The sequence below is a fragment of the Bradyrhizobium sp. ORS 375 genome (genome assembly GCF_000239775.1).
Taxonomy (GTDB): domain Bacteria; phylum Pseudomonadota; class Alphaproteobacteria; order Rhizobiales; family Xanthobacteraceae; genus Bradyrhizobium.
In genome coordinates this window covers 1-50,280 of record NZ_CAFI01000114.1, presented here as the reverse complement: position 1 = coordinate 50,280, position 50,280 = coordinate 1, and the positions used below count along the sequence as shown (strand labels likewise).

The 50,280-nt window shown below is 65.2% G+C and carries 51 protein-coding genes; 26 read left to right on the top strand and 25 right to left on the bottom strand.

Annotated elements, in window-relative coordinates; genetic code table 11:
- Both BRAO375_RS10190 and BRAO375_RS10185 read right to left on the bottom strand, forming a co-directional pair.
- The coding region (locus BRAO375_RS10190) for a DUF5666 domain-containing protein (protein ID WP_035639851.1) at window positions 1-1,026 on the bottom strand (1,026 nt) is incomplete at its 3' end.
- Entirely contained in the window at window positions 1,023-1,871 is an 849-nt protein-coding gene (locus BRAO375_RS10185) for a DUF6502 family protein (protein ID WP_009027382.1), read from the bottom strand. The genes BRAO375_RS10185 and BRAO375_RS10190, both read right to left, overlap by 4 nt.
- Window positions 1,872-2,013: 142 nt before the next feature.
- Here BRAO375_RS10185 and BRAO375_RS10180 point away from each other — a divergent pair, with 142 nt between their 5' ends.
- Entirely contained in the window at window positions 2,014-3,393 is a 1,380-nt protein-coding gene (locus BRAO375_RS10180; protein WP_244423156.1) for an O-antigen ligase family protein, read from the top strand.
- A 780-nt stretch (window positions 3,394-4,173) separates the two neighbouring features.
- Here BRAO375_RS10180 and BRAO375_RS10175 read toward each other — a convergent pair.
- Complete coding sequence (locus BRAO375_RS10175) at window positions 4,174-5,049, bottom strand: C40 family peptidase (RefSeq protein WP_009027380.1); 876 nt, start codon at window positions 5,047-5,049, stop codon at window positions 4,174-4,176.
- The gene (locus tag BRAO375_RS10170; RefSeq protein ID WP_009027379.1) at window positions 5,042-6,424 is read right to left on the bottom strand and encodes a leucyl aminopeptidase family protein; all 1,383 of its coding nucleotides are present in this window, start codon (window positions 6,422-6,424) and stop codon (window positions 5,042-5,044) included. Before BRAO375_RS10170 ends, BRAO375_RS10175 begins: the two co-directional genes overlap by 8 nt.
- Window positions 6,425-6,624: 200 nt before the next feature.
- On the opposite strand from BRAO375_RS10170, the gene BRAO375_RS10165 reads away from it, so the two are divergent.
- On the top strand, window positions 6,625-7,443 hold the full coding sequence (locus BRAO375_RS10165; protein ID WP_009027378.1) for a tetratricopeptide repeat protein: 819 nt from the start codon (window positions 6,625-6,627) through the stop codon (window positions 7,441-7,443).
- Between the two features lie 6 nt (window positions 7,444-7,449).
- Here BRAO375_RS10165 and BRAO375_RS10160 read toward each other — a convergent pair whose 3' ends face one another.
- The 10 genes from BRAO375_RS10160 to BRAO375_RS10115 all read right to left on the bottom strand — a co-directional run bounded on the left by BRAO375_RS10160 (window position 7,450) and on the right by BRAO375_RS10115 (window position 17,727).
- A complete protein-coding gene (locus tag BRAO375_RS10160) occupies window positions 7,450-8,688 on the bottom strand; it encodes a Zn-dependent hydrolase (RefSeq protein ID WP_009027377.1) in 1,239 nt (412 codons plus the stop codon).
- Between the two features lie 85 nt (window positions 8,689-8,773).
- On the bottom strand, window positions 8,774-9,748 hold the full coding sequence (locus BRAO375_RS10155) for a type II secretion system F family protein (protein WP_009027376.1): 975 nt from the start codon (window positions 9,746-9,748) through the stop codon (window positions 8,774-8,776).
- 9 nt (window positions 9,749-9,757) lie between these two features.
- The gene (locus tag BRAO375_RS10150; RefSeq protein WP_009027375.1) at window positions 9,758-10,732 is read right to left on the bottom strand and encodes a type II secretion system F family protein; all 975 of its coding nucleotides are present in this window, start codon (window positions 10,730-10,732) and stop codon (window positions 9,758-9,760) included.
- A gap of 11 nt (window positions 10,733-10,743) precedes the next feature.
- Window positions 10,744-12,207 (bottom strand): TadA family conjugal transfer-associated ATPase, encoded by a 1,464-nt coding sequence (locus tag BRAO375_RS10145; RefSeq protein ID WP_083842457.1) that lies wholly within the window; start codon window positions 12,205-12,207, stop codon window positions 10,744-10,746.
- Window positions 12,208-12,228: 21 nt separating this feature from the next.
- Complete coding sequence (locus BRAO375_RS10140) at window positions 12,229-13,497, bottom strand: CpaE/TadZ family protein (protein ID WP_009027373.1); 1,269 nt, start codon at window positions 13,495-13,497, stop codon at window positions 12,229-12,231.
- Entirely contained in the window at window positions 13,494-14,234 is a 741-nt protein-coding gene (locus BRAO375_RS10135; RefSeq protein ID WP_009027372.1) for a CpaD family pilus assembly protein, read from the bottom strand. Before BRAO375_RS10135 ends, BRAO375_RS10140 begins: the two co-directional genes overlap by 4 nt.
- 22 nt (window positions 14,235-14,256) lie before the next feature.
- Complete coding sequence (locus BRAO375_RS10130; RefSeq protein WP_085964485.1) at window positions 14,257-15,735, bottom strand: type II and III secretion system protein family protein; 1,479 nt, start codon at window positions 15,733-15,735, stop codon at window positions 14,257-14,259.
- A 17-nt stretch (window positions 15,736-15,752) separates the two neighbouring features.
- Window positions 15,753-16,550 (bottom strand): Flp pilus assembly protein CpaB, encoded by a 798-nt coding sequence (gene cpaB, locus BRAO375_RS10125; protein ID WP_035639848.1) that lies wholly within the window; start codon window positions 16,548-16,550, stop codon window positions 15,753-15,755.
- A gap of 158 nt (window positions 16,551-16,708) precedes the next feature.
- Window positions 16,709-17,233 carry an A24 family peptidase gene (locus BRAO375_RS10120; protein WP_009027369.1) on the bottom strand — a complete coding sequence of 175 codons (525 nt, stop codon included), beginning with the start codon at window positions 17,231-17,233 and terminating at the stop codon, window positions 16,709-16,711.
- A gap of 329 nt (window positions 17,234-17,562) precedes the next feature.
- On the bottom strand, window positions 17,563-17,727 hold the full coding sequence (locus BRAO375_RS10115) for a Flp family type IVb pilin (protein WP_008964729.1): 165 nt from the start codon (window positions 17,725-17,727) through the stop codon (window positions 17,563-17,565).
- A 457-nt stretch (window positions 17,728-18,184) separates the two neighbouring features.
- On the opposite strand from BRAO375_RS10115, the gene BRAO375_RS10110 reads away from it, so the two are divergent.
- The 4 genes from BRAO375_RS10110 (at window position 18,185) to BRAO375_RS10095 (ending at window position 21,071) form a co-directional block, all read left to right on the top strand.
- The gene (locus BRAO375_RS10110; protein WP_009027368.1) at window positions 18,185-19,012 is read left to right on the top strand and encodes a sterol desaturase family protein; all 828 of its coding nucleotides are present in this window, start codon (window positions 18,185-18,187) and stop codon (window positions 19,010-19,012) included.
- A gap of 127 nt (window positions 19,013-19,139) precedes the next feature.
- A complete protein-coding gene (locus BRAO375_RS10105; protein WP_035639845.1) occupies window positions 19,140-19,640 on the top strand; it encodes a pilus assembly protein N-terminal domain-containing protein in 501 nt (166 codons plus the stop codon).
- Window positions 19,641-19,924: 284 nt separating this feature from the next.
- Window positions 19,925-20,473 (top strand): TadE/TadG family type IV pilus assembly protein, encoded by a 549-nt coding sequence (locus BRAO375_RS10100; protein ID WP_009027366.1) that lies wholly within the window; start codon window positions 19,925-19,927, stop codon window positions 20,471-20,473.
- A 49-nt stretch (window positions 20,474-20,522) separates the two neighbouring features.
- Window positions 20,523-21,071: a TadE/TadG family type IV pilus assembly protein gene (locus tag BRAO375_RS10095; RefSeq protein ID WP_009027365.1), complete on the top strand. Its 549-nt coding sequence runs from the start codon at window positions 20,523-20,525 to the stop codon at window positions 21,069-21,071.
- A gap of 215 nt (window positions 21,072-21,286) precedes the next feature.
- Here BRAO375_RS10095 and BRAO375_RS10090 read toward each other — a convergent pair whose 3' ends face one another.
- The 3 genes from BRAO375_RS10090 to BRAO375_RS10080 all read right to left on the bottom strand — a co-directional run bounded on the left by BRAO375_RS10090 (window position 21,287) and on the right by BRAO375_RS10080 (window position 23,556).
- Window positions 21,287-21,499 (bottom strand): cold-shock protein, encoded by a 213-nt coding sequence (locus BRAO375_RS10090; protein WP_006612155.1) that lies wholly within the window; start codon window positions 21,497-21,499, stop codon window positions 21,287-21,289.
- A gap of 296 nt (window positions 21,500-21,795) precedes the next feature.
- Window positions 21,796-22,086 carry a translation initiation factor IF-1 gene (infA, locus tag BRAO375_RS10085; RefSeq protein ID WP_009027364.1) on the bottom strand — a complete coding sequence of 97 codons (291 nt, stop codon included), beginning with the start codon at window positions 22,084-22,086 and terminating at the stop codon, window positions 21,796-21,798.
- Between the two features lie 24 nt (window positions 22,087-22,110).
- Window positions 22,111-23,556 carry a DEAD/DEAH box helicase gene (locus BRAO375_RS10080; protein ID WP_009027363.1) on the bottom strand — a complete coding sequence of 482 codons (1,446 nt, stop codon included), beginning with the start codon at window positions 23,554-23,556 and terminating at the stop codon, window positions 22,111-22,113.
- Window positions 23,557-24,065: 509 nt separating this feature from the next.
- Between BRAO375_RS10080 and urtA the strand changes: the two genes are divergently transcribed.
- The 15 genes from urtA to BRAO375_RS10005 all read left to right on the top strand — a co-directional run bounded on the left by urtA (window position 24,066) and on the right by BRAO375_RS10005 (window position 38,163).
- On the top strand, window positions 24,066-25,388 hold the full coding sequence (gene urtA / locus BRAO375_RS10075; protein ID WP_009027361.1) for an urea ABC transporter substrate-binding protein: 1,323 nt from the start codon (window positions 24,066-24,068) through the stop codon (window positions 25,386-25,388).
- 138 nt (window positions 25,389-25,526) lie between these two features.
- On the top strand, window positions 25,527-27,089 hold the full coding sequence (gene urtB, locus BRAO375_RS10070) for an urea ABC transporter permease subunit UrtB (protein WP_009027360.1): 1,563 nt from the start codon (window positions 25,527-25,529) through the stop codon (window positions 27,087-27,089).
- On the top strand, window positions 27,086-28,249 hold the full coding sequence (gene urtC, locus BRAO375_RS10065) for an urea ABC transporter permease subunit UrtC (protein ID WP_009027359.1): 1,164 nt from the start codon (window positions 27,086-27,088) through the stop codon (window positions 28,247-28,249). The genes urtB and urtC overlap by 4 nt, the downstream gene beginning before the upstream one ends.
- A gap of 4 nt (window positions 28,250-28,253) precedes the next feature.
- The gene (gene urtD, locus BRAO375_RS10060) at window positions 28,254-29,015 is read left to right on the top strand and encodes an urea ABC transporter ATP-binding protein UrtD (protein ID WP_009027358.1); all 762 of its coding nucleotides are present in this window, start codon (window positions 28,254-28,256) and stop codon (window positions 29,013-29,015) included.
- Between the two features lie 3 nt (window positions 29,016-29,018).
- The gene (gene urtE / locus BRAO375_RS10055) at window positions 29,019-29,714 is read left to right on the top strand and encodes an urea ABC transporter ATP-binding subunit UrtE (RefSeq protein WP_009027357.1); all 696 of its coding nucleotides are present in this window, start codon (window positions 29,019-29,021) and stop codon (window positions 29,712-29,714) included.
- Between the two features lie 59 nt (window positions 29,715-29,773).
- Complete coding sequence (locus BRAO375_RS10050) at window positions 29,774-30,610, top strand: urease accessory protein UreD (RefSeq protein ID WP_009027356.1); 837 nt, start codon at window positions 29,774-29,776, stop codon at window positions 30,608-30,610.
- 61 nt (window positions 30,611-30,671) lie between these two features.
- A complete protein-coding gene (locus BRAO375_RS10045) occupies window positions 30,672-30,974 on the top strand; it encodes an urease subunit gamma (RefSeq protein WP_015669637.1) in 303 nt (100 codons plus the stop codon).
- A gap of 131 nt (window positions 30,975-31,105) precedes the next feature.
- A complete protein-coding gene (locus BRAO375_RS10040; RefSeq protein WP_006612145.1) occupies window positions 31,106-31,411 on the top strand; it encodes an urease subunit beta in 306 nt (101 codons plus the stop codon).
- Window positions 31,412-31,415: 4 nt separating this feature from the next.
- Window positions 31,416-31,955: an HD domain-containing protein gene (locus tag BRAO375_RS10035; RefSeq protein ID WP_009027355.1), complete on the top strand. Its 540-nt coding sequence runs from the start codon at window positions 31,416-31,418 to the stop codon at window positions 31,953-31,955.
- 54 nt (window positions 31,956-32,009) lie between these two features.
- Window positions 32,010-33,725, top strand: coding sequence for an urease subunit alpha (gene ureC, locus BRAO375_RS10030; RefSeq protein WP_009027354.1), 1,716 nt, complete (start codon window positions 32,010-32,012; stop codon window positions 33,723-33,725).
- 48 nt (window positions 33,726-33,773) lie between these two features.
- On the top strand, window positions 33,774-34,073 hold the full coding sequence (locus tag BRAO375_RS10025; protein ID WP_008964711.1) for a putative quinol monooxygenase: 300 nt from the start codon (window positions 33,774-33,776) through the stop codon (window positions 34,071-34,073).
- A 27-nt stretch (window positions 34,074-34,100) separates the two neighbouring features.
- Window positions 34,101-34,742, top strand: coding sequence for an urease accessory protein UreE (locus tag BRAO375_RS36190; protein ID WP_009027353.1), 642 nt, complete (start codon window positions 34,101-34,103; stop codon window positions 34,740-34,742).
- The gene (locus BRAO375_RS10015) at window positions 34,729-35,451 is read left to right on the top strand and encodes an urease accessory protein UreF (RefSeq protein ID WP_009027352.1); all 723 of its coding nucleotides are present in this window, start codon (window positions 34,729-34,731) and stop codon (window positions 35,449-35,451) included. Before BRAO375_RS36190 ends, BRAO375_RS10015 begins: the two co-directional genes overlap by 14 nt.
- A 141-nt stretch (window positions 35,452-35,592) precedes the next feature.
- The gene (ureG, locus tag BRAO375_RS10010) at window positions 35,593-36,216 is read left to right on the top strand and encodes an urease accessory protein UreG (protein ID WP_009027351.1); all 624 of its coding nucleotides are present in this window, start codon (window positions 35,593-35,595) and stop codon (window positions 36,214-36,216) included.
- 291 nt (window positions 36,217-36,507) lie between these two features.
- Window positions 36,508-38,163, top strand: coding sequence for a CHASE domain-containing protein (locus BRAO375_RS10005; RefSeq protein ID WP_009027350.1), 1,656 nt, complete (start codon window positions 36,508-36,510; stop codon window positions 38,161-38,163).
- A gap of 100 nt (window positions 38,164-38,263) precedes the next feature.
- On the opposite strand, the gene BRAO375_RS10000 is transcribed toward BRAO375_RS10005, so the two are convergent.
- Window positions 38,264-38,812 carry a sigma-70 family RNA polymerase sigma factor gene (locus tag BRAO375_RS10000; protein WP_006612137.1) on the bottom strand — a complete coding sequence of 183 codons (549 nt, stop codon included), beginning with the start codon at window positions 38,810-38,812 and terminating at the stop codon, window positions 38,264-38,266.
- Window positions 38,813-39,049 (bottom strand): NepR family anti-sigma factor, encoded by a 237-nt coding sequence (locus tag BRAO375_RS09995; RefSeq protein WP_008960445.1) that lies wholly within the window; start codon window positions 39,047-39,049, stop codon window positions 38,813-38,815.
- Window positions 39,050-39,244: 195 nt separating this feature from the next.
- Here BRAO375_RS09995 and BRAO375_RS09990 point away from each other — a divergent pair, with 195 nt between their 5' ends.
- The gene (locus BRAO375_RS09990) at window positions 39,245-40,048 is read left to right on the top strand and encodes a response regulator (protein WP_009027349.1); all 804 of its coding nucleotides are present in this window, start codon (window positions 39,245-39,247) and stop codon (window positions 40,046-40,048) included.
- A 121-nt stretch (window positions 40,049-40,169) separates the two neighbouring features.
- On the opposite strand, the gene BRAO375_RS09985 is transcribed toward BRAO375_RS09990, so the two are convergent.
- Window positions 40,170-40,508, bottom strand: a complete 339-nt coding sequence (locus tag BRAO375_RS09985) for a TonB family protein (RefSeq protein WP_244423155.1) — start codon at window positions 40,506-40,508, stop codon at window positions 40,170-40,172.
- Window positions 40,509-40,910: 402 nt separating this feature from the next.
- Here BRAO375_RS09985 and BRAO375_RS09980 point away from each other — a divergent pair, with 402 nt between their 5' ends.
- Window positions 40,911-41,378, top strand: a complete 468-nt coding sequence (locus BRAO375_RS09980) for a hypothetical protein (RefSeq protein WP_009027347.1) — start codon at window positions 40,911-40,913, stop codon at window positions 41,376-41,378.
- 34 nt (window positions 41,379-41,412) lie between these two features.
- Here BRAO375_RS09980 and BRAO375_RS09975 read toward each other — a convergent pair whose 3' ends face one another.
- From BRAO375_RS09975 to BRAO375_RS09965, 3 genes are all read right to left on the bottom strand, one after another.
- The gene (locus BRAO375_RS09975; protein ID WP_009027346.1) at window positions 41,413-41,856 is read right to left on the bottom strand and encodes a hypothetical protein; all 444 of its coding nucleotides are present in this window, start codon (window positions 41,854-41,856) and stop codon (window positions 41,413-41,415) included.
- Between the two features lie 99 nt (window positions 41,857-41,955).
- The gene (locus BRAO375_RS09970) at window positions 41,956-42,327 is read right to left on the bottom strand and encodes an ElaB/YgaM/YqjD family protein (protein ID WP_009027345.1); all 372 of its coding nucleotides are present in this window, start codon (window positions 42,325-42,327) and stop codon (window positions 41,956-41,958) included.
- An 81-nt stretch (window positions 42,328-42,408) separates the two neighbouring features.
- Window positions 42,409-43,527 carry an AI-2E family transporter gene (locus BRAO375_RS09965; RefSeq protein ID WP_035639854.1) on the bottom strand — a complete coding sequence of 373 codons (1,119 nt, stop codon included), beginning with the start codon at window positions 43,525-43,527 and terminating at the stop codon, window positions 42,409-42,411.
- A 203-nt stretch (window positions 43,528-43,730) separates the two neighbouring features.
- Here BRAO375_RS09965 and BRAO375_RS09960 point away from each other — a divergent pair, with 203 nt between their 5' ends.
- Together BRAO375_RS09960 and BRAO375_RS09955 are read left to right on the top strand one after the other, a co-directional pair.
- Window positions 43,731-44,465: a L,D-transpeptidase gene (locus BRAO375_RS09960; RefSeq protein WP_009027343.1), complete on the top strand. Its 735-nt coding sequence runs from the start codon at window positions 43,731-43,733 to the stop codon at window positions 44,463-44,465.
- A gap of 15 nt (window positions 44,466-44,480) precedes the next feature.
- Complete coding sequence (locus tag BRAO375_RS09955; RefSeq protein WP_009027342.1) at window positions 44,481-45,149, top strand: DUF2865 domain-containing protein; 669 nt, start codon at window positions 44,481-44,483, stop codon at window positions 45,147-45,149.
- A 13-nt stretch (window positions 45,150-45,162) separates the two neighbouring features.
- Here the strand turns inward: BRAO375_RS09955 and BRAO375_RS09950 are convergent, their stop codons facing one another.
- Window positions 45,163-47,256 carry a methyl-accepting chemotaxis protein gene (locus BRAO375_RS09950; protein WP_009027341.1) on the bottom strand — a complete coding sequence of 698 codons (2,094 nt, stop codon included), beginning with the start codon at window positions 47,254-47,256 and terminating at the stop codon, window positions 45,163-45,165.
- 186 nt (window positions 47,257-47,442) lie between these two features.
- On the opposite strand from BRAO375_RS09950, the gene BRAO375_RS36940 reads away from it, so the two are divergent.
- Window positions 47,443-47,598: a Thivi_2564 family membrane protein gene (locus BRAO375_RS36940; RefSeq protein WP_009027340.1), complete on the top strand. Its 156-nt coding sequence runs from the start codon at window positions 47,443-47,445 to the stop codon at window positions 47,596-47,598.
- A 63-nt stretch (window positions 47,599-47,661) separates the two neighbouring features.
- On the opposite strand, the gene BRAO375_RS09945 is transcribed toward BRAO375_RS36940, so the two are convergent.
- Complete coding sequence (locus tag BRAO375_RS09945) at window positions 47,662-49,836, bottom strand: malate synthase G (protein ID WP_009027339.1); 2,175 nt, start codon at window positions 49,834-49,836, stop codon at window positions 47,662-47,664.
- Window positions 49,837-50,280 lie beyond the last annotated feature (444 nt).

Below are 50,280 nucleotides of genomic sequence, written 5' to 3'. Positions count from 1 at the left end.
TGGGCTCGGATTGTGCGGCGCGCCCGGGCCGCTCGGAGCGTTGCGGCCACCCGGGCCACCTGGACCACCCGGTCCCTGCACCGGACCCTGGCCGCGCGGCATCTGCGGGCCTTGCACGGATTCCCCGGGAAAGCGGGTCACCGCCTGCACGGATTCGGCGCGCAGCCCACCGGCGCCGTCCGGCACGGCGTTGAGCACGACTCGCGTTTCGCCCGCCGGCTGGAAGCGCGAGTTGTCGCGCGCGACATAGCCGGAGCCGAAGCGCAGCTCGTTGCCGACGCGCTGGACATAGCCTTCGACCAGGAGCCGGCTGGCGCGGGCGAACTCCTTCAGATCATCCGGTCTGATCCGCGCAACCTGCATTACGCCCTGCGCCACGCGGCCTTCGGCCTGCACGCGCCGGCCGACCAGCGCCTGGTCGACGCCGGTGAGCCGCAGCCCGCCGATCGACACGCCGTTGCGGTCACGGACCACGACGCCGGTGACCCGGCTCGTGGCCGTCGTGCGCGGGTCCACCAGGCTCGCGACGATCACGCCATCACTGCGCCTTAGCCCGAACACCGCGACCTCCGCGCCGACCTTGCGCCAGCTTTCCTGGCCCGGCGAGATCACGGTCTGGCCGAGCACGGTGAGCTCGCCCGGCCTGACCGCCTCGATCGGCCCGGTGACCTCGCTGACGATTTCGATGCGGCCCGTGCTGAGCGCGCCCCGGGCGTCGCGCTGCGCCAGCACGCGGGCGAGCTGGCCAATCTTCAGCGCCTTCACGGATGAGGCCTCGCCATCGATCGTGACCGGCACGTTGGGCGCGTAGCTGACGCGCTCGCCATTGACGAAGATGCTGCCGAAGCGCTGGATCACGCCGACGATGCCGGTGCCGCCCATGCCCTGATCCTGGCCGCCGCGGATGCCGGTGCCGCCGATACCCTGGTCGTCGCCTTTGCGGGTCTGCCCCCAGGCCAGCGCCGACGTGCCGGCGAGCCACAGGCCGGCGAGCAGCGCCCTGCGCGAGACGTGCCGCCTGCTCATGATGGGCCGCCTTCCTCAGGCGTATCCTTCGGCTCTTCCAAATAGATGTAGACGCCGAAATTCCAGCGGGCATCGCCGCCCTTGTCCTTGGCGAGCGCGCGGTTGGCTTCGCGATTGGCGGTCTTCAGCGCCTCCATCGCGAGCTCGCGCGAGCGCGCCTCGAGCCGTCTGGCGAGCTTCGGCGACAGCCCGTCATAATGCACCGCGCGCTCCATGAAGCGCGGCGCGGGCTCGGACACGTTGGCGGCGGCGGCGGCGATATGATCATGCAGATTGCGGCCGAGATAGTACCATTTGCGGTCGTCGTCGCCGCGGGGCACGAAGCCGGTGTCCGTCAGCACGATGTTGTCATCGGCATCGATGCTGACGAGATTGCGGTCCAGCCATTCGTCGAGCACCGCGCGCGGACGGACGTCCTTGGTGATGGTGCTGACCAGAGCCTCGAATGACGGCGCATCGCCTTCGGCCGTTCGCGGCAGCGGCAGCGGGTCGCCTCTGGGGTCGGTGAACTCGGGGGCGGCGAGCCAGTGCGCGATGATGGCGCTGGTCCGTGACAACGTCGTGGGCACCACGTTGACCGGCGCGCCGGCCCCGCGCAGCCGCGCCACCTCCTTGCGATGGATCCCGGTGAGCAGGCTGACGCGGCTGTCGGTCTGCGGCTTGCCGTCGAGCGCGAAATCGTGCTCGGCGACGTTGACGAACAGCTCGCGCAGCAGCTGCGCCAACGCAGGAAACGTCATCCCGCTGCGAATGCATAGCCGCACCAGCGGGCGCAGCAGCCGCGCCAGCGGGGCATGCAGCTGCGCTGCGGTGAGCGGCGCGGGCAACCTGGATTTCGGATTCATGACCAAATTTTAGCCGGCCGAACTGTGGGACACAATCCCACACATTCGTTGACGTGTGAAAAATTCCCACGTATTGAAGGCGACGTTCAACCCACGGTCTCGTGCCGCGGCGGCAGTGCCAGGGCGACTTGCAGCGGTCACGTTGCAGCCGGCGCGTTGCAGCCGCACGCGTCGGGTCCGTCTGATCGGGGAGTTCGATATGCTCCAGGAGGCGTATCTCATGAACGTCGAGGGCCGTGCTCCGGACACGCGGAATCCCGCAATGGCGGGCGGAGCCGTGCAGCCCTGGGCGGACGCCCCGGCCTATGTCCTGATCGTCGATCTGCTCGCAATGTTCGCCGCTGTCGCGCTGCCATGGTCGGCGACGGTGACGACGGTGCTGATGGTCGGCTGGTCGATCGCGGTGATTCCAACCATCGATTGGGACGAGCTCATCAGAAGCCTGGCGCTTCCGGCCTGCGCGCTGCCGCTTGCGCTGTTCGTCTTGGCCGATATCGGCGTGTTGTGGTCTGATGGGCCGTGGGAGTTTGGACTGCAGGCGGTCAATCCGGTGTCGAAGCTGCTGCTGCTTCCCCTGCTGCTCCAACACTTCAGGCGTTCGGATCGCGTCCTCTGGGTGCTGATCGGCTTTGTGCTGTCATCGGCCATCATGATGATGCTGTCATGGGTCGCACTGGCAGATCCGTCGACGCTGACGGCAGCGCTGCCGGTCGAGCAGGCGCTCGGCCGGCATCAGCCATTCACGTTATGTGCGCTCGCGTTGGTGGGCCCGGCTCTCGTCGGCTATTTGCGGGGGCAAACCGGAGCAGCCTTTGCTCTCGCCGGCCTGGGCGCGCTGTTCTTCAGCCATGAGTTGCTGGTCACGCCTGCGCAGACGATCTGCATCGCCATCACGACCCTCATGCTCGTGCTGGCCATACGTCATCTCAGCAGGCGCTTGGCCATGCTGCTGCTGGGGGCTGCGGCGGTGACCGGCAGCGTCGCCTGGGCGGCGTCACCGCTGTTGAGCCGGCCGATCGTGCAGAACGTGGTGCAACACCACCTGACGCTCAGCGGTGGCGGCGCGATGGAAGGTCGGCCCGATTGGCGGCGCACGATGGCGTCGCTCGCCGAAGCGCCGTTGTTGGGCCACGGCACCGGCGCGATGCGTCCGCCGTTCGCCGCCGATGCCCGGCCGCCGCAGCAGATGCGCGGCACAGGCCACGACGTGCAGACCCAAAGCCTGTACGTCGCCTGGCAATGGGGACTGGTCGGTCTCGTCCTGCTCGGTGCCATGTGGATCGGTCACATCCGTCTGGTCCGCGGCCGCGACGGAATCGCGTGGGTCGGATTGACGATCGTCGTGCAGACATGCGTCGGCTCGCTGGTCAGCGGCAATGTCTTCGGCGTCAACGAAGGCTGGGTCTATGTGATCGGCCTCGGCGCGGCCGGCGGCGTCGCGCTCCGTCGTCGAGTTGGAGATCCCGACAAGGCATCAGCCATTGTCGCGGATGCTGATTTGCCCGTCGGGTCAGTGTTCTGAAAATCGGTCAATAGTTTCTGATCAAAATAAATTGCTTGCGCCCCGGGGCAATCAGCGCCATTCATGGCACGTCCTGTCCCACGAGAGGGGCGAACGCGTCGTCACGGGCGTCGGGTGCGGGATGCGGTGGCCGCGATGATGCTGCGTGCGCCTGTGCGCACGGACGAACGGCATCATGCGGACGGTGAAATCGTGTGGTCCTGGCGCCCCGATGCTGGCGTCAAGGTCGCGAGCGCTGATGACGCCCGTGACTGACAGGGGCAAGACAGCCGGTCCCTGGGGAGAGCACGTATAAGCCGTCAACCCATCGCGCAGGGAAGGCCGGATGTTCGGCCCGTACCTGTGGCGACTACGCGTGCTTTCCTGCACGCAACCACGGGTGCGCTCGGCACCCGGCCTTCCCTGCGCCCTCTCACATGTCGAGGGTGGATGCTTCCGCAAAGCTCGGGCAATAGATGCCGCGAGAATACGGACGCTCGCCCTCATGCTGTTTGACAGGTGCATCTGACCTTGCACTGCTCTCTCCGCGTCATTGCGAGCGCAGCGAAGCAATCCAGAGTCCTTGCTCGGCACTGGATTGCTTCGCTACGCTCGCAATGACGGAGGAGGACGGTAAGGTGGGCAAAGGCGCTTGCTCGGCCAGCTGCTCCGACCGCGCCTGTCGTACGCCGTGCCCACCGCTCCAACAACGGTGGGCACGATCATCACGCTGCCAATGGTTATGCCCTCTCCCCCTTGCGGGAGAGGGCGCAGTCACGAGCACCGCGACTCGTGGCATGGTCAGGACATGCCGGCGTGATGAGGTGTTGTTGCGGTCATCCGCTTGATCGCCAGCACCTCGCTGCCCCCAGCCTTGATGCGCGCGATCGCCTCACGGACCGGCTCGATCTGCGTGGCCATGTGAAACGCGTTGGCGTGCACGATCGTCTCGGCATCGCGCACGATGGCGACGTGTCCCTTCCAGAACATCAGGTCGCCGCGACGGAGCTGCGCAGGCTCATGATCAGTCAGCGCGTGTCCCAGGGCCGCGAGCTGCATGTCGCTGTCGCGCGGGCAAGCGGTGCCTGCGGCCTGCAGCGACACCTGCACCAGGCCCGAGCAGTCGATGCCGAGGCTGCTCTTGCCGCCCCACAGATATGGCGTGCCGACGAAGCGCTCGGCCACGGCAACGAAGTCGGGCACGACGGCATCAAGCGGCGCGACGTGCGGCTTCGGCACGAACTGCCCGTCCGCCGTCACGACGAAGCTCGCGTCCTCGCGCGTGACCGCGATCGTCGAGCCCATCACCAGCGTCTCCACCGGCGGCAGCTTGATCGACGGCCCGGGAAACGCGAAGCTGCGCAGCGCGCTGATCCGGTGTGTGGGAGCCGCGGCGGGGGATGCGAGAGCGGCGTCCGGCAGCCAGCCGACATAGCCGTCGGTCGCGAGCTGGCCCCAGGCCCAGCCCTCGCCATTGCGGTCGTAGATCGTGACGCGTTCGCCCTTCAAGGCCTGAGTCGCCAGCTCGGCGCCGGCGTGCGGCTGCTGGCGCAGCGGCGCGATCGGATCGATGACGACGAGCGGCTCGCCGTCGACGAAGCGATCGGCGATGACCTGACCTTCGAGATGCCTGGCCGCGATGTCGCCGCGCGCCGGTGTCAGCCGCAGATCAGCCATAGCGCTCGCTCAAGAGCTTGTAGAGCGCACGCGCGGCCTGGCACTCGCCGCCCTCGGGACGGCCCGGCTTTGCCGACGGCGTCCAGGCGAAGATGTCGAGATGCAGCCAGCTCCTGGCATGCTCGACGAAGCGCTGCAGGAACAGCGCGCAGGTGATCGAGCCGGCGAAGCCGCCGGACGGCGCGTTGTTGATGGTCGCGACCTTGGAGTCGAGCCAGGAATCGTAGGGTGCCCAGAGCGGCATGCGCCACAGCGGATCGTTCTCGGATGCCGCACAGCGCGCGACGTCGGCGGCGAGCGCGTCGTCGTTGGTGTAGAACGGCGGCAGCTCGGGACCGAGCGCGACGCGCGCCGCTCCGGTGAGCGTGCCCATGTCGATCAAGAGATCCGGCTTGTCCTCGTCGGCGAGCGCCAGCGCGTCGGCGAGGATCAGCCGGCCCTCGGCATCGGTGTTGCCGATCTCGACGGTGGGACCCTTGCGCGACGGAAACACGTCCATCGGCCGGAAGGCGTTGCCGGCGACGGCGTTCTCGACCGCCGGAATCAGCACGCGCAGCTGCAGCTTGAGCTTGGCGTCCATCACCATCTGCGCCAGCGCCAGCACGTTGGCGGCGCCGCCCATGTCCTTCTTCATCAGCAGCATGCTGCTCGACGGCTTCAGGTCGAGCCCGCCGGTGTCGAAGCAGACGCCCTTGCCGACCAGCGTCACCTTGGGATGCGATTCATCGCCCCAGTTGAGCTCGATCAGCCGCGGCGCGCGCGTCGAGGCGCGGCCGACGACATGGATGAGTGGGTAGTTCTGCGCCAGCAGATCGTCGCCGACGATGCTGCTGAAACGCGCACCGAAGCGGTCGGCGACCTGCTTCGCGGCGGCCTCGAGCTCCTCCGGCCCCATGTCGTTGGACGGCGTGTTGACGAGATCGCGCGCCAGCGTCGCGGCCTCGGCGAGACGATCGAGCTCCGCAGCGTCGACACCGGCGGGCGGCACGAGGCGAACCTCCGGCGTCTCGATCTTGCGATAGCGGCCGAAGCGGTAGCTGCCAAGCGCGAAGGCGAGCGCGGCGAGCCTGCTATCATGCGGCGCGTTGGCGAAGCGGTAGGTGCCGGCGGGCAGCAGGCCGGGCAGGGTGCCGGGCCGGAACAGGTCGCGGTGCCTGGCGTCGTCGGCCTCGATGCCGAACAGCACCTGCGCGATGCGGCCGTCGGCGCCGGGCAGGATCAGGCAGCTGCCGGGCTTGGCGGTGTAGACATTAGCCTCGGCGAAGTTGCGCGCCTCCGTCGACAAGCCCGCCTTGATCTCCGGCCAGCTCGTCTTCGATACGAAGGTGATCGGGATCGCTGACGCTGCGGAGGAGGTCTCGAAGATCGACGGCATGCCTAATGGTTCCCTAAAGTCGCGCCCGAGGGCCAGACTTCGCAGAGTTTGCCGGCCGCTGCAATCATGCGGGGCGCATGGCCCTTCGGCCGACGCAGATGTGACCGACGCGCCCGCATGGCGCCATTAACCGGCTGTTAGCGTTAACAGTTTATTGCTGGCGCGTTCAATTCGCTCGTCTCTCCCTGAGTCCAGTGACCATGCGTCAGCAGCCTTCCATCGCCCGGCTCGCAGCCTCCGTGGCGTTCGCCGCTCTCATCGCCGCCGGCCTCGGCGGCTGCCAGACCGTCTCCGACGTCACGGGCTCGCTGGGCAGCCGCGCCGAGCCGCCGCCGCCGGCCACGCCGCAGCGTGCGGCCGAGGTCTATGGCGAGCGCTACCGGGCCAATCCGAAGGATGCGGCGATCGCCGTTGCCTATGGCCAGGCGCTGCGCAACAACGGCCAGCGCGAGCAGGCGGTCGCCGTGCTGGAGCAGGCGACGCTCGCCAATCCCGGCAACAAGACCGTGCTCGCGGCTTACGGCCGCGCACTCGCCGACAACGGCAATTTCAAGCTGGCGTTCGACGTGCTGTCGCGCGCGCACTCGCCGGACAATCCCGACTGGAAGCTGCTCTCGGTGCAGGGCACCGTGCTGGACCAGATGGCGCGGCACGACGAGGCGCGGCGTTACTATGAGAGCGCGCTCAAGATCGTGCCGGGCGAGCCGTCGGTGCTGTCCAATCTCGGCCTGTCCTACATGCTGACGCGGGAGCTGCCGAAGGCGGAAGAGGCGCTGCGCCAGGCCTATGGCTCGCAGCGGGCGGACGCGCGCGTGCGCCAGAACCTCGCGCTCGTGATCGGCCTGCAAGGCCGCTTCGCCGAGGCCGAGCAGATCGCACGCGCCGACCTGCCGCCGGACGAAGCCGCGGCCAACGTCGCCTATCTGAAGCAGATGATTCAGGGGCAGCGCGAAGGCCAGGGCAAGGGCAAGGCGCGCAATGCGGTCCCGATGGCTGCGCTGAGCCAGCCGGACCAGTGAGCGCGTCTACGACGCGCCCGCGAGCAGCCGACGACAGGTTTCGACGAACACGTCGGCGCCGGTGACGATGTCGGTATCGGACGTGTTTTCGGTCCAATGATGGCTGATGCCGCCGATCGACGGCACGAACAGCATGCCGGCCGGCATGATCGTCGCCAGCACCTGCGCGTCGTGCCCGGCGCCGCTCGGAATCCGCAGCGACTTGCCATCCGCTAGATCGCGGCTCGCGGCCTCGATCGCATCCTGGAAGCGGCCGTCCATCATCGCCGGCGCGCCGGTGCGGATGCGCTCGACTGCGACCTGGCACGGGCCGGCCGCGGAGACCTGCTCGGCCATCTCGCGCAGCAGCGCTTCGAGCCGGTCGATCACGGCGGCATTGTCGTCGCGAATCTGGAACAGCATCTCGGCCTGGCCGGGGATGATGCTCGGCGCGCCCGGGTCGAGCGTGATGCGCCCCGTGGTCCACACCGTGCGCGGGCCGCAGGCGGAGGGAAAGCGCGCATCGATGTCGACGCAGAATTTGGCGAGCGCCAGGCCAGCGTCCTTGCGCACCGCCATCCGCGTCGTCCCGGCGTGGTTCTGCTCGCCGGTGAAGGTGATACGGTATTGCCAGATGCCGACGATCGAGGTGACGACGCCGACCTTGAGCTCGCCTTTTTCCAGCGTATCGCCCTGCTCGATATGAGCTTCGAGATAGCCGATGTGGCGGCCGCGCTCGGCCTGCAGGCGAGGACGCCCCGCGAGGCCCATTTCGGCGAGCGCATCGCGCATCGTGCGCGGGCTGCTGCGGTCGCGCGCGGCGTCGATATCTGCCTCGCTCACGTCGCCGACATAGGAGCGACTGCCGAGGAAGCTGCCGAAATGGCCCTCCTCGTCGCACCAGGAGGCAACTTCGACGGCACCTGCGATCGAGGGATCGGGATTGAGCACGCGGGCGGCTTCGAGCGCGTAGATGACGCCGAGCGGGCCGTCGAGCCAGCCGGCATGGTTCTGGCTCTCCAGATGCGAGCCGGCCAGCAGCTTGGGGCCAGGCTTGCTGCTGGTGCCCAGCACATTGCCGATGCCGTCGATCTCAGGCGTGAGCTGCGCATCGGGCAGGCGTGCGGCGAGCCAGTCCAGCGATTGACGGTGCGCTTCGGAGAAAGTCGGGCGGTGGACACCGGTCTTGTAGGTGCCGAACGCGCGCAGCGCGTTCAGATCAGCGAGGACGCGGGCGCCGTCGGCGCGGCGGAGAGTGTCGGACATCAGGCGGAGACCTCGATCATGCTCCGCCTAGAGTCCAGCGTGGGGCCGTAACCGCAAGCGAAAATTTCGCTGGCGCGGCCGGCTGCTATTGCATGGCGGCGACCTTGATGCCGGTCGGTCCAAGAATGACGACGAACAGCACCGGCAGGAAGAACAGGATCATCGGCACCGTGAGCTTCGGCGGCAGCGCCGCGGCCTTTTTCTCCGCCTCGTTCATGCGCATGTCGCGATTTTCCTGCGCCATCACGCGCAGCGACTGGCCGAGCGGCGTGCCGTAGCGCTCGGATTGCTGGAGTGCGAGACAGACCGACTTGACGCCTTCGAGGCCGGTGCGGCGGGCGAGGTTCTCATAGGCGACCTTGCGGTCCTGCAAATAGGACAGCTCGGCCGTGGTCAGTGTGAACTCCTCCGACAGCGCGATCGACTGGCTGGAGATCTCGATCGCCACCCGGCGGAAGGCGGCCTCGATCGACATGCCCGACTCGATGCAGATCAGCAGCAGGTCGAGCGCATCGGGGAAGGCGCGCTTGATCGACAGCTGGCGCTTGGAGATCGCGTTGCTGAGGAACAGCATCGGCGCCTGCAGGCCGAGATAGGCCATGCCGACGCAGATGCCGATCTTGATCGGCATCGACTTCTCCAGATGCGCGATCACGAAGACATAGAGCACGGAGCCGACGAACAGCACCACCGGCGTCACCAGGCGGGCGAACAGGAAGGTGATGTAGGGGGCATGGCCGCGATAGCCGGCCATGATCAGCTTGTCGCGCGCGGCCTCCTGCGCCAGCCATTTGGTGAGGTTGAAATCGTCCACCACCTTGGCGACCAGCTGCTTCGGCGTCTGCCGCAGCGAGACCTTCTCGCCGGCATTCAGCCGCTCGCGCTCGCGCTGCTTGATCCGCTCGCGCTCGCTGGCGACCGCCTTCATGCGCTTGTTCAGGTTCTCGCCCGCGAACAGCGGCATGATCAGCGTATAGACGGTAGCGCTCGCCGCGATTGCGGCGAAGAACATCGTCATGAAGTGCGGGTCGTGCAGCTTGGCGACCAGAAAGTCGACCATGGTTCACCCCTAGAAATCGAAGTTGATCATCTTCTTCATGACCATGATGCCCATCGACATCCAGACCACGCAGCCGACCAGCATCAGCTGGCCCGTGGGATGGGTCCAGAGCAGCGAGATGTAGTCGGGCGTGCTGAGATAGACCAGCAGCATCACGATCGGCGGCAGCGATCCGATGATGCCTGCGGAGGCCTTGGCCTCCATCGACATCGCCTGGATCTTCTCGGCCATCTTCTTGCGGTCGCGCAGCACCTTGGAAAGGTTGCCCAGCGCCTCGGAGAGGTTGCCGCCGGACTTCTGCTGGATCGCGATGACGATGCCGAAGAAGTTGGCCTCCGGCAGCGGCATCCGCTCATAAAGTCTGGCACAGGCCTCGCCGAGCGGCATGCCGATCGCCTGCGTCTCGATGATCGCGAGGAACTCGCTGCGGAGCGGCTCGGGCGCATCGGCGGCGACCACCTTGATCGATTCGAACAGCGGCAAGCCGGCCTTGATGCCGCGTACGATGACGTCGACCGCGTCCGGCAGCGCGGCGAGGAATTTCTTCTCGCGCCGTTTCTTGAGGTAGCCCAGAATCCAGCGCGGCAGGCCGAAGCCCGCGGCGAAGCCGAGGCCCAGGGCGCCGAGCGGACCGCCGCCCGAGAAGAAGGCGATCGCGCAGATGACGAAGCCGAGGACGCCCGAGATGATCCAGAATTTCTGCACCGTCCAGTCGAGGCCAGCCTGCGAGATCCGGATGTTCAGCGGGACCTTGCTCTGCTTTTGCGCCTTGGCTTCGAGATCCTTCAGCGACGATTCAACCTGCTCGCGGCGCGAGCGCTGATTGCGCTCCGCCTGGCGGACCACCGGCTCGGCCTTGGCGACGGAGCTGCGCCGCTGCTCGGCCTTCCGCTCGCCCGACAGCATCGGATAGATGAAGACCCATGCGATGCCGCCGATGGCGGTCGCGGCGAGGAAGGCGAGGGCGAGAGCCTGAAACTTCATGGAGCTCTCCGTTATTCCTTGGCCGCAGCTTCGGCGGCATCGAGCGCCGCCGCCAGCCGCTTCTCTTCGCCGTAGTAGCGTGCGCGCTCCCAGAATCGGGGGCGGCCGATGCCGGTCGAGCGGTGGCGGCCGATGATCTTGCCGTTCGCATCCTCGCCGATCATGTCATAGAGGAAGATGTCCTGGGTGATGATGGTGTCGCCTTCCATGCCCATCACCTCGGTGATGTGCGTGATGCGGCGGGAGCCGTCGCGCAGACGGGCCGCCTGCACGATGACGTCGATCGAGGCGCAGATCATCTCGCGGATGGTGCGCGACGGCAGCGAGAAGCCGCCCATCGTGATCATGGATTCGCAGCGCGACAGCGCCTCGCGCGGGTTGTTGGCGTGCAAGGTGCCCATTGAGCCGTCGTGACCGGTGTTCATGGCCTGGAGGAGGTCGAAAGCCTCCGGGCCGCGGACCTCGCCGACGATGATGCGTTCGGGACGCATACGCAGACAGTTCCTGACCAGCTCGCGCATGGTGACCTGGCCCTCGCCTTCGATGTTGGGCGGTCGGGTTTCCAGGCGCACCACATGCGGCTGCTGCAGCTGGAGCTCGGCCGCGTCCTCGCAGGTGATGACGCGCTCGTCGTGGTCGATGTAGTTGGTCAGGCAGTTCAACAGCGTGGTCTTGCCCGAGCCGGTACCGCCGGATATCAGCACGTTGCAGCGGACGCGCCCAATGATCTGCAGGATCTCCGCGCCTTCCGGCGAGATCGCGCCGAACTTGACCAGCTGATCGAGCGTCAGCTTGTCCTTCTTGAACTTACGAATGGTGAGCGCGGGACCATCAATCGCCAGCGGCGGCACGATCGCGTTGACGCGGGAGCCGTCGGCGAGACGGGCGTCGCAGATCGGCGAGGATTCGTCGACACGGCGGCCCACTTGGCTGACGATGCGCTGGCAGATGTTGAGCAGCTGCTGGTTGTCGCGGAAGCGGATGCCGGTGCGCTGGATCTTGCCGTTGACTTCGATGAAGACCGTGCCCGCGCCGTTGACCATGATGTCGGCGATGTCGTCGCGCGACAGCAGCGGCTCGAGCGGACCATAGCCGAGCACGTCGTTGCAGATGTCGTCGAGCAGCTCCTCCTGCTCGGCGATCGACATCACGATGTTCTTGATCGCGATGATCTCATTGACGATGTCGCGGATTTCCTCGCGCGCCGACTCGCCGTCGAGCTTGGCGAGCTGAGCGAGGTCGATCGCCTCGATCAGGGCGCCGAAGATCGTCGCCTTCACCTGGTAATAGTTGTCCGAGCGCCGGGCTTCCACCACTGGGGGCGGCGGCGGCGGAGGCGCCTGCCGGGTCGGAGCCAGAGGAGGCGACGACACGGCCGGAGACGCCGCGCGCGGCGCCGGCGCCAGCTCGGGCGCCGGGGCGGCCGGCCTGAGGGCCCTTGTATCGTTGTCCGTTCCGCTACGCTTACCAAACACGACTTAGAACTCCACGCGGGCTTACTTCGCCTTCAGCTTGTCCAGCAGAGGCGACAGGAAGGAGCCTTTCGGCTTCTTGGTCTCGCTGCGGCCGGTAAGCCGCTGCGCGATCTGGAGGAACATCTCGGTCGTCCGATGATTGGGCGACATCTCCGCAATCATCTGCCCATTGTTCGCCGCCGCGCCAAAAATCTGCGGCTCGAACGGGATGGTCACGATCGGTGGACTTTCGATCGCCTTGGCGAATTCGCTGGCGTTGATCTCCGGCCGCTTGGGAACGCCGACCTGGTTCAGGCAGTACAGCGGCATGCGGTCGTTCGGGCGCGCCGCCTTGAGGAGATCGAACATGTTCTTGGTGTTGCGCAGCGAGGCGAGATCGGGCGCGGCTACGATCAGGATGTCGTCGGCGCTGATCAGCGCGCGCTTGGTCCAGCCGGACCATTGGTGCGGAACGTCGAGCACGATGCAGGGCATCGACGCCCGCAGCGTGTCGAAGACCGCATCGAACGCCTCGGCACCGAAATCGTAGACGCGATCGAGTGTCGCGGGTGCGGCGAGCAGGCTCAGATGATCGGTGCACTTCGACAGCAACCGGTCCATGAAGGCGATGTCGATGCGATCGGGCGAGAACACCGCGTCGGCGATGCCCTGGGCGGGATCCTGGTTATAGTCGAGACCGGCCGTGCCGAAGGCGAGGTCGAGATCGGCGACGACCGAGTCCATCGCGAGATCGCGGGCGATCGCCCAGGCGATGTTATGCGCGATGGTCGACGCGCCGACGCCGCCCTTGGCGCCGACGACGGCGATGATGCGCCCGACGGCCTTGGCCTCGGGGGCCGAAAACAGGTTGCAGATCGACCGGACGACATCGATCGGCGTGACCGGCGACAGCACATAGTCGCTGACGCCGCGCCGCACGAGCTCGCGATACAGCGTGACGTCGTTGACGCGGCCGATCACGACCACCCGCGTGCCCGGATCGCACACCGTGGCAAGCTGGTCGAGGCCGGCCAGAATATCCGAGCGCGCGTCGGTCTCCAGGATGATGACGTTCGGCGTCGGCGCCGAGCGATAGGCCTCGATCGCGGCCGCCATGCCGCCCATCTGAACCTTCAGATGCGCCTTGCCGAGCCGCCGGTCCTCACCGGCAGCCTGGACCGTGGCGGCGGTTTCCACCGTCTCGCAGAACGCCTGCACCGAGACACGCGGCGCCGGCGCGATATGATCGTCGGCCGGCGGCGGCACGACGTCAGGCTGCTCCTCTGGGGTCTGTCGGGCGTAGCTGATCATTTGCCTGTGTCGCTGAGTTTGGCCTTGTCGGCCTCTGGATACGTGATCGCGGTTGACGCTCCCTTGCGGTACTTCTCGAACAATGCGGTGCGCCGGGTGGTGTAGGACGGAGTTTCGGATCGCGGCTGCACGAGATCGGCCGGATTGTCGACCATCGCTGCCATGTTGCGCTGGTAGGCGCAGCCGAAGTTCCAGTCAGGCTTGTTGTCGAACCAGTTCTTGTTCTTGACCGACGGCCCGAGATCATCCGGCCATAAGCCGCACGGACCTGCGGTAGCCGACAGCTTCGGATAGCTCAGCCGGATCGCGGCCATCTGGCGTGGATCCTTCGGCTGGTAGTTGCGAACCGTCATCCCGTGCGGCGGAACGCCCGCGGCGGCGAACAGGGATTGGATCTCCCGCATCGAATCGGCGGCGGCACGGGCGTTCGGCGTGCCACTCGGCACGTCGGCGACGATCGCGCCGGTGCCCTGGCGCATCCAGCTTTGTGCCAGCCCCATGACCTCGGCACGCTGCTCCGCTGTCAGGCCGCCGCGGCCCTGGCCGACAAAGACGACGAGGGAGTCCGGAGCTTCCTGGACCGCGATCGGATGGCGCAGCCGGTAGTCGTCGGGAATGCTGGCCGTGACGGCCGGATCGCCGCGGAAATTGCAGGCGCCGAGCAGGACTGCGGTCCCGGCAAGAGCGGCTGCAAGCTGCAGTCGGCGGCGTCGAGCGGGGCTGGGTGTCGTGGTCATCTGTGCAGGTCCTTGTCCCGGCTCAGTCCGTGATGAAGCCATAGGTGCCGCGATAATTGCGACCCGGCTCGGTGCGGCCCGGCACGCCGTAGATGCGGTTGATGCTGCCCAGGAGGTCGGCCTGCGGATCGGAGGCCGCGGCAAAGCCGTCGTCGGGGCGGGAGAGATCCTTCTGCGACACGGCCCGGACGACGAACGGCGTCACCAGCACCATCAGCTCGGTCTGGTTGTTCACGTAGTCGCGACTGCGGAACAGGGCTCCCAGAACCGGAAGCTGCATCAGGCCCGGCATGCCGCTGATCGCCATCTTGGTCTGCTGCTGAATCAGACCGGCCATGGCCATCGCGCCGCCGGAGGGAATCTCGAGCGTCGTCTCGGCCCGGCGAGTCTTGATCGACGGTACCGTCAGCGAGTTGACCGTGGACGAGGTCACCGCCTGCGACAGCGTGATCGCATTCTCGTTGGAGAGCTCCGAGACCTCGGTCATCACCCGCATCGAGATGCGGCCTTCGCTGAGCACGACCGGCGTGAAGTTGAGCGAGATGCCGAACTTCTTGAAGCTGATCTGCGTGGTACAGACATGGGTTGTAGGATCGCAGGAGTAGCCGGCCGGGACCGGAAACTCGCCGCCGGCGATGAAGGTCGCGGACTCGCCGGAGATCGCGGTCAGGTTGGGCTCGGCCAAGGTGCGGATCACGCCCGCGTTCTCCATCGCCCGCAGCGTGGCCTGCACCGACGGGGTCGATCCGAACGCTGCGCTGATGGCGTTGTTCGAGACGAGGTTGCTGCCGTAGGCCGTGAACGGATTGGAATTGTTGAAGTTGACGACGGCCGTTCCGTAGTTCAGCTGGCCGGAGAGATCGATGCCGAGCTGCTTGACGACCGAGCGCTGAACCTCGGCGACCGTCACCTTCAGCATCACCTGGTCGCGGCCGCGCACCGTGATCGAGTTGACCACCTTCTCGGCGCCGCCGGCGAGACGCGCCGCCAGCTCGCCGGCCTGCTGGGCCTCGATCTGGCTGGAGGCCGAGCCGGTCAGAACGATGCCGTCGCCGAGCCCCTCGATCTGGATGTCGGCGTTCGGCAGCAGCTGCTTCAGCGCGGCGCGCGCGCCGTTGAGGTCGCGCTTGACGGCGATGTCATAGGCGGCGATCTGCTGGCCCTGGGCGTCGAAGAAGACGATGTTGGTCTGGCCGACCGCGGCGCCGATGATGTAGGCGCGCTGCGACGAGCGGACCACCGCGTTCGCGATCTTGGGATCGGCGACGAGAACGTCCTTGATGTCGCGCGGCAGGTCGATCACGACGGACTTGCCGATGCCGAGGGCGAGGAAGCGCGCGTTGATCTGGCCGTCCGCGGCGGCGGTCGCGGCTGCAGGACGATAGTCCGCCGCGATCACCGGCGCGAGCGCCGGATTGAAGGTCAGCGCAGCGGCGGCCGAGAACGACAGCGCGCGGACCATCAGGGTCCGCAGTTTCCGCTGAGTTTCGCTGCAAGTCATCTTGGTCGTCCTCTCGATCACTTCTGCGTCGTCATCGTGCTGGGAATGCCGAAGCGAACGACGGCAACGCTGTCTCCGCGCCTGCGGTTGTCGTCCTGGCGCTTCTCGACCATGTTGACGTCGGCGATGCTGCGCAGCGCCAGCGACAACGTTCCGGTCTGACGCGCGCGGGCCAAGGTCTCGGCCTGCTCCGGTTTCAGCTCCAGCGTCACGGTCTTGCCGACTACCGTGGTCTGGCCGTCCTTTTCCTTCGGCGCCTGGTCAATCGCGAGTACGCGAATGTTGGGCAGAATGATTTCGGAGCTGACGACGTCCCCAGCGTTGGGCTGGTCCGGACTGCGCTCACGCTTCGACAGGATCACGTCGACGCGGTCATTGGGCAGGATGAAGCCGCCGGCGCCGGTCTCCGGCGAGATTTCGGTGGAGACGGCGCGCATGCCGGCCGGCAGAATCGCCGCCATGAAGCCCGAACCGTCGGATTTGACCAGCTTCTGCTCGCGGATCGGCTCGCCGGCAATGAACGGCGCCCGCGCGATCGTGCCCGTCACTTCGTTCGGTCCTTCCGGCCGTTCATTGCGGCGGATGAAGCTGGAGCTCGCGGTCGAAGCCGGCCAGCTCTGCCATTGCAGATGCTCCGGCTTGATCGACTGGCCGAGGCCGATGTCGGATTTGGCGACGAGGACGTCGACGGTCGGCACCTGCGGCGCGGGTGCGGCGACTTGCGCCGGCCGGTCGTCGGACCCGCTCGCCAGATATGCGGCCACGCCGCCAGCGCCCACAGCGATGGTCAGAACCACAATGCGTGCGGTATTCATACGCTTCACTTTCCACATTACGCCGCGACGCTTCCGCCGCCGTGATGGGAGTTGAGCAGTTATTCGTCAAAGCATGGTTAATGAGGCGTATCTAAATCACCCTAACACCGCGTTGACACGGTGTTGTCAGGGGAGGGTGTTGTCAGAGGAGGGTGTTGTCAGAGCAGCGCGAGGCGCGCTGCGTCGACCGCCTTCACCCATTCGGTTTCCGGATAGACCATCAACGCGCCGAGCGCGAGCGCGATACCATAAGGGATACCGCTGTCCTTGGCATGAAGGCGTGCAAGCCAGGGTTGCCCCGCCAGCGCATAGGGCAGAGGCCATTGCCGGAACTGCATCAGAGCGAGCGTGAGCACGCCGCCGAAGATCGAGGCGTAGAGCAGGTAGTTCATCAGGTGGGCGAAGCCGAACCACAAGGCGGCAGCGGAGGCGACCTTGGCGTCGCCGCCGCCGATCCAGCCGAATGCGAAACACGCGAAGGCGATCACGAGCAGGGTCGCACCCGCTCCGAGATGCGTCAGCATGTCGGCCATGCTCATTCCGCTCAGCGGCGCCAGCACGAGGAACCCGGCAACGAGCGCCAGCGAGATGCGGTTCGAAATGGTCATCGTGAGCAGGTCGCTCGCCGCGGCGAAGGCCATCAGGGCCGGAAAGATCAGCAGGCGGGCGAGATCGAGGGTCATGGGCTCTCAACGATATCGAGACGGCGCTGCATGCACCGGCGCTCGGACTCTAGCGGCAAGAGTTAAAGGATCGGGAAACGGCCCATAGGTTCCGCCGATCGCCCTGGTCTTCACCAGACGCTGGCGATCCGAGCCGCGAGAACGACGATGGACAAAGCAAGTGCGCCGCAGACCAGGCGCAAGGCTGCATCGACCTGCCGCGGCGGACGCCGCGCTGCGACTGCGGAGACAACGTGGTTACGCATCACTGAACGCCGCTGAGCTGAAGGTCGAAATGATAAAGGCCCCGGGAATTCCGGGGCCTTCTTTTGCTCGGTCGTGACGACCGCTTACTTCAGCGACGAGTTGATCGAGCCGAACTTGGAGCTCAGGCTGGAGCCGAGACCGTTCACGGCGGCGATGATCGCGAGCGAGATGCCGGCGGCGATCAGGCCGTACTCGATGGCGGTCGCGCCGGATTCATCCTTCACGAAACGAGCAAGAAGATTCTTCATAGGGTAACTCCATGTACACGTGGCTGGTCGAACAAGTTCTGGTCGTTTCGGCGTTCTCAGCACCGTGACCATGTGGGCACCCTAGGGGGCAGGAATTTCGGCGTAGTTAATTCAACCGATGAAACCTCGCTTCCCGCGGCCGTTCGTGCGCAGAGTAAATTTGGCATGAACCGAGCCGCAAAAAATGGAAACAAAATCCGTGGTGGTCAGCATTGCGTCTTGAGATCCGTCACCTGCGCACCAGGCCGCCCCGTATATACACTTGATATATGCACGCGATCCGGCGCGGCCCTCCGCGCTTCGACCGGAGCGTCGAGACCACGAGATCCTCTGTTTCTGACGCGGTCGGTGACGACGATGCGTGAGGGAAGGGCGCCCGTGCCCGAGGCGCGTGGGTTCACGGCTCCTTAAGCGCCAGGGAGTACCCCTCGGAGACGTTCAGGAAATGAGGCACGTTATGTCCGGTCTGCCATGGGAAGTCGCGCTGATGCTCGGCCAGACCATCGAGAAGATTTTGCCGATCACGTTGATGCTGGCGGTCGTGTTCTCGGTGCTCAGCCATTTCTGGGCCTGTAATCCCGGCAAGCCGTGGTGGCAGAAGCGCGAGCTCGTCACCGACATGGTGTACTGGTTCTTCGTGCCGGTGTTCGCCCGTGTGCTCCGCATCGGGCTGCTGGTGCTCGGAGCCGGCGTCATCTTCAAGATTCACGAGGCCGATGAGCTGATCGCCTTCTACGAGAACGGCCATGGTCCGCTGGCTCAACTGCCGGAATGGGTGCAGGGGCTCCTGTTCATCGTGCTCGCCGACTTCATGCTTTATTGGACCCACCGGCTGTTCCACGGCGGCGAGTTCTGGAAATATCACGCCGTTCACCACTCCTCCGAAGAACTGGAGTGGATCTCGGCGGCGCGCTTTCACCCGATCAACCTGATCCTCGGCACGATCGCCGTCGACGTGATCCTGCTGATGGCCGGCATCTCGCCGAACGTGATGATCTGGGTCGGCCCGTTCACGACCTTCCACTCCGCCTTCGTGCACGCCAATCTCAACTGGACGCTCGGGCCCTTCAAATACGTCCTGGCGACCCCCGTGTTCCATCGCTGGCACCACACCGCGCTGGAAGAGGGGGGTAACACCAATTTTGCCGGGACCTTCCCGCTCTGGGACATCCTGTTCGGTACGTTCCGCATGCCCGATGGACAGCTTCCGATGAGCTACGGCAAGGATGAAGCGACGATGCCGGGTGAGTTCGCCGGGCAGCTCGCCTTTCCGTTCCGCCGCTGACGCGTCGGTCTTGAGGATTTGGCGCACGTTTGGAGATCGTTCACCAATTGAGCGCAGATTTGCCGCGTCGGGCGCCGTCACCGCTGCGTATCGCTTGAGACGGCTCGAAGATGCCCCGGGGTTGAGTATGTCGTTCAGTGTGTCGAGTCGTCTCTGTGTAACCTTTGCCCTGCGAGCCGCGGTCGCGGCAGCGCTGCTGTGGCCGGCGGCCGCCTCTGCAGATCCCGATCCGGCCATCGCCGTGAACGTCGATCAGGCCAAGCTGGTCAAGCTGCCAGATCGTGTCGCGACCCTCGTGGTCGGCAATCCGATGATCGCCGACGTCACCTTGCAGAGCGGCGGCATCATCGTCGTCACCGGCAAGAGCTACGGCGCGACCAATTTCATCGCGATGGACCGCGGCGGACAGGTGCTGATCGATCGACAGATTCAGGTGGCCGGACCCACCGACCGGCTCGTCACGGTCTATCGCGGCGTCGATCGCGAGACCTACAGCTGCATGCCGATCTGCCAGCGACGGGTGACCCTCGGCGACGGCGACAACTACTTCAAATCGGTGCTCGATCAGGCCGGAACGATGTCGAGCCAGGCCAGCGGCAATGCCGCGTCGGCCCCGAAAACCAACTGAGGCGCGAGACGTCCTCCCTTCGCGTTGAGTGCATAGCCCGGACGCGGCCGCAGCGCGTCGGTCCGGGGCGTACCTTGACGCGCGCTTCGATCCAGCGATCCCGGCAGACCTCAGCACGATCTCTTCATCAGGGCCGCGGCCGGTGCGGACGACGCCGCGGGAATGGTTAGCGGAGGGTTGCCGTGGCCGGCCATCTCGTTCGGATTGTAGGCAACCCTTTCCCAAGAAGTTTTCGCTATTTCTTTCACCCAGGTTGATGTGCCTTTCCAATTCCGGGTCAAACAATGCAAGCCTCTGTCTCCGCGACCGGTTCGATCCGCAGGCTGTTGCGGCGCTTTCGGCGCAATCGGCGGGCGTCGGCCGCGCTCGAATTCGCGCTGGTCGCCCCGATCTTCTTTGCGCTGCTGTTTGCGATCATCGAAACGGCCCTGATGTTCTTCGCCGGGCAGGTGCTCGAGACGATCACGCAGGACTCCGCGCGCATGATCCTGACCGGGCAGGCGCAGCAGGGCTCCTACTCGCAGTCGCAATTCGCGAGCTACGTCTGCACCCAGGTCCCTGCGGCGCTGTTCGACTGCAACAAGATCTATGTCGACGTGAAGAGCTACTCGTCGTTCTCGAGCGTGACGATTCCCAGTCAGATCGACGCCAGCGGCAACTTCGTCAACAACATGACCTACAGCCCTGGGGCGGCCGGAGACATCGTCGTCGTCCGGGTGTTCTATCAGTGGCCGATCTTCGTGACCGGGCTCGGCTACAACATCGCAAACCTGTCCGGCAGCAAGCGGCTGCTGGTGGGCACGGCCGCATTCAAGAACGAGCCGTACTCATAAGGAAACCGAGAGCCCAGTCATGAGCGATGTAAAAGGACCGAGGCCCAAGATGGATTTCCGCCTGCTCCGGCGCTTCCGCGCCGACCATAGCGGTGTTGCCGCGACCGAGTTCGCCTTCATCGTGCCGCTGATGCTGGTGATGTTCTTCGGCACGGTGGAGTTCTGCTCGGCGATCGCGGTCGACCGCAAGGTGACGCTGATGGCGCGAACGCTGTCCGACCTGACGTCGCAGTCGACCTCGGTCGGCGATACCGACATGTCGAACTTCTTCGCGGCCTCGACCGGCATCATGTATCCCTATTCGACAACGCCGGTGAACGCGACGATCACCGAGCTCGTCGTCGATTCCACCGGGAAGCAGGCGACCGTGGTGTGGAGCAAGGGGTCGGCGCCGCGCACGACGGGCACGACCGTCGGCGTGCCGGCCGATCTTCTGGTTGCCAACACCTACCTGATCTTCAGCGAGGTGAACTACCAGTACGTTCCGACGGTCGGGTACGTCATGGCCAAGACCGGCATCAACCTCAGCGACGTCGCCTATACACGGCCGCGGCAGTCGACCTGCGTCTTCTACAGCCCCAAGACCAGCTGTACCTGACCCTGGATGCGAGCCTGAAGCCCTGACAGAATTGGCCGGTCTGGCGATCGTTCGGGCCGACCACCATCAAAACGAAAAAGGCCGCTGAGAGCGGCCTTTTTTGTATACGCATGCTTGTATGCAGATCGTGCGTTGCAAGTCCGACCTTGCGAGTTCAACCTTGCAAGTCCGAGCAGAGCTGAAGGCGACTGATGGTCGCCTTCAGCGCGCGCGGCTTAGTTGGCAGCGCGGAGATTGTCGGCAGACGACTTGCCCGAACGGCGGTCAGCCACGATCTCGTAGGAGATCTTCTGGCCTTCGCGCAGCGTGCCGAGACCGGCGCGCTCGACGGCGCTGATGTGCACGAACACGTCATTGCCGCCGTCATCCGGCTGGATGAAGCCATAGCCCTTGGTTGCGTTAAACCACTTCACGGTTCCCATGCTCACGGGGGTAGTTCCCTTCTCAGATATCAAATGTCGTAACCCAGGGGTCTGGGCTGGTTAGATCGAATTTTTGGAAGGGTCGTCAGCGTCTGAACCGGCTGTACCGGTAATAGCTAATCTCGTCCGGCCGAAAATCGATTGCGGGGTATATTATTGGAAATGACCGCGCAAAACAATCCTGAGGTGCGGGAGGGCGCACGATTTTTTGACGCGCCGACATGATGCCGGCGCGCTGGATTGTGGCGGATTGCGCAGGAGCTGGACAGGCGGGGATGCCGGCGGAACGCGTTCCGCCCACGTCAGCGACGGCGGAACTGGCCGCCCCGCTGCGGGCCGCCGCGCGGCGGGCCCCCCGGTGTGCTCGGCCTTTCGTCCTTGTGGCGGAAGATCAGCCGGCCTTTTTCCAGGTCGTAGGGCGACATCTCGACGGTGACGCGGTCGCCGGCGAGCGTCTTGATGCGATTCTTTTTCATCTTGCCGGCGGTGTAGGCGACGATCTCGTGCCCCGCGTCGAGTTGAACCCGGTATCGCGCGTCGGGAAGGATTTCGGTGACCAGCCCTTCGAACTGGATCAGCTCTTCCTTAGCCATGTCTTTCTCCAGATCGATGGACGTCTAGTTTGGCCGTTGGTTGCGGTTATGAGCGTGGTTTTTGGGTCTGCCCTCGCGATGCAGGAATGCAACGCCTTGAATCGACCCGGCCTTGCCGCCGCCTTGCGACGGTCGCTGGGGCTCCTGACGATTGCCTGGCAGAGGCGGCATCTTAGCATTGGAACGACGACGACGGCGAGGGCCTTTTGCGCCGTTGCCCCCATCGTTGGGCCGCGCATTCTGCATGCCAGGACGGCCGCCGCCATGGTTGCCTTGACGTTGCCCTTGCCGTTGCTCTTGGCGCTGCGGCTGGCCGGCGGGCGCGGCGTCGCGCTGGCCCGGGGTCCGGCGGTCCTCACGCGGCAGCGTGGTCTTGGTCAGGCGCTCGATGTCGCGGAGATAGGACATCTCGTCGGAGCCCGCGACCAGCGAGATGGCCACGCCATCAGCCCCGGCGCGCGCCGTGCGGCCGATGCGGTGGACGTAGGTCTCGGGCACGTTCGGCAGGTCGAAATTCACGACATGGCTGACGCCGTCGACGTCGATGCCGCGGGCGGCGATGTCGGTCGCGACCAGGGTGCGGATCTCGCCGGTGCGGAACGCCGCGAGCGTCCGCTCGCGATGGTTCTGCGACTTGTTGCCGTGAATGGCCTGGGCCGGGATGCCGGCCTTTTCCAGGCCCTTCACGACCTTGTCGGCGCCGTGCTTGGTGCGGGTGAACACCAGGGCGCGGTTGACCGGCTCGTCCTTGAGCAGCTGGGCCAAGAGGCTCGGCTTGGCGGAGTGATCGACCTGGATCACGCGCTGGGCGATGCGCTCGACAGTCGAGGAGACCGGCGTCACGGCGACCCGAGCCGGATCGCGCAGCATGGCATCGGCGAGCTCGGCGATGTCCTTCGGCATGGTGGCCGAGAAGAACAGCGTCTGGCGTTTGATCGGCAGCTTGGCGACGATCTTACGGATGTCGTTGATGAAGCCCATGTCGAGCATGCGGTCGGCTTCGTCGAGCACCAGGAACTCGACATGCGACAGTTTCAGCGCGTTGCCCTGGACGAGGTCGAGCAGCCGGCCTGGCGTGGCGACCAGCACCTCGACGCCGGGCATGACCGCGCGCACTTGGCGGCCCATGGGGACGCCGCCGATAGCCAGCGTCGAGCTCAGGCGAATGTGCCGGCCGTAGGTGTTGAAGCTGTCGAGGATCTGGCCGGACAGCTCGCGGGTCGGGCTCAGCACCAGCACGCGCGCCGTCTTCGGCTGCGGCTTGATGCGGTTCTCCAGCAGGCGATGCAGGATCGGCAGCGCGAACGAGGCGGTCTTGCCGGTTCCCGTCTGTGCGATACCGATCACGTCGCGGCCTTGCAGCGCGAGTGGGATGGTCTGGGCCTGGATCGGGGTGGGAGTGGTGTAGTTCTCTTCCTTCAGCGCGCGCGTCAGCGCGTCAGCGAGGTTGAAATCCTGAAAAGAGGTCAAAAGATTGGGCTTTCCATAAGAGGATAAGGCCCGTGTCGGCAGGCAGCCGGACGCGGGTGGGTGGTTGAAGAGACACCCGCGTGTTTGGAGCGTCGAGATTGGATAGGAGAGAATGCAAAGCCAGAAGCTCATGTGGAGCTAAAGAACACGCGGCTTGCAGAGATCCGGCCGATTCGCCTCGATCTATCAGCTATATGGAACAGGTGGACGGCACTTTCAAGGCCGCTGCGCAAGCGATCGGCGAAGTGGACGGTACCCGGCTGCTTTAAATTTAGTCATTCGAAACAAAGTGCATAAATCGTTGGCTATATGCCGGCTGAATAATCAGGTGGCATGCCTAAAGTCGCGGCACGCAGTTGCGACCTTCCGCCGCGATTTTCTTGAGTTCCGTATTCAGGTCAATGCCTTAAGCGATGCGCGCCGCATGGCACGCTTCTTGCGATTCTTCCGCCGCAGACCGCCGGCCGCCTTGGCTGCGAAGCACGTCTGCGTCAGGGAGATATTATCGCATGCTTACTCGACTCACTCAGGAATTAACGGCGCCGTTCAGCCGCCGTCGCTGGCTGGCTGCTGCTGCCGGCCTGGCCCTCGGCGTCGCCGGCTTCAACTCCGCAAAAGCCGCTGACGACACCATCAAGATCGGCGTTCTGCATTCTCTGTCCGGCACCATGGCCATCAGCGAGACCACGCTGAAGGACACGATCCTGTTCCTGATCGACGAACAGAACAAGAAGGGCGGCGTGCTCGGCAAGAAGCTCGAAGCCGTCGTCGTCGACCCCGCCTCGAACTGGCCGCTGTTCGCCGAGAAGGCGCGCGAGCTGATCACCAAGAACAAGGTCGCGGTCGTGTTCGGCTGCTGGACCTCGGTGTCGCGCAAGTCGGTGCTGCCGGTGTTCAAGGAGCTCAACAGCATCCTGTTCTACCCCGTGCAGTACGAGGGCGAGGAGAGCGAGCGCAACGTGTTCTACACCGGTGCGGCGCCGAACCAGCAGGCGATCCCGGCGGTCGACTACCTGATGAAGGAAGAGAAGGTGAAGCGCTGGGTGCTGGCCGGCACCGACTACGTCTATCCGCGCACCACCAACAAGATCCTGGAGGCCTACCTGAAGTCGAAGGGCGTGGCTCAGGACGACATCATGATCAACTACACGCCATTCGGTCACTCCGACTGGCAGACGATCGTCGCCGACATCAAGAAGTTCGGCTCGGCCGGCAAGAAGACCGCCGTGGTCTCGACCATCAACGGCGACGCCAACGTTCCGTTCTACAAGGAACTCGGCAACCAGGGCATCAAGGCCAAGGACATTCCGGTCGTCGCGTTCTCGGTGGGTGAGGAAGAGCTCGCCGGCATCGACACCAAGCCGCTGGTCGGCCATCTCGCCGCCTGGAACTATTTCGAGTCGATCAAGACCCCGGCGAACGAAAAGTTCATCAAGGACTGGCAGGCCTACACGAAGAATCCGAAGCGCGTGACCAACGACCCGATGGAAGCGCATGTGATCGGCTTCAACATGTGGGTGAAGGCGGTCGAGAAGGTGAAGTCGACCGATGCGGACAAGGTGATCGATGCTCTCCCGGGCACCGAGGCGCCGAACCTGACCGGCGGCGTGTCGAAGATGCTGCCGAACCACCACATCACCAAGCCGGTGTTCATCGGCGAGATCAAGGGCGATGGCCAGTTCAGCGTCGTCTACAAGACCAAGGATCTGGTCCCCGGCGACGCCTGGTCGAAGGAGCTCGAGGGCTCCAAGGACCTGATCGGCGACTGGGTCGGCAAGAAGTGCGGCAACTTCAACACCAAGACCAACAAGTGCCTGGGCTCGGGCACCTGATCTCGACCTGACGATATCATGACGATCGGAGAAGGCGGCGGTCTGCCGCCTTCTCTTGACCTCCTGAACTCCTGCCGGGGTTATCCAGTGCCTGCTATTGTTCTCGCGCTTGTGCGCGGCCTTCTTTTATCCATTGCCTTGTTCGCCGCGACCGCTCCGACCTTCGCCGCCAGCTTCGAGGAGTCGGTCGCCAAGTTCGCCAACGACGATTTCTCCGACACCGACGACGCGGTGGGCGAGATTGCCGTCTCGGGCAATCCGCTGGCCTTCCCGATCATCAGCGCGCTGCAGGACGAGCGGCTGATGTTCGATGCCGAAACCAAGAAGGTCTTCATCAAGCAGGCCGACGGCAAGATTATCGACGCCGCGACGGGCGCTGCCGTCGATAAGCTGCCGGACAGCGCCGCAGCCGTCAGCCTCAACAACCGGCTGCGCCGCAGCGTCGATGCCGCGCTCGGCGGCCTGACCCTGCTGTCGCCCGACACCAACACCCGGCTGACCGCGGCGAAATCCGTGTTCAAGTCGCATGAGGAGGCGACGCTGCCGACCGTCGAGTCGGCGCTCGCCAAGGAAACCAATGGTGCGGTGAAGCAGGCGCTCACCGAGGCGCGCGCTGCGATCCTGCTGTTCAAGTCCGACGCCAGCGAGGTGGACAAGCTCGAAGCCGTCGCCACGATCAAGGCGCGCGGCGATCAAGAGGCGCTGGCGCTGCTGACCGAGATCAGCGGCGGCGACCAGCCGGCGAATGTCGCCAAGGCCGCGGCGAGTGCGATCTCCTCGATCCAGGGCTCGCTCGCGATCTGGTCCGGCGTGCAGAACGCATGGTATGGGCTGTCGCTCGGCTCGGTGCTGCTGCTGGCCGCGATTGGGCTCGCCATCACCTTCGGCGTCATGGGCGTCATCAACATGGCCCATGGCGAGATGGTGATGCTCGGCGCCTACACCACATTCGTGGTGCAGGAGGTCATCCGCACGCGTTACCCGGCGCTGTTCGACTATTCGCTGCTGATCGCCGCACCGCTCGCCTTCCTGGTGGCTGGCGCGATCGGTGTACTGATCGAGCGCACCATCATTCGCTTCCTGTATGGCCGTCCGCTGGAGACCTTGCTCGCGACCTGGGGCCTGTCCCTGATCCTGCAGCAGGCGGTGCGCTCCGCGTTCGGTCCGACCAACCGCGAGGTCGGCAATCCCTCCTGGATGAGCGGCGCGTTTGAGTTGGGACAGATCACCATCACCTACAACCGGCTCTGGATCCTCTGCTTCACGATGGCCGTGTTTGCGATCCTGCTGGCGATGCTGCGCTACACCGCGCTCGGTCTGGAGATGCGCGCTGTCACGCAGAACCGCCGCATGGCGGCGTCGATGGGCATCGCGACCTCACGGGTCGACGCGCTCACCTTCGGCCTCGGCTCGGGCATTGCCGGCATCGCCGGCGTGGCGCTGTCGCAGATCGACAATGTCAGTCCCAATCTCGGCCAGAGCTACATCATCGATTCCTTCATGGTCGTGGTGTTCGGCGGCGTCGGCAATCTCTGGGGCACCCTGGTCGGCGCCTTCACGCTCGGCATCGCCAACAAGTTCCTGGAGCCGGTCGCCGGCGCCGTGCTCGGCAAGATCGCGATCCTGGTGCTGATCATCCTGTTCATTCAGAAGCGCCCGCGCGGCCTGTTCGCGCTCAAGGGCCGGGCGGTGGAAGCATGATGCCGCATATGCTCACCCGCTCGCTCGACCGTGGCGCCTCGATCTTCCTCCTGGTCGTTGCCGCCTGCGGCATCCTCATCCCTCTGTCCAACCTGCTGCTGCCGGCGGGCTCGGCGCTGCAGGTGCCGACCTATCTGGTGGCGCTGTGGGGTAAATATGTCTGCTACGCGATTCTGGCGCTCTCGATCGATCTGATCTGGGGGTATTGCGGCATCCTCTCGCTCGGCCACGGCGCGTTCTTCGCGCTCGGCGGCTACGCGATGGGCATGTATCTGATGCGCCAGATCGGCACCCGCGGCGTCTACGGCAATCCGATCCTGCCGGACTTCATGGTGTTCCTGAATTATTCGAAGCTGCCCTGGTACTGGCACGGCTTCGACATGTTCTGGTTCGCCGCGGTGATGGTGCTGCTGGTGCCCGGCCTGCTCGCCTTCGGTTTCGGCTGGCTCGCCTTCCGCTCGCGCGTCACCGGCGTCTATTTGTCGATCATCACCCAGGCGATGACCTATGCGATGCTGCTCGCCTTCTTCCGCAACGATTTCGGCTTCGGCGGCAACAACGGCCTGACCGATTTCAAGGACATCCTCGGCTTCAACGTCCAGGCTGAGGGAACGCGCGCTGCGCTGTTCGCTTTGAGTTGTCTGGCGCTGATCCTGGCGTTCCTGATCTGCCGTGCCGTCGTATCGTCGAAGCTCGGCAAGGTGCTGATCGCGATCCGCGACGCCGAGTCACGGACGCGCTTTCTGGGCTATCGCGTCGAGTCCTACAAGCTGTTCGTGTTCACGCTGTCGGCCTGCATGGCCGGCGTCGCCGGCGCGCTGTACGTCCCTCAGGTTGGCATCATCAATCCAAGCGAGTTCGCTCCTGGCAACTCGATCGAGGCGGTGATCTGGGTCGCAGTCGGTGGCCGCGGCACGCTGGTGGGAGCCGCGCTCGGCGCAGTCGTCGTGAACTACGCCAAGACGTTCTTCACCTCAGGCGTACTCGCTCCGTACTGGCTGTTCATGCTCGGCGCGCTGTTCGTACTCGTGACCTTGCTTCTTCCCAAAGGCATCATCGGCACTTTCAATGCCTGGTGGGAGCAACTCGGCACCAACAAGCCCAACGCCGCGAGCGCCGCCCGCGAGGACGGCGTCACCGAACCCAAGATGGCGGAGTGATCCCGTGAACGTGATGGATACCCGCTCGACCTCGTCGCTGCTCTACCTGGACGGCGTCCACGTCTCCTTCGATGGCTTCCACGCCATCAACAACCTGTCGCTGACACTCGAGCCGGGCGAGATGCGCGCCATCATCGGCCCGAACGGCGCCGGCAAGACCACGATGATGGACATCATCACCGGCAAGACCAAGCCCGATGAGGGCACGGTGCTGTTCGACGGCAAGACGGACCTGACGCGGCTCGACGAGACCCGCATCGCCGAGCTCGGCATCGGCCGCAAGTTCCAGAAGCCGACGGTGTTCGAGAGCCAGTCGGTCGAGGACAATCTGCTGCTGGCGTTGAATGTCGATCACAGCGTCAAGGGCACGTTGTTTTGGCGCGGCTCGAGGGGCGAGGCCGAGCAGATCGACAAGGTGCTGGAGACGGTGCGGCTCAAGGATGTCCGGCGCAAGCTCGCCGGCAGCCTGTCGCACGGCCAGAAGCAGTGGCTTGAGATCGGCATGCTGTTGGCGCAGGATCCGAAGCTTCTGCTGGTCGACGAGCCCGTGGCCGGCATGACCGACGTCGAGACGCATCAGACGGCGGAGCTGCTCAAGGAAATCAATCGGGATCACACCGTCATGGTCGTCGAGCACGACATGACCTTCGTGCGCGAGCTCGGTGTCAAGGTCACCTGCCTGCATGAAGGCACGGTCCTGGCCGAGGGCACCATTGACCAGGTGTCGTCGAACGAGCGCGTGATCGAAGTGTATCTGGGACGCTAGGCAATGCTCGACGTCAAAGACATCAATCTCTATTACGGCGCCGCCCAGGCGCTGCGCGGCGTCTCGATCGCCGCGGAGCCGGGCAAGGTCACCTGTGTGCTCGGCCGCAACGGCGTCGGCAAGACCTCGCTGCTGCGGGCGCTGGTCGGACAGTATCCGCTGGCCTCCGGCAGCATCATCTTCGACGGCGCCGATATCACCCACCTCAAGCCCTATGAGCGGGCGCGCAAGGGCATCGGCTTCGTGCCGCAGGGCCGTGAGATCTTTCCGCTGCTGACCGTCGAGGAGAACCTCAAGACCGGCTTCGGCCCGTTGAAGCGGTCCGACCGCAGCATCCCCGACGATGTGTTCTCGCTGTTTCCGGTGCTGGAATCGATGCTCGGCCGCCGCGGCGGCGACCTCTCCGGGGGCCAGCAGCAGCAACTCGCGATCGGCCGCGCCATGGTGATGCGGCCAAAGCTCCTGTTGTTGGACGAGCCGACCGAGGGCATCCAGCCCTCGATCATCAAGGACATCGGCCGGGCGATCTCGTATCTGCGCAATCTCGGCAATATCGCGATCGTCCTTGTCGAGCAGTATCTCGACTTTGCCTGCGAACTCGGCGACAACTTCGCCGTGATGGATCGTGGCGCAGTGAAGTTCACCTGCACCCGCGCCAATCTCGACCAGGCCGAGATCAGCCGCCAGATGGCGTTGTGATCGTTACCTAGCTTTAAGGGCGCGGCCTCGCCGCGTCCGGTCCCAGGGGGAGGGGATCGATGCGGGCCGATCCCGCCACCACCGCCGCCGACATCTTCGAGGCCAACCGCGCCCGCGGCGCGGTGCGCTTCGACGTGCGGCTGCAGGACGGCGTGACGCGCCGCCATCATCTGCATGAGTCCGGCTCGCTGCGCGTGCGCTTTCCGTCGCCCGAGGACGACGGCCTCTCGGCGATGTTCGTCAACACGGCCGGCGGTATCGCAGGCGGTGATCGCTTTTCGATCGAGGTTGCGGCCGGCGAGGGCAGCCGCGTCACGTTGTCCAGCGCAGCGGCTGAGAAGATTTATCGCGCCCCTGGCCGACCGGCCGGACTCGATATTGCGCTGAAGGCTGAAGCCGGCGCGCATATTTCCTGGCTGCCGCAGGAGACGATCCTGTTCGACCGCGCCCGCATCCACCGCCGCATCGACATCGACCTCGCCGACACGGCCTCGCTGCTCCTCTGCGAGATCGTCGTGTTCGGCCGCACGGCGATGGGCGAGCGCATGCGTGAGGGCGAGTTCGTCGATCGCTGGCGGCTCAAGCGCGGCGGCAAGCTCGTGTTCGCCGAGACGGCCCGTCTCGATGGCGACATCGGCGACAAGCTGGGGCAGCCGGCCATCGCCAAGGGCGCCGCCGCCATCGGCACGGCCCTGATCGTGCCCGGTGATGCGGCGCTGGTCGAGCGCATCCGGGAAAGCCTGCCGACCTTTCGTGGAGAGGCCGGCCTGTCGGCTTGGAATGGATTTGCAATGGCGCGCTTCTGTGCCCAAGATGCCGCGAGCCTGCGCGCCGACATGATGGCCGTGCTCGGCTGCGCCTCCGCCGTGCCGCTGCCGCGGCTGTGGCTCAATTAGACGTTTACGAATCGACGTTTACGAACCCGCGATTACCAGAAGCGATCACCAGAGAAGCCGCATGAACCTGTCTCCCCGCGAAAAGGACAAGCTCCTGATCTCGATGGCCGCCATCGTGGCCCGCCGCAGGCTCGAGCGCGGCGTCAAGCTGAACCATCCCGAGGCGGTTGCCATCATCTCCGATTTCATCCTTGAAGGCGCGCGCGACGGCCGCACCGTGGCCGAACTGATGCAGGCTGGCGCCCAGGTGCTGACCCGCGATCAGGTGATGCCCGGCATCCCCGAGATGATCCACGACATCCAGGTCGAGGCGACGTTCCCGGACGGCACCAAGCTGGTCACGGTGCACGAGCCGATCCGGTGAGGCGAGCCCAACTCTTTCGGTCGTCATGCCCGGGCTTGACCCGGGCATCCACGCTCTTCGATCTCAATGGAAAGACGTGGATGGCCGGGTCAAGCCCGGCCATGACGCAGTGGAAACCTGCGAGGTAACACATGATCCCCGGCGAACTCTTCATCCAGGACGGCGAGATCGAGCTGAATGCCGGCCGCAAGACGGTGACGCTCTCGGTCGCCAACACCGGCGACCGGCCGATCCAGGTCGGCTCGCACTACCATTTCTTCGAAACCAATCCGGCGCTGAAGTTCGACCGCAAGAAAGCGCGCGGCATGCGGCTCGACATCGCCGCCGGCACCGCGGTGCGCTTCGAGCCCGGCCAGACCCGCGATGTGCAGCTGGTGGCGCTTGCGGGCAAGCGCATGGTCTATGGCTTCCGCGGCGACGTGATGGGCAAGCTGTAGACCGATGCTGACCGGACTGCGCCTCGTCTCCGAAGCGGCCGAGCTGGCGGCGCGCCGCCATGCCGGCCAGCAGCGCGAAGGGCGCGACGAGGAGCCGTATATCAATCATCTCGCCGAGGTTGCCAACATCCTCGCTAGCACCACGGACGGTGCGGATGCCGAATTGGTCGCAGCCGGCTGGCTGCACGACACGATCGAGGACACCGACACCACGCGCGACGAGCTGGCACAGCGCTTCGGCGCGCGCGTGGCAGGTCTGGTCGAGGAAGTCACCGATGACATGACGCTGCCGAAGAGCGAGCGGCGCGCCGTCCAGGTCATCGCGGCGCCCGGCAAGTCCGCCGGCGCCAAGCAGATCAAGATCGCCGACAAGATCAGCAACATCCGCGCCCGCGTCTTCTTCGAGCCTGACCTCGAACAGCAGCTCGAACTGATGGAGTATGTCGGCTGGGCCGAACAGGTCGTCGCCGGCTGCCGCGGCGTGAATGAGAAGCTGGATGCGCTGTTCGACGAGACAGTCACGAATGCAAGAGGGTCGCTGTGAGCGGATCGCCGGCGTCTCGACAACACGACACACAGAACTGATTGGGGGCCAACGATGTCCGTCAAGATCAAGCGTTCCGTCTATGCCGACATGTTCGGCCCGACCACCGGCGACAAGGTGCGGCTGGCCGACACCGATCTCATCATCGAGGTCGAGAAGGACTTCACCACCTATGGCGAGGAGGTGAAGTTCGGTGGCGGCAAGGTGATCCGCGACGGCATGGGCCAGTCGCAGGCGACCAGCAAGCAGGGCGCCGCCGACACCGTCATCACCAATGCGCTGATCGTCGACCACTGGGGCGTGGTGAAGGCCGACGTCGCGATCAAGGACGGCATGATCTCGGCGATCGGCAAGGCCGGCAATCCCGACATCCAGCCGGGCGTGACCATCGTCATCGGTCCTGGCACCGACGTGATCGCGGGCGAGGGCAAGATCCTCACCGCCGGCGGCTTCGACAGCCACATCCATTTCATCTGCCCGCAGCAGATCGAACACGCGCTGATGAGTGGCGTCACCTCGCTGCTCGGCGGCGGCACCGGCCCGTCGCACGGCACGTTCGCGACCACGTGTACGCCGGGCCCCTGGCACATCGGCCGGATGATGCAGTCGTTCGACGCCTTCCCGGTCAATCTCGGCATCTCCGGCAAGGGCAATGCGTCGCGTCCCGCCGCGCTGGTCGAGATGATCAAGGCCGGTGCCTGTGCGCTGAAGCTGCACGAGGACTGGGGCACGACGCCGGCCGCGATCGACAATTGTCTGTCGGTCGCCGACGATCACGACATCCAGGTGATGCTGCATTCGGACACGCTGAACGAGTCCGGTTTCGTCGAGGACACCATCAAGGCCTTCAAGGGCCGCACCATCCACGCGTTCCATACCGAAGGCGCCGGCGGCGGCCACGCGCCCGATATCATCAAGGTCGCCGGCCTGAAGAACGTGCTGCCCTCGTCGACCAATCCGACGCGGCCGTTCACGCGCAACACCATCGACGAGCATCTGGACATGCTGATGGTCTGCCACCATCTCGATCCGTCGATCGCCGAGGATCTCGCCTTCGCCGAAAGCCGCATCCGCAAGGAGACGATCGCGGCCGAGGACATCCTGCATGATCTCGGCGCGCTCTCGATGATGTCGTCGGACTCGCAGGCGATGGGCCGGCTCGGCGAGGTCATCATCCGGACCTGGCAGACCGCCGACAAGATGAAGAAACAGCGCGGCGCCTTGCCGCAAGACAAGGGCAGGGACAACGACAATTTCCGCGTCAAGCGCTACATCGCCAAATACACGATCAACCCGGCGATCGCCCATGGCGTGTCGAAGCTGATCGGCTCGGTCGAGAAGGGCAAGCTCGCCGACCTCGTGCTGTGGTCGCCGGCGTTCTTCGGCGTCAAGCCGGACTGCGTGATCAAGGGCGGCACCATCGTGGCGGCGCCGATGGGCGATCCGAACGCCTCGATCCCGACTCCGCAGCCCGTGCATTACCAGCCGATGTTCGGCGCTTTCGGCAAGTCGCTGACGGCCTCCTCGGTGATCTTCACATCCAAGGCGGCGGTTGCCGGCGGTCTTGGGCGCAAGCTCGGCCTGTCCAAGAAGCTCTATGCGGTGCAGAACACCCGCGGCAAGATCTCGAAGAAGAGCATGATCCACAACGACGCGACGCCGAACATCGAGGTCGATCCCGAGACCTACGAGGTGCGTGCAGACGGCGAATTGCTGACCTGCGAGCCGGCCGAGGTGCTGCCCATGGCGCAGCGCTATTTCATGTTCTAAACTTGCGCCCGGTACCCAGAAACAGAAACGTACCGGGAGGACTGCTTCGTGATCTATGTCGTTGCCACCTTGACCATCAAGCCCGAAACGCGTGCCGAGTTCATTGCCGCGGCCACCGCCTGCATCGAAGGGACCCGCAAGGAACCCGGCAATATCGCTTATGATCTGCACGAGAGCGTGACGGATCCGAGCCGGATGGTGTTTGTCGAGCAGTGGGAGAATGCGGAGGCCCTGGTGCCGCATCGCGCGACCGAGCACATGAAGACGTTCGGGCGTGTCGCCGTGAAATGCATGGCGGCGCCGCCGAAGATCGAGATCATCACGCCTGAGAAGGTCGATGTCCGCTGAGCGGAATTATGAGATGAGGATATCAGCATGATCCGCGCGACGCGCGTGCTCGGGCAGCATCGTTGGAGAGAGGCGGCTGCCGATTCCGTCCTGCTCGATTTCGATGATAGGAACCGGCGAAGGCTGGCAATGACCGGTACGCGTGGGCTGGAATTTTTGCTCGACCTCGAGCACGCCACCGCGCTTCGTGGTGGCGACGCGCTCGTGCTGGAGGATGGCCGTCTGATCGAGGTCGTTGCCGCAGCCGAGCCGCTGCTGGAGATCCGCGCCAGCGACCCGCATCATTTGGTGCGGCTCGCCTGGCATCTCGGCAACCGGCATCTGCCCACTCAGATCATGGCCAAGAGCCTGCGCATCCGCCGCGACCACGTGATCGAGGCAATGGTGAAGGGCCTCGGCGCGCGCGTCATCGAGATCGAGGCGCCGTTCGATCCGGAAGGCGGCGCCTACGCCGAGCCCAGCCACGCGCATGATGATCATGATCATCACGGCCATGACCACGACCACCACGGTCACGGTCATCACGATCATGGCGGACACGATCACGCCCACCACGGGCACGCGCATCACGGCCATGACCACGGCCACGCGCATGACGATCATGTGCATGACGAGCATTGCGGCCACGACCATCAGCACGGTCATTCCCATGCTCATGACCACAAATGAGCTGGCGCGCGGCCCGGCAACGGCGAACGGCGCGGATGCGGCCGCGCTGTACCGGCTGCTGACCTGGCTCTCGCCGGCGTTCCCGATCGGCGGCTTCTCCTATTCCAGTGGCATCGAGTGGGCCGTCGAAGCCGGCGACGTCGGCGATGCGGCCGCGCTTCGCGACTGGCTCGCGACGATGCTCGCCGACGGCTCCGGCTTCTGCGATGCCGCTTTTCTCGTGCACGCGCATCAGGCGACCGAGCTGGACGACATCAAGCGCTTGAGCGAGGTCGCCGAGCTCGCCGCCGCCTTCGTGCCGTCGCGCGAGCGCCAGCTCGAAACCACCGCCCAGGGACGTGCCTTCATCGAGATCGCGCGATCCGCCTGGAGCTGCGCCGGCCTGGACGAGGCGGTGTCGCAATGCGACACCATCGTCTATCCGGTGGCCGTGGGGCTGGTCGGCGCGCTTCACGGGGTGCCTCTGGCACCGCTGCTGCACGGCTTCCTGCACGCCCTGGTGTCGAACTGGATTTCCGCCGGCAGCCGACTCGTTCCGCTGGGGCAGACCGACAGCCAGCGCGTGCTCGCCGCGCTGGAGCCGGTCGTCGTCGCGACAGCGGACCGGGCTCTCCACGCCTCGCTCGACGACATCGGCACCGCGACGTTCCGCGCCGATCTCGCCAGCCTCCGCCACGAGACGCAATATACGAGGCTGTTTCGGTCGTGACGGAGCAGGACGTCGTCCGGCGCGACTGTCTGCCGCGAGGGGGCGGTTCTTGCATCAACGATCTGGTCGGGACCGCGGCGCATATGCCGCTGCAAATAGATGGTTTCGCGCAATCGCGCAGACGACAAAAGGGTATATGACATGGCATCGTCTCACGGTCCGCTCCGCGTCGGGGTCGGCGGCCCCGTCGGCTCCGGCAAGACCGCACTGATGGATCTGCTCTGCAAATCGATGCGGGAGCGCTACGACATCGCGGCGATCACCAACGATATCTACACCAAATGGGACGCCGAGTTTCTCGTCCGCTCCGGCTCGTTGACGCCGGACCGCATCGCCGGCGTCGAAACCGGCGGGTGTCCGCACACGGCGATCCGCGAGGACGCCTCGATGAATCTCGCGGCCGTCGCCGACATGCGCGCCAAATTTCCCGGCCTTGATCTCGTGCTCATCGAGTCCGGCGGCGATAATCTGGCGGCGACGTTCTCGCCGGAGCTGGCCGACATCACGATTTACGTGATCGACGTCGCGGCCGGCGACAAGATTCCCTCGAAGGGCGGTCCGGGCATCACCCGCTCCGACCTGCTGGTGATCAACAAGATCGACCTCGCGCCGCATGTCGGCGCCTCCTTGGAAAAGATGGAGACGGATGCGAAGCGCATGCGCGGCGAGCGGCCCTTCGTGATGACTAATCTCAAGAAGAGCCAGGGCCTCGACCGGATCATCGGCTTCATCGAAGCCAAGGGCGGTCTCAAGCCGAGGGCCTAGCGGCTGATCCGCCGCAATCGTCGCTGCGTTGCCGGACATGTCTGCCGGTGGAGGAGACGCAAAAAAGCCTTACGGGCCGGAACAACTTCTGATCCCCGGTGTTGCCTCCAGCCGGGGTGCGCCTTGCTAGAGGCGTCTCGGCGGCCGATCGACCGCCGGTATCCTGGGATCGTTTCCGCTGATGGCTCCGACCACTTCCGCTCACCCGAGGTGCGCGTTACTTGAGTAGCAGGCCCGGTTATTGGATGACTCGTTACCTCCTTCGCCAACCCTTGATCTTAGAGTAAACGAGTGCTCCGGCTGGGTGTCATCATCGGTATGATCGCGCTGTTCGGCACGGCGCTGTCCGGCTTGGCCGCCTACCGCGTTCACGATCAGGAGTTGGCGCTCGACCGAATTGCGCTGGCGCGCGCCATCGACGTCCATGCCAGCCTCGTCCAGGACCGGCTGACTGAGCGCGAGCTGCTGGCGCGGGTCGCCTCCGGGCTGTTCCGGGCTCCCTCCGTGATCAAGGCCAACATGCTGGAGCCGCTGCGGTCATCGATCTACGCCTTCAAGACCGATTTCCTGGTGGCGTCCTGGATCGCCCGGCTGCGACCCGACGAGCTTCCGGTCGCGCAAGCCGAGCTGCGCCAGGCCGGCTTCCCCAATCCGACCATACGCAATTACGACGACACACCGCTGGGCCCGAACCTCGACCACCCGATCGACGTTCTGATGGACCTCGAGCCGCGCAATGCCGAAACCTCGCGCCTTCCCGGGATCGCGCTCGATCGTCAACCGATCATCGGACCGATGCTGGCGCGAGCGATGGCGGAGGGCAAGCCGGTCGCCTCGGACCCCACACCGCTGTTGCGTCCGAATGGACCGGTGGGGATCGTGCTGGCAGCGCCTGTGGTCCCGCAGGGAGCGACTGCACCGGCAGGCTTCGTCACGTTTTCCTACGAGATCGGACCGTTGCTGCTGACCAATGACGATCTGTCGCTGTTCTCAGTGGCCTTGAAGGATCCGCGGAACGCGTCGGACGAACTGGTCGCGAACGATCAGGGAGCGGTGACGAGCAGGACACGTGGCCCTGACGATACGGCACCGTCGTCAACCCGCACCGTCGCTTTCGGCAATCACGATTGGTCCCTGGTATACTACGCCAAGGGCAACGCCGTGCGGCGGGCGCAACAGACCGCGGCGATCGTCGGCGTCATCGGGCTTGCGCTGACCGGCATCATCTGCGGCCTGTTCGGCTATGTTGCCTACAACAATCTCCGTCTCAAACGTGAGATCCAGGTGCGGATCGGCTTCGAGCGTCGGCTGACGGCTGTGATCGACGAGCTGAACCATCGGGTCAAGAACATCCTTGCCGTGATCCAATCCATCGTGACGCGCACGCTTCGGCATGGCAGCGACATCGACGTCGCGCGCGAGCTCCTGATCGGGCGCATCCATGCGATGTCGAACGTGGTCACGCTGCTGAGCGAGAGCCAGTGGCAGGGCGTTCAGTTGCGCGGCCTGTTCGAGGCCCGTGCCATTCCACATGCCGAGCGGATCGCCGTCAGCGGCCCGGATATCACGGTCAGCGCGCGCGCCGCGCAGAGCCTGTCGTTGCTGTTCTTCGAGCTTGCCTCGCACTCTGACGAGGGGCTGTCGCTGGTCGGCAAGCATCCTCACATCACTGCAAAGTGGGAGGTGACCGGCGACGAGCCCAATGCGGTGTTCAATTTCCGCTGGGAGGAGCGCAACACCAGCGAGGCGACGCGTCGGCCCGACAGTGACTTCGGCCTGATCCTGCTCGATCGGGTCGCTCCGGAGGCGCTCGGCGGCACATCGAAGCGCTTCTTCACGGAAAGCAGCTATGTCTATGAGCTGACCGCACCGATGGAGACGGTCATCGATATGACCGAGCGCGATCGCACCGAGCAGTTTTCTGCCCCGATCCGTCCGCCCAAATAAGTCGCTCGCGCGTCTGCGGGCTCATTCGACTTGCACGAGACACGAAGAGGCGGCCCCATCCAGGAGCCGCCTCTGCAACGTTTCACAAGCACCAGCGGCGTCAGCCGCCGCTGCCGCCGATCACCGCCCGCACCGTCTCGTCCGGGCCGAAATCCTCGGCGCCCTCGACATAGAGCAATGCCGCGAGCTTGGAGCGCGCGCGGTTGACGCGGCTCTTGATGGTCCCCACGGCGCAGCCGCAGATCGCAGCGGCATCCTCATAGGAGAAGCCGGACGCGCCGACCAGGATCAGGGCTTCGCGCTGATCCTGAGGCAGCTTCTCGAGTGCGGCGCGGAACTCCTCGAACTCGAGATGCGCCCCCTGTGAGGGATGCGTCTTGAGCGTCTTGGCGTAGTTGCCCTCGGCATCTTCAACTTCGCGCCGGCGTTTGCGGTAGTCGGAGCGAAACAGATTTCTCAAAATCGTAAACAACCACGCGGGCAGGTTGGAGCCCGGTTGAAACGAGTCGATATTGGCCAACGCTCTGAGCAGGGTCTCCTGCACCAGGTCGTCGGCGCGATCGCTGTTACCACTTAAGGAAATCGCGAATGCGCGGAGGCTTGGGACGGCCGCAAGGATATCGTCCCGCAAGGAATCAGTGAGAGGCATTCACTCCCTCCCGTCGTTTTGGTCGTTGGATCCCCCGCCGTTTTCCACGTGGGACTGTGCTGCCGGTGCATCAAGCTTGCGAACCAATTCTGCAAACCGGTCAGGCACCCCCTGACGCACGACGTCGTCGTACATCGCGCGAAGTTGATGACCGATCCTCGACTGGATCTCCGCGTTGAGTCCGCCGGGCTTGCGCGGTGCCGCATTCTTGCTGGCTTGAGACTTTACATCTTTCATGACCTTTTCCACGTTTCCCCGAGAGTTAAGTCCCTGAAGCTTCAAGAATTATCCTCGCCATCGAGGGGGTCTGATCGGGAACTAATGCAACCGCGCGATAAAAGTTCCACGCGTTGGGGAACTTTTCTTCGTTTCGAGCGTAATCAGCCCATCATGGAACCCGGGCGGAAGCCCAGAATACCGAATGGAGTGGGGATGAGCCGATCACAGCTAGTTGCTGAACATTTGCCGCTGTTGCGCCGGTATGCGCGTGCCCTCACCGGCAGCCAGGGTTCCGGAGATGCCTATGTCGGCGCGATGCTGGAAGCGCTGATCCAGGATCCGGCGCTGCTGGACGAGCGCTATGGCCCGCGCGCCGGCCTGTTCCGGCTGTTCACCCAGATCTGGAACTCGGTCGCGCTGAACGACGATGCCGAGGTGGCCACGCTGCCGATGCCGCCTGAGCGGCGCCTGTCGAACATCACTCCGCTGCCGCGCCAGGCGTTCCTGCTGCTGTCCCTCGAAGGCTTTCCCGAAGAGGAAGTGTCATTCATCCTCGACATCGACGTCGCGGAGACGCGCCGGCTGGCTGACGCGGCCGGCCGCGAGCTCGCGGCAGAGATCGCGACCGATGTGCTGATCATCGAGGACGAGACCTTCATCGCGATGGACCTCGAGAGCTTGGTGAAGAATCTCGGTCATAACGTCATCGGCGTCGCCCGCACCCATGCCGACGCCGTTGCGCTCGCCAAGAACAAGAAGCCTGGATTGATCCTGGCGGACATTCAACTCGCCGACGGCTCCTCGGGTCTCGATGCGGTCAATGAGCTGCTGCGGACATTCGAAGTGCCCGTCGTCTTCATTACGGCCTATCCGGAGCGGTTCCTTACCGGCGAGCGGCCGGAGCCTGCGTTCCTGATCTCCAAGCCGTTCCAGCCCGCCATGGTCTCGGCCGTCGCAAGCCAGGCGCTGTTCTTCCAGCGCAACTCGCGCAACCGGATGCCGAAGCCGGCGGCTTGAGGCGCCTGAAAGATCTGATCGTTTAGTTTGTTTTCGGCGCGCTCTGAGGAGCGCGCCGTTTTTAATGGCTCTTCCGCGAGGCCGCATCAGCAGGCGCGGCAAATGCTTTTCAGTTTCGCTGTCACTGCGGGTGACTCTGGTGCCAGGTCTTGCAGGATCGCCGACGCGGCCTGGGCGGGAAGATGAACGGAACGCGCAGGTCTATGCCGTCGTCATCCAGATCTGGAGGCGGCGGAGGAAATGGTTGCGCGCGCTCTACGATCGTCAGCGCCTCTTTGTCCAGGGCGGGGTCGCCGGTGCTTTCGACCAGGGCTACAGAGATCAGACGTCCCGAGCGATCGATGCGAAAGAGGACCTTCGTTGTCCCGCCTTGGCTGCCCGCGTGCGGCGGATAGCGTCGCTGCGCCGTCAGCCGGATGCCGATGCTTTTGTTCCAACTGTCCTTGGCGCTGTCAGCCACGGCTGGCCCCATGACGACGAGGCAAGCGGCCGCAAGGCCGACGAACAACCTTATTCACTGGACCGCCCCTGGCCACTCAAGGCACGTCGCCAAGTCGACATGCCGATCGCACTATAATGCGATGGAACTCGTGGGAACCGCTTTTCCGCAGCAGAGGCAGAAAAGATGCGGGGCACCGCCGGCATCACCACGGCGGTGCCCCGCGTCGCCGGTCAATGGGGCAGGGGGAATAACCGGCTGCCGTGATGACGCACGACGCCAAAAGTCGTTCCCATGTCCCCGAACTTTTTTCGCTGCGTTCGCCTTGGTTGATACACGGTTAAGTGATTTGCCCATCCGAGAACCCAGTTCCTGCGACTTACGTTGAAATGCCGATCGCCTGCCGGCGAGGGGAGCAGTGACATGTCGCAGACTGGAAAAGTCATCGTTTTGGGCACGCTCGCGGCGTCGGCCATGCTGGTGGGCGCGATGCAGTTCGCCTCCGGCCACGATCTCGCATCCAACTTCGCAGCGCCCAGTATTCCGAGCGAACAGTCAGGCGTGGCCTCCAGCAGCGGCCCGGCGGCCATGACCGCGATCAGTGTGAACCGGGCGGCAAAGTCCGATCGCGCGAGCGTGGTGGCGGATGCGGCACCAACGCAGACCGTCTCGATCAAGCTGGCTGCGTTTGCCGACACCACGTTCCTGCTCCGGCTGCCGCTGACGACCCCCAGCCCTACGGCGGGGAGGGGCGGCGTGCCGCAGGGTTCTCAGATCATCAGCACGGAAAACGAGCGCCGGGCGACGAAGCATCCGGTCGCCTGCGAGCCCTCCGTCTCGGTGTTGACGGAAATCGCCAAACGGCTGCAGCCCGGCCGTTGCGTGACCTGATGCGCATCCTGCGCCAGATCTGAAGCGGAGACCGCTACTCCGCGGGCTCGGCGTCCCCGGACATCTGGCTGCGGGCCAGGAGCCCCAGAGCCAAACCGCCGACGGCGAGAATCGGGACCAGGCGTTTCATTCCGATCATCCGCACCACCTGCAAGCCGCTCGCGAGCAGCATCGGATCGGCGAGCAGCGATTGCGCCGCAGACCGGGCCGCCTCCGTCGGCCGCGGCACATGCTTTGCCACCGTACGTTTGCGGACCATGTAGCTGATGGCCGCGATCAGCGTGACGATGAAGAAGATGGCCGCGCCGGTGAGACACGCCGCGACCAGCCCATAGCGCTGGAACACCGCGACGAACGCGGCGGCGCAGAGGAAGCAGGTGGTCACGAACAACCCGATCGCCGCTGCCAGCGCGAGCGAGGTCAGGCGGACCGTGTGTCCTGTCGATTCCTTGACGTCTGCGATCATTCGCTGAAGCATGTCTGTTCTCCCGGCTCGTCGGCTGATCCGAAACTCAAATCGGCGCCGAGACCGGCGCCGATACGTTACGTCTTTCTGCTGAAGCTATTCGCGACGGGCTCAGCGCTTCCAGGCCGCGCCGATCAGGAAGCCGAGGCCGAGCGCAAGGCCGACCGTCGCCAGCGGGCGCTGCGAGATCACGTCCTCGAGCCGCTCCTCCAGCGAGCTCGCAGCATCCTGAGCCGCGCCGAGCATGGCGCTGCCGCGTTCCGACATGTCGTCGAATGTCTGGTCCATGTTGTCGCGCGCCTGGCGATAGCCGCTGCGCGCCTGCTTGCCGGCCTGGCCGGCAAAGGCATTGAGGACGTCGGTGATCTGGTCGGTGAGGGCTGCGATATCGTTCTTCACGGCGTGGACATCCTTCTGCAGGCGTTCATAGTTCGCTTTATCGGTGAGATCTTTGAAGGCGGTCTCACCATCGGGCGGTGGCATCGGAGGCTCCCGGAGCAAGGGTGATGTGCGTCTCGTCGGGAAACGCGGCGCGGAGAACGAAGTTCCTTCGATGAAACCGAATTAGTCGCCCGGCAGTTGCGGCGAAGTGTCCGGCAGCAGATGCTCCTTCAGGATCAACCCGACGATCAGCAATGGCGAGGCGAGGAAGGCGCCCATCGGTCCCCACAGCCAGGTCCAGAACGCCAGCGCGATGAAGACTGCGAGTGCGTTGAGCGCGAGCCGCCTGCCGATGATCGTGGGCGTGACGAAGTGGCCTTCCATGAAGGTGATCACCGCGAAGATCAGCGGTCCGGCCATGCCGCCGCTCAAGGTCGGGAATGCGATCGCGCCGACGAGCACCAGCACGACGAACATCGCGATGGGGCCGATGATCGGGATGAAGTTCAACGTTGCCGCGAGCGCGCCAAGGCCGGCGGGATTGGGCATGCCGGTGACCGCGCAGGCCAGACCGGTCGCGATGCCGACGCCGGTGTTGATGAGGGTGACGGTCAGCAGATAGTTGCCGAGATGCAGCTCGAGCTCGTTGAGAATGCGCAGCGTCCGCAGCCGCGCCTCGTGGTCGCCGAATACCATGATCAGCGTCCGCCGCAGATCCCGCCAGCTGGCGATGAACAGGACGAGCGTGGCGAAGAACAGCAGGAATTCGGTGAAGGTCGGGGTAAGAAATTCGATCGTTGGCTGCACCCAGTCGAACTTGGGCAGTTCGAGACTCGTGGAGGTCGGGGCGCTACCGCCGCCGATCGCGGTCTGCATCTCGTGCCAGAGCGCCAGCGGCCGGTCGAACACGTGCAGCTTGGCCTTGAGCTGCGTGGCGAGCTCCGGAAGCCGGTTGGTCCAGTCCAGCACCGGCGCCGAGATCAGTCCGATGATGAAGGCGAGCCCCGCCGCGACGGCGATCACGATGAGCACCGCGCCGACACCGCGCGGTACGCGGTACCGCTCCAGGAAGTTGGCCGCCGGCGACAGCATGGTGCCGACGACGAAGGCCATCACGATGGGAAGAAGGAATCCCCTGGCGACATAGAGCACGCCAGTCATGCAGATCACGGCGAGAATGACGAGTGTGATCGCGACGACCTCGGCGCGCTTGATCACCGGCGGGAGCTCTTGGTGGCTCTCGTCGAGAGCCGAACCGTCATTGCCGCTCCCGAGCAGTCGCTCGGTGGGAAGTACACGCACCATGATGTCCCCGACGCAGTGTTTTCCGCGCAGCTCGCTCGACAACCTCTCAGGCCGCTGCGGGTTCCGTCGCGCGAACGTGAGAGCGACCGCGCTTGACTGACGCATGGTGCTACGTTGGAGCCGGAACTACGTCGACCTATCTCGCGTTTGAGGAGGCAATCACGCATCGCACCGCGGTGCTCATTCGACAGGGGCATCCCATGACACAGCTCGTTTCCGGCCCGCGCTGCCTGCTGCAGCGGACGGCATCGATGATCGCCATCGCCGCCACGCTCGTTCTCGCGCCGGCGATCATGCCGGCGCACGCGCAGAGCCTGGGATATGCGCCGGTCGATCAGCAGGCATTTCCGCCGGATGATACGACCGTGCCGGACGAGGACAGCCAATTGCCGGACCGGCTGCGCCGCACGGTCGTCAATCTTGATACGCGTGAGGCGCCGGGCACGATCATCATCGATACCGGCAACACCTATTTGTACTACGTGCTCGGCGGCGGCCGCGCGCTGCGTTACGGCGTCGGCGTTGGCCGCGAGGGCTTCACCTGGGCGGGCGTGCAGACGGTATCGCGCAAGGCCGAATGGCCGGATTGGCATCCGCCGGCGCAGATGATCGCCCGCCAGCCCTATCTGCCTCGCTTCATGGCCGGCGGCCCGGGCAATCCGCTCGGCGCACGCGCGATGTATCTGGGCTCCAGCGAGTACCGCATCCATGGCACCAACGATCCGACCACGATCGGCAAGTTCGTATCCTCCGGCTGCATCCGCCTGACCAATGAGGACGTCTCCGACCTGTTCAGCCGGGTGCAGGTCGGCACCAAGGTCGTGGTCCTGCCGAAGAATGCGTCGCTGCAGGCGAGCACCGGCCGCGCGTCCCGCGTGACGTCGCTGCCGTCCGGGCGGCAGGCGATGACGCTGCCCGTCGCCGCCGTCAACTGATCGGGGAGTGCGTTCATGACCGGCCGAAGGGCACTTGCCATCATCTCGCTCGCAACCGTGGTCGGCGCCGGCGCGCTGGCAGGGCCGACTACGGCGCGTGCGCAGGATTTCTTTTCCGCGCTGTTCGGCGGCTTCAACGCGCCGCAGCGCCACGCGCCGCAGCCCTACATCCGCATGCCGTTCGCGGACGAGGCGCCGCCCGCGCCGCGGCCGGCCCCGCGCGGCGATGTCAGCTACCGCAGTGGCGGCAGCAGCAGCGTCGCCTGGTGCGTCCGCAGCTGTGACGGGCGCTACTTCCCGCTCGGCGCGACCGGCGACCAGAGCAAGGAAGCGGCGTGCAACAGCTTCTGCCCGGCGTCCAAGACCGAGGTCGTCTATGGCAGCTCGATCGACAATGCCGAGACGGAAGGCGGCAAGTCGTATTCGGCGTTGCCGAACGCATTCAAGTATCGCACCGAGGTGGTCGACAACTGCACCTGCAATGGCAAGGACCATTTCGGCCTGGCCAAGATCTCGATCGACAACGACCCGACCCTGCGCAAGGGCGACGTGGTCGCCAGCGAGGACGGTCTGAAGGTCGCCAACCGCAGTGCCGGGCGCAAGAGCGCCGAGCTCAACTTCTCGCCGGCGCCCGCCGCGCTGCGGGCAAAGTACGAGCGCGCGCCGGTGATGGCGTCGGAATGATGTCGCGCGGCCGTCAGGCCGCGCGGATCTTGCCGAGGAAGTCCGTGACCTGATGGCCGAGGCTCCTGCTCTGATTCTCCAGCGTCTCTGAGGCGTTGCGCACATTCTCGGCGGCGGCCGCGGCGGCGTCGGCGTCCGACTTCACGCCGGTGATGTTGTCGGACACGTTCCTGGTGCCGTCGGCCGCAAACTGTGTGCTGCGTGAAATCTCCTGCGTCGCCGCGCCCTGCTGCTGCACGGCGGCGGCGATCGCAGTGGCGACCTCGTTGACCTCGCCGATGATGCCGCCGATGCGCTGGATGGCGTCGATCGCGTCGTTGGCGACGCGCTGGATGTCGGCGATCTGCTCGGAGATCTCGTCGGTCGCCTTGGCGGTCTGGCTCGCCAGCGTCTTGACCTCCGACGCGACGACGGCGAAGCCCTTGCCGGCCTCGCCGGCGCGGGCCGCCTCGATGGTGGCGTTGAGCGCCAGCAGGTTGGTCTGCGAGGCGATGCTGTTGATCAGCCCGACGACCTCGCCGATCCGGTTGGCCGATTGCGACAGGCCCTGCACGGTGCCGTCGGTCATGCGCGCCTGCTCCACGGCGCGGCTGGCGATCCCGGCGGCATGCGAGGCCTGCTTGGAGATGTCGGCGATCGAGGCGTTCAGCTCCTCGGCCGCGGAGGCCACCGTCTGCACGCTCATCGAGGCATCGTTCGAGGCCTTCGAGGCGACTTCGGCGCGGGCATTGGTCTGCCGCGAGACGTTGGTCAGGCCCGCCGACGTCGCCTGCATGTCGGTGGAGGCGCGGCCGAGCTGCTCCAGCGAGCCGCGCACCAGCTCTTCGAACTCGGCAACATAGCTTTCGATCGCGCGCTGCCGCGCTGCAGTCGCCGCGTTGCGCTCGCGCTCCTGGGCCTCGATCGCGAGCTTGTCCTGCGCCTGCTGCTTGAACGTTTCGAGCGCGCTGGCCAGCGCACCGATCTCGTCCTGCCGCTGCGTGTAGCCGGTATCGATGCTGAGGTCTCCGCCGGCGACGGCCAGCATCGCATCGCGCATCCGGTGCAGCGGCCGGATCACCCGGCCGCTCACCGCGCCAATTGCCGCGCCGCTCAGGACGACAGCGGCGAGCAGCAGCACGAGCTGCAGCGTCAGCGACTCCATCGCCGTGCGCTGCTGATCGCTGGAATGCTCCTTGGCAGCGTCGAGCGCCGCCTCGGCCAGCGCGACCGCGCTGGTCATCTTGTTCACCGAGAACGGGCTCCACTGGTACGCCGTGAGCTCGGGCTTGTCGCCCTTCTGCAGCGCCGCCAGCAGACGCTCGCGCAAGCCGGCATATTCCGGCGTGAAATAGGCTTTCTCCGTGCTCGTCATGGCGGCCGACAGCGCTGGCGGCACGTCCATGCCGGAGGTGGCGAGCTGCACCGCCTTCCAGGCGGTGTCGATGCCTCCCACCAGTTTGTTGTAGGCCAGCACCGCCTCCGGGGAGACCTTGCCTGCGGTCAGTCCATTGCTGATGATGAGCGAGGCTTCGCCCGCGGTGTTGCGCATCAGCCAGGCCATCTGCTTGACCATCAGCAACTGATCGACGGTCGCGCTCTGGTGATTGACGCTGGCGGCGATATGGCCCGAGATCTTGTCGAGCAGCGCCAACAGCGCATCGAACGTCTCGCCATATTCCTTCGGCAGGCCGGCGCGGCGGGCTGCCTTCGGCTTGACGATGTCGGTCCAGAACTCGGTGTGCTCCGCCGTGATGGTCTTGTTGAGCCGGTCGAGCTCGGCGATCAGCGTCGGCGCCTGCGCAAACTCGATGTCCTTCAGCATGTCGAGGGCGCGATTGAGCGCCGGCACGTAGATGTCGCGCGCTCCGCGCAGGAACTTCTCGGTGTCCGCATCCATCGCCTGGTCTGCATTCAGCACGCGGATCGTGGTCGAGCGGTCGCTGCGCATGCTGTTCATCGCCTTGAACACGACGCCCGACACCTCCGCCACCCGCGCGATCCGCTGGGCCGATTGCAGCCGGCTCCACGAGCTCCAGGCGTTCAGCGAAAACAGGGCGATCACGGCGAGGGCGGCCGTCACGATCACCGTCTTCAACAGCGAGGAAATGGTCAGGCGGTTCAGCATGGCGGTCTCTCGAGTCTGAAAGCTCAGCGATTTTCCCGGGCAACGGTAAATATTCGGGCGTTCCATTGATCAGTAGAATTACGGGCGGGAGAGGCTTCCTTCCCCGGTTCCGCTCACGGAACCAACCTTTCTCGAGCGGGTTAGGTCGCCAGTCAGCGCAGTCCACGCGCAGCAGAGGGGTTCGCCATGATCGTCAGTGCTCTCGTCACCTTCCTCGTCGTCATTCTGATCCTGTATCTGATCAACCTGCTGCCGCTCGACGGCCGGGCCAAGCAGATCTGCCGCGTCGTGGTCATCGTGCTCGGCGTGATCTCGCTGCTGAGGTACATCGCGGTGATATGATCCGGATCATGGTACCTTCATTGGAATAAAAAAGCCCCGGCCGATCGCCGGGGCTTTTCGTTGTCAGGCCTTTGCCTTCTCGCCTGCTTTGGCTTCGCGCCGCCGCGCGGTCAGGATGTATTCGGTGTAGCCGTTCGGCTGGGTCCGGCCTTCGAACACGAGATCACAGGCCGCCTTGAAGGCGACGCCGTCGAACGACGGCGCCATGGGCTGATACAGCGGGTCGCCGGCATTCTGCTTGTCGACCACGACGGCCATGCGCTTCAGCGAGTCCATCACCTGGTCCTTGCTGACGACGCCATGGTGCAGCCAGTTGGCGAGATGCTGGCTGGAGATGCGCAACGTGGCGCGGTCCTCCATCAGGCCGACATCGTGGATATCAGGCACCTTGGAGCAGCCGACGCCCTGGTCGATCCAGCGCACGACGTAGCCGAGGATGCCCTGGCAGTTGTTGTCGATCTCCTGGCGGACGTCGTCCGGCGCCCAGTTCGAGTTCGACACGGGGATGGTGAGGATGTCGCCGAGCTTGGCGCGCGGGCCGCCCTTGGTGAGCTCGTCCTGGCGGGCCTTCACGTTGACCTGGTGATAGTGCAGGGCGTGCAGCGTGGCCGCCGTCGGCGACGGCACCCAGGCGGTGGTCGCGCCGGCCGAGGGGTGGCCGATCTTCTGCGCCAGCATGTCGGCCATCTTGTCCGGCGCCGCCCACATGCCCTTGCCGATCTGGGCGTGGCCGGGGAGACCGTCGATCAGCCCCATGTCGACGTTCCAGTCTTCGTACGCTTTGATCCAGGGCTGCGCCTTCATCTCGTTCTTGCGGATCATCGGGCCCGCTTCCATCGAGGTGTGGATCTCGTCGCCGGTGCGGTCGAGGAAGCCGGTGTTGATGAACACGATGCGCTTCGACGCCTGCTGGATGCAGGCCTTGAGGTTGACCGTGGTGCGGCGCTCCTCGTCCATGATGCCGACCTTCATGCTGTTCTCCGGCAGGCCGAGCATCTTCTCGACGCGCGCGAACAGCTCGACCGTCAGCGCGACCTCGTCCGGGCCGTGCATCTTCGGCTTGACGATGTAGATCGACCCGGTGCGGCTGTTCTTGACCTTGGAGTTGCCCTTGAGGTCATGGATCGCGAGCAGGCCGGTGACGGCGGCATCGAGAATGCCTTCCGGCACCTCCTTGCCTTCGGAGTCGAGCACGGCGTCGGTGAACATGTGGTGTCCGCAGTTGCGGATCAGCAGCAGGCTGCGGCCGTGCAAAGTGAGGGTGCCGCCGGACGGCGTGGTGTAGCTGCGGTCGTTGTTCAGAGCGCGCGTCAGTGTCTTGCCGCCCTTCTCGAAATCGGCCGACAGCGTGCCGTTCATCAGGCCGAGCGTGTTGCGGTAGACCAGCACCTTGTCCTCGGCGTCGACAGCGGCGACCGAGTCCTCCATGTCGAGGATGGTCGAGACCGCGGCTTCGAGGATCATGTCGGAGACGCCGGCCGGATCGTCCTTGCCGATGACGTGGCTGCGGTCGATCACGACCTCGATGTGCAGGCCGTTGTTGGCGAGCAGGATCACGCTGGGCGCCTCCGCCGCGCCCTGGTAGCCGGCGAACTGGTCGGCGTTCTTCAGCGCGGTGGCATTGCCGCTCTTCAGCTTGGCGGAGAGCTGGCCGGCGATGACGCTGTAGGCGGTGACGTCGGTGTGGCTGCCGGTCGCGAGCGTCGCGGCGGCGTCGAGGAACGCCTTGGCCTTGGCGATCACCTTGTCGCCCCTGGCCTTGTTGTAGCCCTTGCCCGCTTCGCTCGGATCATGCGGGATGGCGTCGGTGCCATAGAAGGCGTCGTACAGCGAGCCCCAGCGCGCGTTGGCGGCGTTCAGGGCGTAGCGGGCGTTGGTCAGCGGCACCACCAGCTGCGGTCCGCAGATCTTGCCGATTTCCTCGTCGACATTGGCGGTCTCGACCTTGTGGGTCGCCGGCTCCGGCAAGAGGTAGCCGATCTCCTTCAGGAACGCCGTGTAGGCGCCGAGGTCGAAGGCCTTGCCCTTGTTGGCGAGGTGCCAGGCGTCGATCTTGTCCTGCAGCGTGTCGCGGAGCGAGAGCAGCGCGCGGTTCTTCGGCGCGAGGTCGCGCAGGATCGCGGCCACGCCGGCCCAGAACGCGTCCGGATCGATTCCCGTCTTGGGCGCCGCCTCCTTGGCGATGAAGTCGAACAAAACCGGGGCGATCTTCAGTCCATGGGCGTCGATACGGGTCATGATGAGACGTTTCTCTCGAATAGGGCGACGTTGCGCGCGTTTTGGGAATGCTGAAATGGCCACCTCGGGGCGGCTTGTGCAGTGCATTTAGCGCCAAAGCGGGGGCCAAGGAAGGGGGGAGGGGTATGGCAGTTGGTCGGGAGGGGGGAAGGTGGTTCCGAATCGGGGGAGTTGAGGCCGATCCGGTGTCGCGGAAGCTCCCCATTTGCTCCAGCGCACGCCGTCATTGCGAGGAGCGAAGCGACGAAGCAATCCAGGCTGCCGACGCGGAGAAAGTCTGGATTGCTTCGCTTCGCTCGCAATGACGTCGAAGGGTGCATCTCGCTCCGATTGAGGCGGCGCATGTGCGGACAAGTGCCGACGGTCCCGCGGCGCCTGTTGGCGTCCGAGCTTTGCCAGTTAATCGCCCCTCGATAGCGAGAGGCGCAGGGAAGGCCGGGTGCA

What these genes read in the sequence shown, in the direction of transcription:
- BRAO375_RS10185 (WP_009027382.1), bottom strand. Translation starts at nt 1,871, where the DNA reads ATGAATCCGAAATCCAGGTTGCCCGCGCCGCTCACCGCAGCGCAGCTG.
- BRAO375_RS10175 (WP_009027380.1), bottom strand. Translation starts at nt 5,049, where the DNA reads ATGGCTGATCTGCGGCTGACACCGGCGCGCGGCGACATCGCGGCCAGG.
- BRAO375_RS10170 (WP_009027379.1), bottom strand. Translation starts at nt 6,424, where the DNA reads ATGCCGTCGATCTTCGAGACCTCCTCCGCAGCGTCAGCGATCCCGATC.
- BRAO375_RS10165 (WP_009027378.1), top strand. Translation starts at nt 6,625, where the DNA reads ATGCGTCAGCAGCCTTCCATCGCCCGGCTCGCAGCCTCCGTGGCGTTC.
- BRAO375_RS10160 (WP_009027377.1), bottom strand. Translation starts at nt 8,688, where the DNA reads ATGTCCGACACTCTCCGCCGCGCCGACGGCGCCCGCGTCCTCGCTGAT.
- BRAO375_RS10155 (WP_009027376.1), bottom strand. Translation starts at nt 9,748, where the DNA reads ATGGTCGACTTTCTGGTCGCCAAGCTGCACGACCCGCACTTCATGACG.
- BRAO375_RS10150 (WP_009027375.1), bottom strand. Translation starts at nt 10,732, where the DNA reads ATGAAGTTTCAGGCTCTCGCCCTCGCCTTCCTCGCCGCGACCGCCATC.
- BRAO375_RS10140 (WP_009027373.1), bottom strand. Translation starts at nt 13,497, where the DNA reads ATGATCAGCTACGCCCGACAGACCCCAGAGGAGCAGCCTGACGTCGTG.
- BRAO375_RS10135 (WP_009027372.1), bottom strand. Translation starts at nt 14,234, where the DNA reads ATGACCACGACACCCAGCCCCGCTCGACGCCGCCGACTGCAGCTTGCA.
- BRAO375_RS10130 (WP_085964485.1), bottom strand. Translation starts at nt 15,735, where the DNA reads ATGACTTGCAGCGAAACTCAGCGGAAACTGCGGACCCTGATGGTCCGC.
- cpaB (WP_035639848.1), bottom strand. Translation starts at nt 16,550, where the DNA reads ATGAATACCGCACGCATTGTGGTTCTGACCATCGCTGTGGGCGCTGGC.
- BRAO375_RS10120 (WP_009027369.1), bottom strand. Translation starts at nt 17,233, where the DNA reads ATGACCCTCGATCTCGCCCGCCTGCTGATCTTTCCGGCCCTGATGGCC.
- BRAO375_RS10115 (WP_008964729.1), bottom strand. Translation starts at nt 17,727, where the DNA reads ATGAAGAATCTTCTTGCTCGTTTCGTGAAGGATGAATCCGGCGCGACC.
- BRAO375_RS10110 (WP_009027368.1), top strand. Translation starts at nt 18,185, where the DNA reads ATGTCCGGTCTGCCATGGGAAGTCGCGCTGATGCTCGGCCAGACCATC.
- BRAO375_RS10105 (WP_035639845.1), top strand. Translation starts at nt 19,140, where the DNA reads ATGTCGTTCAGTGTGTCGAGTCGTCTCTGTGTAACCTTTGCCCTGCGA.
- BRAO375_RS10100 (WP_009027366.1), top strand. Translation starts at nt 19,925, where the DNA reads ATGCAAGCCTCTGTCTCCGCGACCGGTTCGATCCGCAGGCTGTTGCGG.
- BRAO375_RS10095 (WP_009027365.1), top strand. Translation starts at nt 20,523, where the DNA reads ATGGATTTCCGCCTGCTCCGGCGCTTCCGCGCCGACCATAGCGGTGTT.
- infA (WP_009027364.1), bottom strand. Translation starts at nt 22,086, where the DNA reads ATGGCTAAGGAAGAGCTGATCCAGTTCGAAGGGCTGGTCACCGAAATC.
- urtA (WP_009027361.1), top strand. Translation starts at nt 24,066, where the DNA reads ATGCTTACTCGACTCACTCAGGAATTAACGGCGCCGTTCAGCCGCCGT.
- urtC (WP_009027359.1), top strand. Translation starts at nt 27,086, where the DNA reads ATGATGCCGCATATGCTCACCCGCTCGCTCGACCGTGGCGCCTCGATC.
- urtE (WP_009027357.1), top strand. Translation starts at nt 29,019, where the DNA reads ATGCTCGACGTCAAAGACATCAATCTCTATTACGGCGCCGCCCAGGCG.
- BRAO375_RS10050 (WP_009027356.1), top strand. Translation starts at nt 29,774, where the DNA reads ATGCGGGCCGATCCCGCCACCACCGCCGCCGACATCTTCGAGGCCAAC.
- BRAO375_RS10045 (WP_015669637.1), top strand. Translation starts at nt 30,672, where the DNA reads ATGAACCTGTCTCCCCGCGAAAAGGACAAGCTCCTGATCTCGATGGCC.
- BRAO375_RS10040 (WP_006612145.1), top strand. Translation starts at nt 31,106, where the DNA reads ATGATCCCCGGCGAACTCTTCATCCAGGACGGCGAGATCGAGCTGAAT.
- BRAO375_RS10035 (WP_009027355.1), top strand. Translation starts at nt 31,416, where the DNA reads ATGCTGACCGGACTGCGCCTCGTCTCCGAAGCGGCCGAGCTGGCGGCG.
- ureC (WP_009027354.1), top strand. Translation starts at nt 32,010, where the DNA reads ATGTCCGTCAAGATCAAGCGTTCCGTCTATGCCGACATGTTCGGCCCG.
- BRAO375_RS36190 (WP_009027353.1), top strand. Translation starts at nt 34,101, where the DNA reads ATGATCCGCGCGACGCGCGTGCTCGGGCAGCATCGTTGGAGAGAGGCG.
- BRAO375_RS10015 (WP_009027352.1), top strand. Translation starts at nt 34,729, where the DNA reads ATGACCACAAATGAGCTGGCGCGCGGCCCGGCAACGGCGAACGGCGCG.
- ureG (WP_009027351.1), top strand. Translation starts at nt 35,593, where the DNA reads ATGGCATCGTCTCACGGTCCGCTCCGCGTCGGGGTCGGCGGCCCCGTC.
- BRAO375_RS10000 (WP_006612137.1), bottom strand. Translation starts at nt 38,812, where the DNA reads ATGCCTCTCACTGATTCCTTGCGGGACGATATCCTTGCGGCCGTCCCA.
- BRAO375_RS09995 (WP_008960445.1), bottom strand. Translation starts at nt 39,049, where the DNA reads ATGAAAGATGTAAAGTCTCAAGCCAGCAAGAATGCGGCACCGCGCAAG.
- BRAO375_RS09990 (WP_009027349.1), top strand. Translation starts at nt 39,245, where the DNA reads ATGAGCCGATCACAGCTAGTTGCTGAACATTTGCCGCTGTTGCGCCGG.
- BRAO375_RS09980 (WP_009027347.1), top strand. Translation starts at nt 40,911, where the DNA reads ATGTCGCAGACTGGAAAAGTCATCGTTTTGGGCACGCTCGCGGCGTCG.
- BRAO375_RS09975 (WP_009027346.1), bottom strand. Translation starts at nt 41,856, where the DNA reads ATGCTTCAGCGAATGATCGCAGACGTCAAGGAATCGACAGGACACACG.
- BRAO375_RS09970 (WP_009027345.1), bottom strand. Translation starts at nt 42,327, where the DNA reads ATGCCACCGCCCGATGGTGAGACCGCCTTCAAAGATCTCACCGATAAA.
- BRAO375_RS09960 (WP_009027343.1), top strand. Translation starts at nt 43,731, where the DNA reads ATGACACAGCTCGTTTCCGGCCCGCGCTGCCTGCTGCAGCGGACGGCA.
- BRAO375_RS09955 (WP_009027342.1), top strand. Translation starts at nt 44,481, where the DNA reads ATGACCGGCCGAAGGGCACTTGCCATCATCTCGCTCGCAACCGTGGTC.
- BRAO375_RS09950 (WP_009027341.1), bottom strand. Translation starts at nt 47,256, where the DNA reads ATGCTGAACCGCCTGACCATTTCCTCGCTGTTGAAGACGGTGATCGTG.
- BRAO375_RS36940 (WP_009027340.1), top strand. Translation starts at nt 47,443, where the DNA reads ATGATCGTCAGTGCTCTCGTCACCTTCCTCGTCGTCATTCTGATCCTG.
- BRAO375_RS09945 (WP_009027339.1), bottom strand. Translation starts at nt 49,836, where the DNA reads ATGACCCGTATCGACGCCCATGGACTGAAGATCGCCCCGGTTTTGTTC.